Annotated in this window: 49 protein-coding genes, 1 tRNA gene and 1 riboswitch (1 of these 51 running past the window's edge); of the genes, 26 read left to right on the top strand and 24 right to left on the bottom strand. The window is 72.5% G+C overall.

Annotated elements, in window-relative coordinates:
- The 3 genes in view from ACFWVC_RS16450 to ACFWVC_RS16440 are tightly spaced (at most 60 nt apart) and all read right to left on the bottom strand, a layout consistent with a single transcriptional unit that may run on beyond the window.
- Positions 1 to 486, bottom strand: partial view of a hypothetical protein gene (locus tag ACFWVC_RS16450; protein WP_384285229.1) — the 5' end (the start) only. It extends 771 nt beyond the left edge of the window; the window shows 486 of its 1,257 coding nt (coding positions 1-486); it begins with the start codon at positions 484 to 486; its stop codon lies beyond the left edge, outside the window.
- A gap of 60 nt (positions 487 to 546) precedes the next feature.
- The gene (locus ACFWVC_RS16445) at positions 547 to 1,317 is read right to left on the bottom strand and encodes a TIGR03943 family putative permease subunit (RefSeq protein WP_384285227.1); all 771 of its coding nucleotides are present in this window, start codon (positions 1,315 to 1,317) and stop codon (positions 547 to 549) included.
- Entirely contained in the window at positions 1,314 to 2,360 is a 1,047-nt protein-coding gene (locus tag ACFWVC_RS16440; protein ID WP_384285224.1) for a permease, read from the bottom strand. The genes ACFWVC_RS16445 and ACFWVC_RS16440 overlap by 4 nt, the downstream gene beginning before the upstream one ends.
- 225 nt (positions 2,361 to 2,585) lie before the next feature.
- Between ACFWVC_RS16440 and ACFWVC_RS16435 the strand changes: the two genes are divergently transcribed.
- On the top strand, positions 2,586 to 5,033 hold the full coding sequence (locus tag ACFWVC_RS16435) for an endonuclease/exonuclease/phosphatase family protein (protein ID WP_384285222.1): 2,448 nt from the start codon (positions 2,586 to 2,588) through the stop codon (positions 5,031 to 5,033).
- Positions 5,034 to 5,119: 86 nt separating this feature from the next.
- On the opposite strand, the gene ACFWVC_RS16430 is transcribed toward ACFWVC_RS16435, so the two are convergent.
- From ACFWVC_RS16430 to ACFWVC_RS16420, 3 genes are all read right to left on the bottom strand, one after another.
- The gene (locus ACFWVC_RS16430; protein WP_384285220.1) at positions 5,120 to 6,007 is read right to left on the bottom strand and encodes a helix-turn-helix domain-containing protein; all 888 of its coding nucleotides are present in this window, start codon (positions 6,005 to 6,007) and stop codon (positions 5,120 to 5,122) included.
- Positions 6,008 to 6,167: 160 nt separating this feature from the next.
- Positions 6,168 to 6,806: a hypothetical protein gene (locus ACFWVC_RS16425; RefSeq protein WP_384285217.1), complete on the bottom strand. Its 639-nt coding sequence runs from the start codon at positions 6,804 to 6,806 to the stop codon at positions 6,168 to 6,170.
- Positions 6,807 to 6,820: 14 nt separating this feature from the next.
- Entirely contained in the window at positions 6,821 to 7,000 is a 180-nt protein-coding gene (locus tag ACFWVC_RS16420) for a hypothetical protein (protein ID WP_384285214.1), read from the bottom strand.
- Positions 7,001 to 7,803: 803 nt separating this feature from the next.
- Positions 7,804 to 7,943: riboswitch (cyclic di-AMP (ydaO/yuaA leader) on the top strand.
- 11 nt (positions 7,944 to 7,954) lie between these two features.
- Between ACFWVC_RS16420 and ACFWVC_RS16415 the strand changes: the two genes are divergently transcribed.
- Positions 7,955 to 9,256 carry a M23 family metallopeptidase gene (locus tag ACFWVC_RS16415; protein WP_384285212.1) on the top strand — a complete coding sequence of 434 codons (1,302 nt, stop codon included), beginning with the start codon at positions 7,955 to 7,957 and terminating at the stop codon, positions 9,254 to 9,256.
- A 126-nt stretch (positions 9,257 to 9,382) separates the two neighbouring features.
- Here ACFWVC_RS16415 and ACFWVC_RS16410 read toward each other — a convergent pair whose 3' ends face one another.
- Both ACFWVC_RS16410 and ACFWVC_RS16405 read right to left on the bottom strand, forming a co-directional pair.
- Positions 9,383 to 9,664: a hypothetical protein gene (locus tag ACFWVC_RS16410; protein ID WP_384285210.1), complete on the bottom strand. Its 282-nt coding sequence runs from the start codon at positions 9,662 to 9,664 to the stop codon at positions 9,383 to 9,385.
- A gap of 121 nt (positions 9,665 to 9,785) precedes the next feature.
- Entirely contained in the window at positions 9,786 to 10,547 is a 762-nt protein-coding gene (locus tag ACFWVC_RS16405; RefSeq protein WP_384285207.1) for a DUF6227 family protein, read from the bottom strand.
- 170 nt (positions 10,548 to 10,717) lie between these two features.
- On the opposite strand from ACFWVC_RS16405, the gene ACFWVC_RS16400 reads away from it, so the two are divergent.
- Complete coding sequence (locus ACFWVC_RS16400) at positions 10,718 to 11,563, top strand: PfkB family carbohydrate kinase (protein ID WP_384285204.1); 846 nt, start codon at positions 10,718 to 10,720, stop codon at positions 11,561 to 11,563.
- Between the two features lie 25 nt (positions 11,564 to 11,588).
- Here ACFWVC_RS16400 and ACFWVC_RS16395 read toward each other — a convergent pair whose 3' ends face one another.
- The 4 genes from ACFWVC_RS16395 to ACFWVC_RS16380 form a co-directional block, all read right to left on the bottom strand.
- On the bottom strand, positions 11,589 to 11,813 hold the full coding sequence (locus ACFWVC_RS16395) for a hypothetical protein (RefSeq protein WP_384285201.1): 225 nt from the start codon (positions 11,811 to 11,813) through the stop codon (positions 11,589 to 11,591).
- A gap of 144 nt (positions 11,814 to 11,957) precedes the next feature.
- Complete coding sequence (locus ACFWVC_RS16390) at positions 11,958 to 12,125, bottom strand: hypothetical protein (protein ID WP_384285198.1); 168 nt, start codon at positions 12,123 to 12,125, stop codon at positions 11,958 to 11,960.
- A gap of 144 nt (positions 12,126 to 12,269) precedes the next feature.
- Positions 12,270 to 12,692, bottom strand: coding sequence for a hypothetical protein (locus ACFWVC_RS16385; RefSeq protein WP_384285196.1), 423 nt, complete (start codon positions 12,690 to 12,692; stop codon positions 12,270 to 12,272).
- 144 nt (positions 12,693 to 12,836) lie between these two features.
- Entirely contained in the window at positions 12,837 to 15,980 is a 3,144-nt protein-coding gene (locus tag ACFWVC_RS16380; RefSeq protein WP_384285194.1) for a DUF3427 domain-containing protein, read from the bottom strand.
- A 106-nt stretch (positions 15,981 to 16,086) separates the two neighbouring features.
- On the opposite strand from ACFWVC_RS16380, the gene ACFWVC_RS16375 reads away from it, so the two are divergent.
- From ACFWVC_RS16375 to ACFWVC_RS16365, 3 genes are read left to right on the top strand one after another with little or no spacing between them, the layout of a single operon-like run.
- On the top strand, positions 16,087 to 16,737 hold the full coding sequence (locus ACFWVC_RS16375; protein WP_384285191.1) for an HAD family hydrolase: 651 nt from the start codon (positions 16,087 to 16,089) through the stop codon (positions 16,735 to 16,737).
- Positions 16,738 to 16,764: 27 nt separating this feature from the next.
- Entirely contained in the window at positions 16,765 to 17,148 is a 384-nt protein-coding gene (locus ACFWVC_RS16370) for a hypothetical protein (protein ID WP_384285189.1), read from the top strand.
- A 25-nt stretch (positions 17,149 to 17,173) separates the two neighbouring features.
- Positions 17,174 to 17,395 carry a DUF2277 domain-containing protein gene (locus ACFWVC_RS16365; RefSeq protein WP_384285187.1) on the top strand — a complete coding sequence of 74 codons (222 nt, stop codon included), beginning with the start codon at positions 17,174 to 17,176 and terminating at the stop codon, positions 17,393 to 17,395.
- A 182-nt stretch (positions 17,396 to 17,577) separates the two neighbouring features.
- Here the strand turns inward: ACFWVC_RS16365 and ACFWVC_RS16360 are convergent, their stop codons facing one another.
- The 7 genes from ACFWVC_RS16360 to ACFWVC_RS16330 all read right to left on the bottom strand — a co-directional run bounded on the left by ACFWVC_RS16360 (position 17,578) and on the right by ACFWVC_RS16330 (position 28,025).
- Positions 17,578 to 19,584: a DUF6114 domain-containing protein gene (locus ACFWVC_RS16360; protein ID WP_384285185.1), complete on the bottom strand. Its 2,007-nt coding sequence runs from the start codon at positions 19,582 to 19,584 to the stop codon at positions 17,578 to 17,580.
- Positions 19,585 to 19,598: 14 nt separating this feature from the next.
- Entirely contained in the window at positions 19,599 to 20,219 is a 621-nt protein-coding gene (locus tag ACFWVC_RS16355; protein WP_384285183.1) for a DUF6230 family protein, read from the bottom strand.
- Positions 20,220 to 20,434: 215 nt separating this feature from the next.
- Positions 20,435 to 22,093 (bottom strand): PrsW family glutamic-type intramembrane protease, encoded by a 1,659-nt coding sequence (locus ACFWVC_RS16350; protein WP_384285181.1) that lies wholly within the window; start codon positions 22,091 to 22,093, stop codon positions 20,435 to 20,437.
- Between the two features lie 105 nt (positions 22,094 to 22,198).
- Positions 22,199 to 22,951, bottom strand: a complete 753-nt coding sequence (trmB, locus tag ACFWVC_RS16345) for a tRNA (guanosine(46)-N7)-methyltransferase TrmB (protein ID WP_384285179.1) — start codon at positions 22,949 to 22,951, stop codon at positions 22,199 to 22,201.
- A gap of 12 nt (positions 22,952 to 22,963) precedes the next feature.
- A complete protein-coding gene (gene lhgO / locus ACFWVC_RS16340; RefSeq protein ID WP_384285176.1) occupies positions 22,964 to 24,178 on the bottom strand; it encodes an L-2-hydroxyglutarate oxidase in 1,215 nt (404 codons plus the stop codon).
- A gap of 222 nt (positions 24,179 to 24,400) precedes the next feature.
- Entirely contained in the window at positions 24,401 to 26,368 is a 1,968-nt protein-coding gene (locus ACFWVC_RS16335) for an Ig-like domain repeat protein (RefSeq protein WP_384285173.1), read from the bottom strand.
- 244 nt (positions 26,369 to 26,612) lie between these two features.
- Positions 26,613 to 28,025, bottom strand: a complete 1,413-nt coding sequence (locus ACFWVC_RS16330) for an MFS transporter (RefSeq protein WP_384285170.1) — start codon at positions 28,023 to 28,025, stop codon at positions 26,613 to 26,615.
- Between the two features lie 774 nt (positions 28,026 to 28,799).
- On the opposite strand from ACFWVC_RS16330, the gene ACFWVC_RS16325 reads away from it, so the two are divergent.
- The 10 genes from ACFWVC_RS16325 (at position 28,800) to gdhA (ending at position 40,590) form a co-directional block, all read left to right on the top strand.
- Entirely contained in the window at positions 28,800 to 30,830 is a 2,031-nt protein-coding gene (locus ACFWVC_RS16325) for an asparagine synthase-related protein (RefSeq protein ID WP_384285168.1), read from the top strand.
- A 137-nt stretch (positions 30,831 to 30,967) separates the two neighbouring features.
- Entirely contained in the window at positions 30,968 to 31,615 is a 648-nt protein-coding gene (locus tag ACFWVC_RS16320; RefSeq protein ID WP_384285166.1) for a hypothetical protein, read from the top strand.
- An 87-nt stretch (positions 31,616 to 31,702) separates the two neighbouring features.
- The gene (locus ACFWVC_RS16315) at positions 31,703 to 32,914 is read left to right on the top strand and encodes a DNA polymerase III subunit delta' (protein ID WP_384285164.1); all 1,212 of its coding nucleotides are present in this window, start codon (positions 31,703 to 31,705) and stop codon (positions 32,912 to 32,914) included.
- 241 nt (positions 32,915 to 33,155) lie between these two features.
- Positions 33,156 to 34,196: a hypothetical protein gene (locus ACFWVC_RS16310; protein ID WP_384285160.1), complete on the top strand. Its 1,041-nt coding sequence runs from the start codon at positions 33,156 to 33,158 to the stop codon at positions 34,194 to 34,196.
- A 110-nt stretch (positions 34,197 to 34,306) separates the two neighbouring features.
- Complete coding sequence (locus ACFWVC_RS16305; protein ID WP_384285156.1) at positions 34,307 to 35,863, top strand: alpha/beta hydrolase; 1,557 nt, start codon at positions 34,307 to 34,309, stop codon at positions 35,861 to 35,863.
- Positions 35,864 to 35,958: 95 nt separating this feature from the next.
- Positions 35,959 to 36,035: transfer RNA gene (locus ACFWVC_RS16300), tRNA-Thr, on the top strand.
- Positions 36,036 to 36,204: 169 nt separating this feature from the next.
- Entirely contained in the window at positions 36,205 to 36,771 is a 567-nt protein-coding gene (locus tag ACFWVC_RS16295; protein WP_384285152.1) for a Uma2 family endonuclease, read from the top strand.
- 37 nt (positions 36,772 to 36,808) lie between these two features.
- On the top strand, positions 36,809 to 38,242 hold the full coding sequence (locus tag ACFWVC_RS16290; RefSeq protein WP_384285479.1) for an FG-GAP and VCBS repeat-containing protein: 1,434 nt from the start codon (positions 36,809 to 36,811) through the stop codon (positions 38,240 to 38,242).
- A 120-nt stretch (positions 38,243 to 38,362) separates the two neighbouring features.
- Entirely contained in the window at positions 38,363 to 39,103 is a 741-nt protein-coding gene (locus ACFWVC_RS16285) for a sulfite exporter TauE/SafE family protein (RefSeq protein ID WP_384285145.1), read from the top strand.
- A gap of 140 nt (positions 39,104 to 39,243) precedes the next feature.
- Entirely contained in the window at positions 39,244 to 40,590 is a 1,347-nt protein-coding gene (gene gdhA, locus ACFWVC_RS16280; RefSeq protein ID WP_384285142.1) for an NADP-specific glutamate dehydrogenase, read from the top strand.
- A gap of 69 nt (positions 40,591 to 40,659) precedes the next feature.
- Here the strand turns inward: gdhA and ACFWVC_RS16275 are convergent, their stop codons facing one another.
- Both ACFWVC_RS16275 and ACFWVC_RS16270 read right to left on the bottom strand, forming a co-directional pair.
- On the bottom strand, positions 40,660 to 41,184 hold the full coding sequence (locus ACFWVC_RS16275) for a TerD family protein (protein ID WP_384285138.1): 525 nt from the start codon (positions 41,182 to 41,184) through the stop codon (positions 40,660 to 40,662).
- A 188-nt stretch (positions 41,185 to 41,372) separates the two neighbouring features.
- Positions 41,373 to 43,847 carry a SpoIIE family protein phosphatase gene (locus tag ACFWVC_RS16270; RefSeq protein WP_384285133.1) on the bottom strand — a complete coding sequence of 825 codons (2,475 nt, stop codon included), beginning with the start codon at positions 43,845 to 43,847 and terminating at the stop codon, positions 41,373 to 41,375.
- Between the two features lie 179 nt (positions 43,848 to 44,026).
- Between ACFWVC_RS16270 and ACFWVC_RS16265 the strand changes: the two genes are divergently transcribed.
- The 3 genes from ACFWVC_RS16265 (at position 44,027) to ACFWVC_RS16255 (ending at position 46,243) form a co-directional block, all read left to right on the top strand.
- A complete protein-coding gene (locus ACFWVC_RS16265) occupies positions 44,027 to 44,560 on the top strand; it encodes a SigE family RNA polymerase sigma factor (RefSeq protein WP_384285127.1) in 534 nt (177 codons plus the stop codon).
- Positions 44,538 to 45,359, top strand: a complete 822-nt coding sequence (locus ACFWVC_RS16260) for a hypothetical protein (RefSeq protein WP_384285121.1) — start codon at positions 44,538 to 44,540, stop codon at positions 45,357 to 45,359. Before ACFWVC_RS16265 ends, ACFWVC_RS16260 begins: the two co-directional genes overlap by 23 nt.
- A gap of 110 nt (positions 45,360 to 45,469) precedes the next feature.
- On the top strand, positions 45,470 to 46,243 hold the full coding sequence (locus ACFWVC_RS16255; protein ID WP_384285116.1) for a L,D-transpeptidase family protein: 774 nt from the start codon (positions 45,470 to 45,472) through the stop codon (positions 46,241 to 46,243).
- On the opposite strand, the gene ACFWVC_RS16250 is transcribed toward ACFWVC_RS16255, so the two are convergent.
- Positions 46,233 to 46,592, bottom strand: a complete 360-nt coding sequence (locus tag ACFWVC_RS16250; RefSeq protein WP_384285112.1) for a hypothetical protein — start codon at positions 46,590 to 46,592, stop codon at positions 46,233 to 46,235. The genes ACFWVC_RS16255 and ACFWVC_RS16250 overlap by 11 nt on opposite strands.
- A 295-nt stretch (positions 46,593 to 46,887) precedes the next feature.
- Between ACFWVC_RS16250 and rho the strand changes: the two genes are divergently transcribed.
- The 3 genes from rho (at position 46,888) to ACFWVC_RS16235 (ending at position 49,245) form a co-directional block, all read left to right on the top strand.
- Positions 46,888 to 48,066 carry a transcription termination factor Rho gene (gene rho / locus ACFWVC_RS16245; RefSeq protein WP_384285110.1) on the top strand — a complete coding sequence of 393 codons (1,179 nt, stop codon included), beginning with the start codon at positions 46,888 to 46,890 and terminating at the stop codon, positions 48,064 to 48,066.
- 20 nt (positions 48,067 to 48,086) lie between these two features.
- A complete protein-coding gene (locus tag ACFWVC_RS16240) occupies positions 48,087 to 48,755 on the top strand; it encodes a histone deacetylase (RefSeq protein ID WP_384285106.1) in 669 nt (222 codons plus the stop codon).
- A gap of 79 nt (positions 48,756 to 48,834) precedes the next feature.
- On the top strand, positions 48,835 to 49,245 hold the full coding sequence (locus ACFWVC_RS16235; protein WP_384285102.1) for an STAS domain-containing protein: 411 nt from the start codon (positions 48,835 to 48,837) through the stop codon (positions 49,243 to 49,245).
- Here ACFWVC_RS16235 and ACFWVC_RS16230 read toward each other — a convergent pair.
- Positions 49,147 to 50,133 carry a sigma-70 family RNA polymerase sigma factor gene (locus tag ACFWVC_RS16230; RefSeq protein WP_384285099.1) on the bottom strand — a complete coding sequence of 329 codons (987 nt, stop codon included), beginning with the start codon at positions 50,131 to 50,133 and terminating at the stop codon, positions 49,147 to 49,149. The genes ACFWVC_RS16235 and ACFWVC_RS16230 overlap by 99 nt on opposite strands.
- A 124-nt stretch (positions 50,134 to 50,257) precedes the next feature.
- Complete coding sequence (locus ACFWVC_RS16225; protein ID WP_384285474.1) at positions 50,258 to 52,705, bottom strand: SpoIIE family protein phosphatase; 2,448 nt, start codon at positions 52,703 to 52,705, stop codon at positions 50,258 to 50,260.
- Between the two features lie 979 nt (positions 52,706 to 53,684).
- On the opposite strand from ACFWVC_RS16225, the gene ACFWVC_RS16220 reads away from it, so the two are divergent.
- The 4 genes from ACFWVC_RS16220 to ACFWVC_RS16205 are packed head-to-tail and all read left to right on the top strand — an operon-like array spanning position 53,685 to position 56,638.
- Positions 53,685 to 55,268 (top strand): sensor histidine kinase, encoded by a 1,584-nt coding sequence (locus tag ACFWVC_RS16220; protein WP_384285470.1) that lies wholly within the window; start codon positions 53,685 to 53,687, stop codon positions 55,266 to 55,268.
- 23 nt (positions 55,269 to 55,291) lie between these two features.
- Positions 55,292 to 55,678, top strand: a complete 387-nt coding sequence (locus tag ACFWVC_RS16215; RefSeq protein WP_384285468.1) for a roadblock/LC7 domain-containing protein — start codon at positions 55,292 to 55,294, stop codon at positions 55,676 to 55,678.
- Positions 55,675 to 56,034 carry a DUF742 domain-containing protein gene (locus ACFWVC_RS16210; protein ID WP_384285096.1) on the top strand — a complete coding sequence of 120 codons (360 nt, stop codon included), beginning with the start codon at positions 55,675 to 55,677 and terminating at the stop codon, positions 56,032 to 56,034. The genes ACFWVC_RS16215 and ACFWVC_RS16210 overlap by 4 nt, the downstream gene beginning before the upstream one ends.
- Entirely contained in the window at positions 56,015 to 56,638 is a 624-nt protein-coding gene (locus ACFWVC_RS16205; RefSeq protein WP_384285093.1) for an ATP/GTP-binding protein, read from the top strand. Before ACFWVC_RS16210 ends, ACFWVC_RS16205 begins: the two co-directional genes overlap by 20 nt.
- The last annotated feature ends 67 nt before the right edge of the window (positions 56,639 to 56,705 follow it).

The following is a 56,705-nucleotide window of genomic DNA, read 5'->3' as shown; positions in this document are numbered from 1 at the left end:
GGTGGGGAAGGAGATGGCTGCGCTGCCGACGCCGTGCTGCGGAGGGTGGTACAGCGCCCGCTTCGACTCCGGCACCAGGTAGATGCCGGTGAGGAAGAAGCTCATGTGGGCGTGGGTCTCCTGGGCCACCTTCCGGAAGTGGGAGAAGAGGTGGTCCTGGTTCTCCAGGGCGCCGTCCCAGGAGAAGACGACGAACTGCGGCGGCTTCTCCCCCGGTTTGAGCTTCTCGGGCTTGAGCTGGCCGGGCTGCGGACCGGTGTAGGCGGTGGAGCCGTCACCGATGACCCGGGTCTTGCCGTCCCAGGGCTTCGCGGTCTTCTTGGCCCGGTCCTTGGTGCCGTAGACGGTGGGGTACTCCGCCGCGCCGGCGGGTGATGTGCCACCGGCGGTGTCCGGCGCCCGGCCCAGCCCGGAGAGCCCGAGCACGAGGGCGGCGACGGTCCCCACAGCGGTGAGCACGGCCGTGCCGCGTCCGGTTTTCACCATGCCAGCACGACCGCCTCACACCCCGAACCCCACGCCCGCAAGAGCCCTACGACTTACTGACTACGCATAGGGGTTGTGAGGTTGCGTCACACGGGTCACCTTCTTCGCATCGAGCTCAGGGATCGCGTCCTCCCGTCCGGTCTGCCCGTTGGGGTGCCACACACCCTCGACCCGCAGCCAGGTGTCCGCCGCCGGGGCCGAAGTGGTGCCCCGGATCAAGACCTTGTGCGTCAGGGCGTCCGCGGCGCAGCAGCTGATGGTCAGCCGGGTCAGGTGCCAGCCGCCCCCCTTTGCCGGGGTCGCGAAGCCGGTGAGCACCACCCGCCGCCCGGCCAGCGACCTGGAGTCGTCCCACACGGCCCGCACGGTGAAGTCGGCCAGGGTCATCGTCAGCGGGTCGGCCTTGGGGAGCGGGGGGAAGGCGGCGCTGCCGCCGCCCGACGGCGCGACGGCGGTGCTGTCAGAGCGCTGCGCGGTGTACGAGCCGAGGGCGGGCGGTGCGATGAGGAAGACGGCCAGTACGGGGAGGGTCAGCAGCCACGCGCTGCGCAGTCCGCCATGGGCGTGGCCTTGGACCCGCCCTTGTGCCGGTGTCTCGCGGCACCGCTCTCCGCCGGTCCCGGCGTCCGTGCCCGCCCGGCCGCGCAGCTGGCCATGGACGGCGAGGGCCGCGCCCGTCACCCCGAGGACGACCAGCAGCAGCCCGGAGGCGATCAGGTACGGCCGCATGGACTCCCGTACGTACCGCACATAGGAGGTGTCGAACAGGGAGATGCGCAGCGTGCACGCGCCGAAGAGGATGAGCAGCAGGGCCCTGGTCTCGCGCCTCACAGCAGCCACCACCCCACGAGCGACGCCATCACGACTCCCGTCACAAAGGTGGCCGCCGAGAAGCGCCACGCGAAATCACGCCCGAAGGTGCCCGTCTGCAGGGCGAAGAGCTTCACGTCGACCATCGGGGCGACGACCATGAAGGCCAGCCGGGCCGTCATGGGGAAGGCGGTGAGGCTCGCCGCGACAAAGGCGTCGGCCTCGGAGCAGACCGCGAGCAGCACCGCGAGCACCGCCAGGACGAGGACGGAGACCACGGGCACCCCGCCGAGTCCCTCCAGGAAGTCGCGCGGCACCAGGACGTTGAGGGTGGCCGCGGTCAGCCCGCCGACCACGAGCCAGCCGCCCGCGTGCAGGAAGTCGTGCTCCAGGGTCTCCCGGTACTCCTTCCAGCGGCTCTGCGGCCCGGTGCCGCTCGGCAGTTCGCGCCCGGCCCTGGGCCGCAGCCATTCCGGCCGGCCGAAGCGGGCCCACAGCCAGCCCATGGTGGCGGCCGTCGCCAGGGAGGCGGCGAAGCGCGCCAGGACCACCATGGGCTGTCCGGGGAAGGCCACCGCGGTCGCCGTGAGCACGACGGGGTTCACTGCGGGCGCCGACAGCAGGAAGGCGAGCGCCGCCGAGGGTGCCACGCCGCGGGCCATCAAGCGCCCGGCGACGGGCACCGAGGCGCACTCGCAGCCCGGCAGCACCGCCCCGGCGATCCCGGCCACGGGCACCGCCAGCGCCTCCTTCCTCGGCAGCGCGCGCTCCAGGAAGGACGCCGGCACGAAGACCGCGATGGCGGCCGAGATGACCGTGCCCAGCACCAGGAAGGGCAGCGCCTGCACACACACGGCCAGGAAGACCGAGGCCCAGGCGCGCAGCCACGGCGCGTCGAGGGCGCCGGCCAGCGGGCCCTGGGCGGCCAGCGCCAGGATCATGCCGCCGACGAGCAGTTCGAGATCGCGGGCCTGGGGTCTCTTCCGCCGCCGGCCTCCCCGGCGGGGCTGCCGGTCCGGCTCCGTCCGATGGGCGCTGCCGCCCACGCGTTCCGTCGGGATCATCGTCAATGTGGCCCCCCGCGCCTGAACACCTCTTGCCGGACGTCGAACAACCGGGTCATGTTCGCACGCCTGCACGTTCGTTCGGCGTCCCGATCTTTTGGGGCGCGACGTCCAGATTTAACCTGAACTCTCTTGTCGTGCCTGGTTCTACGCGCGTAACTTGACTCGGTCTGCTGTGCGTTGGCCCGTACCCGACGGGCTGACGGCCGTTGAAGGAGAAACTTCGTGCCGATCGCCAGACCGAGCCGATCCCGCAGCCGCGCCGCGGCGTTCGCGCTCATATCGACGGGAATCGCGACTTCCGTCGCCCTGACCGGGCTGCCCGCCGCCCACGCCGCCCCGTCCTCGTCCGCGGTCGTCGCCGAGGTGTACGGCGGCGGCGGCAACTCGGGCGCGACGCTGACGAACGACTTCGTCGAGCTTGCCAACGCCGGGACGGCTGCCTACAACCTCTCCGGCTACAGCGTGCAGTACCTGCCAGGTTCGCCGTCCGCCTCCTCCAAGTGGGGCGTGACCCCGCTCACCGGCTCCATCGCCCCCGGTGGCCGCTACCTGGTCTCCGAGGCCGCCGGCACCGGCGGTACGACCGCCCTCCCGGCCGCCGACGCCGCCGGCAACATCGCCATGAGCGGGACCACCGGCACCATCGCCCTGGTCTCCGGCACGACCCCGCTGACCTGCCTCAACGCCGCGGACTGCGCCGCCGACAGCCGCATCGTCGACGTGGTCGGCTACGGCACCGCCACCGTCCGCGAGGGCAGCCCGGTCGCCGGCGCCAGCAACACCGCTTCCGTGTCGCGCGCCTCCTCCTTGACCGACACCGACAACAACGCGGCCGACCTGACCGCCGGCAACCCGAGCCCGGTCAACACCGCAGGCCAGACCCCCGGCGGCCCCGGCGGCGACCCGGGCGACCCCGGCGACGGCGGCCCGACGGAGCCCGGCACCACCCGCATCCACGACATCCAGGGCAGCACCCGGGTCTCCCCGCTCAAGGGCCAGACCGTCACCGCCGTGCCCGGCGTCGTCACCGGCGTGCGCAGCACCGGCTCCAAGGGCTACTGGATCCAGGACGCCGACGCCGACTCCGACCCGCGCACCAGCGAGGCCGTCTTCGTCTACACCGGCTCCGCCAACCCGACCGTCTCGGTCGGCGACAAGGTGCTGGTGACCGGCAAGGTCTCCGAGTACTACCCGGGCACCGGCACGCAGTCGCTCACCGAGATCACCGGTCCGACCACCACCGTGCTCTCCAGCGGCAACACGCTGCCCGCGCCGGTCCGGCTCGACCAGACCACCATCCCGAACGCCTACGCGCCCGACGCCGCCGGCGGCAGCATCGAGAACCTGCCGCTGCAGCCGGACGCCTACGCCCTGGACTTCTACGAGGCCCACGAGGGCGAGCTCGCCCGCTTCACCGGCGGCCGGGTGGTCGGCGGCACCAACTCGTTCGGCGAGGTGTGGGTGACGCTGAAGGCGAACGAGAACCCCTCCGAGCGCGGCGGCACCGTCTACGGCTCGTACGCGCAGCCCAACACCGGCCGCCTCAAGGTGATGTCGCTGAACAGCGGCGCCCCGGTCCCGGCCGCCAACGTCGGCGACAAGTTCACCGGCGACACGACCGGCCCCATCGACTACGACAGCTTCGGCGGCTACAACCTCCAGGCCACCACCCTGGGCACCCGGGTCGACATGGGCCTGAAGCGCGAGGTCACCCGCAAGCAGAAGGACGCCGAGCTCGCGGTCGCCACGTACAACGTGGAGAACCTCGACCCGTCCGACCCGGCCGACAAGTTCGCGCGGCTCGCCGAGGGCGTCGTCACCAACCTCTCCTCGCCCGACATCGTGGCGCTGGAGGAGATCCAGGACAACAACGGCGCCGTGGACAACGGCACCGTGGCCGCCGACCAGACCGTGCAGAAGTTCATCGACGCGATCGTCGCCGCCGGCGGCCCGCGCTACGACTGGCGCTCGATCGACCCGACGAACGACACCGACGGCGGCGAGCCCGGCGGCAACATCCGCCAGGTCTTCCTCTTCAACCCCGACCGCGTGGAGTTCAAGGACCGCCCGGGTGGCGACGCCTCCACCTCGGTCGCGCCCGTCGCGACCAAGAAGGGCGTCCGGCTCTCGGTGTCGCCCGGCCGGATCGACCCGACCAGCACGGCGTGGAACAGCAGCCGCAAGCCGCTGGTCGGCGAGTTCGAGTTCAACGGCAAGCAGGTCATCGTCGTCGCGAACCACTTCAACTCCAAGGGCGGCGACGAGCCCATGCACGGCAAGGACCAGCAGCCGAACCGCACCTCCGAGGTGCAGCGCAAGCAGCAGGCCACCGAGGTCAACTCGTTCGTGAAGTCGCTCCTGGACGTCGACAAGAACGCGCGCGTCGTGGTCCTCGGCGACCTCAACGACTACGAGTTCTCCGACGCCCTGTCCACGCTCACCTCGGGCGGCGTGCTGAACGACCTGCTCACCACCCTCCCCGCCGAGCAGCGCTACACCTACGTGTTCGAGGGCAACTCCCAGTCCCTCGACCACATCCTGCTCAGCCCCGACCTGCGGCGCTTCGACTACGACGTCGTGCACATCAACGCCGAGTTCGCGGACCAGGCCAGTGACCACGACCCGCAGATCGTCCGGATGCGCCTGAGCGGCGCCCAGGCCGACGACTGACGGTCGCGGACTGACGGTCGCGTCAGCACGTGAAAGGGGGGCGGTGCCGGCCGGCACCGCCCCCCTTTCACGTGCGCGTGCGCGTGTCAGTGGCGGTCGCGCTCGTGGTGCGGGACGCCGTTCCGCAGGGCATCGTCGCCGGTCCAGGTGGCCAGCAGCTGCAGTGCGGCCTCGGAGGAGGAGCCGGGCTCGGCGGTGTGGATGCACATCGCCTGGTCGGCGTCGGCGGGGAAGACGACGTTCTCGTAGGCGAGCGTCAGGTCGCCGACGACCGGGTGGTGGTAGTGCTGGACGCCGTGGGTCCGTTCCCGGACGCCCTGGTCGGCCCACCAGTCGCGGAACTCCGTGCTCTTTATCGTCAGTTCGCCGACCAGCTCGGTCAGCCCCGGGTCGTCGGGGTATCGCGCGGCCTGCGTCCGCAGGGCGCCGACGAGTTCGGCGGCGTAGGCCGCCCACTGCCGGTACAGGTCCCGCGCGGCCTCGTCGAGGAACAGGAAGCGGGCCAGGTTGCGGTCCCGGTGCGGGAGAGCTTCGAAGTCGGTGATCAGTGCGCGGGCCAGCCGGTTGGAGGCCAGCACGTCGCCGTGGCGCCCCAGGACCAGGGCGGGGGAGCGGCCGTCCAGCAGATCCAGCACGCGGTGCACCTCGGGCCGGACCCGCTGCGGCCGGGCCGGTGGGCGGCGGCGGGCGGCGCGGCGCGGCCGTGCCAGCTCGAAGAGGTTCGCCCGTTCGTCCGCGTCCAGCCGCAGGGCCCGGGCCACGGCGTCCAGTACCGCGTCGGAGACATTCTGGTGCCGGCCCTGCTCCAAACGGGTGTAGGAGTCGGTGCTCACCCCGGCGAGCCGCGCCAGCTCCTCCCGCCGCAGCCCCGGCACCCTGCGCGCCGTGCGGCTGACCGCCACCCCCGCGTCCTGAGGGCTCAGACGCGCCCTGCGGGTCCGCAGGAACTCCCTGAGCTCGGCGTTGTGCTCCATGTCCTTCAGTATGGGCGGCCGGTCATGCCTCCGCCCGGCTTCGCGTCCCCGCCCAGGTCGCGGGCTTTGCGCGGGGGGTTCTGGCGGGGCTTCTGGCGAGGGCTTCGGCGCGGTGCCGGCCCTGGGCGTGCGCGGCGTGCGCGTCATCCCGGGGGAGGAGCTAGAGGCCGTCCTCCAGGTGCCGGAGGCGTTCCTGGAAGTGGTCGAGGCGGGCACGCAGGGCAGCGGCCTCGGCGGCGAGCTCCTGGCGGAGAGGAGGGGTGTCGGCAGGCTGCGGGGCCTCGCCGGTGACGTTGACGCCGGCGCCGGCGAGCCGGCCGAAGTCCGCCGGGCGCAGCACCCACAGGCCGGCCGCGCAAGCGTGGCAAAGGGCCTGGAGGGCGCGCCAGCCCGGCAGGCCGGTGCCGGCGCGCACGAAGACCCGCGCCGGGCGGCCGCAGCGGCAGGCCGCCATGCGGACGGTACGCACCCGCTGGCGGGCGTAGCGCATGCCGCGTTCGTACCGGGTGTACTCGCCCAGCACGCTGACCTGCAGGATCACCGCGTCACCGCAGTCCGTGGCGCAGGTCAGCGCTTGCGCCTCGGCGGCGGTGTGCAGGCAGTAGAAGCCGCAGTCGCAGCCCCGTCCCGGGCTGGCGTGCCGCCTCCCGTAGCCGCACCGGGCGTCGTCCAGGACGCCGTACACGATGCGCCCGCCGAGGGAGACGCCACGGAAGCCGACGCGCGTACCGTCCGCGGAGAGCATCGGGAAGGCCAGCTTCCAGCCCGTCGGCGGCACCGCCGTCCGCTCCTCCGGCAAGCGGCGCCCGATCCTCACCGGACCGCGGCCTCGGCGGTCCCGGTCCCCAGTGCCGCGGTGACGTCCGTCTTCGGGGCCGTCACGGCCGTCACGGGCGTGGGGGCCGTCGCGTCCTCGATCTCCCTCACGAAGCCGGGCGGCTCCTCGCCGGTCTCCTCCGCGTAGCCCTTGGCCAGTGCCTTGCCCAGCTTCATGCCAGCCTCCAAGATCGGGCGAATCCGCCGTACTCGGGCATGATGACGCACCCGCTCGGCCGTCGCATAGGGGGCGTGGGGGCTCCCCGCCGCTCGCGGACGGCTCCGGATGTGCGCCCGTGCCGCCCCGCGACGGGCGGCAGGCGGACGAGGCGACGAGCCGTGTGTGCGGGAGTGATTGATGTGCCGGAGTGGCCGACGGCACAGCGCCGCGCAGTGGGTCCCGGACCGCCACGAAGCCTAACATGCCCTGATTCGGCTTATTTTGCCCATCACTCGGGATAGACCATGCGGAGTCGAAGATGTCAAGGGTGACGATCCTCACGGCCCCGCCGCATGGTGCTCGGAATACCTGAGGGGCCGCGCTGTCGGCCCGTCGCCCGCCGCCCCCGGCCGCTCCACCCTCCGGCGGTGCCCGCCGCTCTCCGCCTGGCGCCCTGCGGCGGCCGTCCGCAGTGTCACGTTCACCGGCGATCCGTGGCTTGAAGTGCATCGCAGGCTCATGCCGCGAGCCGGCGCGGACTCCGCCGTGCGGCGTCTCGGGACCCGCCCGGAACGGGTGTTGGGCGGCTGGGATGCAGGGTGACCCTCACTCCCCGTGAGCAGATCACTCCCTTCCGCATAACGACTGATGCACACTCACATCTCCCGCAGGTCACGGCAGTCACAGCGGAATGTACCGATCTGCCCTTTCCATCCCCATAGATTCCCCGTGTGAACTCGCCGAAGCGGCTTGGAATTGGCTGCCGCCTCTATTAACGTTCGATAACGCAGCGCGGTCACCCGTCGCCCGCCAGGGCGGCGCCGTGCGCTTGCTGAATCCCGTTCGCGGGAACCGGGGAACCACTTCCTGGGGTGAATCGGGGGCCTTTCACGGTCCTCGTAGGGGACCTTCCTGCTCCGAACCCGTCAGCTAACCCGGTAGGCGAGAAGGAAGGAAAGGAGTGCGCCCGCGTGGCGTCGAACAAGCCTGCCCTGATACCCGGACAACAGCAGCAAGGAACCGGGTACACCAACCCCGAGTGGGACACCGCCGAGTGGAACATGGCCGCCGGCTGGAATCCCCCGGCCACCGAGCAGGCTCCGCCGACGAAGAACGCGATAGACGGCTGGGACACCGCGGAGTGGAACTTCGCCGCGGGCTGGGTCGAGGAGGCCCTCGCCGCGGCCCCCGCCCCGGGGCCCGTTGCCGAACCCGTCGCGCCTGTCACGCCCGTCGCCCCCGTGCCCGAGCCGCGCAGCGCGGTTGAAGCCGCCGCCTTCCTCGACGAGGCGTACGGCACCCGCGAAGCGGACACGGACCACGACACGGACCTCCGGGACGCGCACGTCGCCCAGCCCTTCCCCTCGTTCGGCGAGCCGGAGGCGGCCACCGAGCCGTGGAACCCCACCGAGGAGTCCACCGCCCCCGTCCGCGGCCGGCACCGGGTGGCCAAGCAGCGCGGCCTGAGCCGTGGTTCGGCGGTCTTCGGCGTCGCGGCCGTCGCCGTGCTCGGCGTCGGCGGCGTCGCGACCGCCGAGGGCAAGAACCCGCTCCCGGTCTCCCTTCCCAACATCCCCGAGGTGTCCAAGGTGCCCGGGCTCGGCGCCCTGGTCGACAGCGAGCCCGCTGCCAAGCCCGTCGCCCAGGCCCTGAGCCCGGACGCCGGCGAGACGCTGCGCACCCGCATCCTGGACCAGGCCCAGCAGCAGCGGAACGCCGCCGACGAGGCGGCGCGGTCCGCCGCGCAGCAGCAGGCCGCCGCCAAGGCGGCCAAGGCCGCCGCCGCGCAGCAGGTGCGCGAGGAGGCCGCCGCCAAGAAGAAGGCCGCCGCGGAGGCCGCGAAGAAGGCCGAGGCCGCCCGGCTGGCAGAGCTCGCCAAGAGCTACATGCTGCCGCTGACCTCGTACACCCTCACCGCGAGCTTCGGGCAGTCCAGCTCCCTGTGGGCCAACACCCACACCGGCCAGGACTTCGCCGCCCCGACCGGCACCCCGGCCAAGGCCATCCACAGCGGCACCATCACCGAGGCCGGCTGGGCGGGTTCGTACGGCTACCGCATCATCCTGACGCTCGACGACGGCACCCAGCTCTGGTACTGCCACCTCTCCTCGATGCTCGTCACCTCGGGCAAGGTCTCCACCGGCGACACCATCGGCCGCGTCGGCGCGACCGGCAACGTCACCGGCCCGCACCTGCACATCGAGGTCCGGCCGGGCGGCGGCGACCCGATCGACCCGATGCCGTGGCTGCGCAGCATGGGCATGAACCCCTGACCTGAACCTCAGATCCGACGCGGCGCGAGCGTCGTACGCACGGACCCCGGCGGCCTGGTGGCACCCCCGACACCAGGCCGCCGGTCCGTGGTTGTCGTCCCCTCGATCCCGCGATGCCTCGATGCCTTACGGGATGAGGAAGTTGTAGACCTCCGAGATCCGCGGCGGCCCGCTCGGTTCCGGGAACCCGGACTCCTTGGCCGCGGGCATCATGATCACCAGGTAGGCCTCCAGCGCCTCCACGGAATTCCACACGTTCACGATCCGCAGACCGTCGTTGGTGATCACGGCGGCGTGGGTCAGCAATCCGGCGGGGGGATGGTCGGGACCGAAGCCGGCGCGGTGATTGGCCTCCTCGTACTGCAGGGCCGTCACGCCCGGGAACTCGACCTCCGCCAGGACCGCCATGGGAACCTCCCGTTTCCCTCTACGCCCAATTTCCCCCGGCTGCGGACCGCCCGCAACGGGAGATGGCCGCGCGCCCGGGGAACGCGCGGCGCCGGGGCAGGGGCCGGGGCCGGGCAGGGCGCTACAGCGCCTCCATGCGCACGTCCGCCGAGTCGCAGGCCACCGTCTCGTCGGCGTAGACCTCGCACACGGGCCGCCCGTCGGGCGTCATGGTGTGCTCGACCTCCCACAGGCTGAGCTCCTCGCCGCTCGCGAGGAGGAAGGCGTGCTCGTACAGCGTCCAGCCCACCACGCGGCCGGTCCCGATCCGGGTGTGCCGCCCGGTGACGTACGCGATGTCGTGGCCGACCGCCGAGCCGAGCCGGGTCCGCAGGTCGTCGGCGGGCGCGTCCCTGTTCTCGGCACGCCGCAGCAACCGCCAGGCGTGCTCCGCGGAGTCCTCCCGCATGTACTGCCTGGGGCCGGGCACCGGTTCCGCCCCGGACCGCGGCAGCCGGGCCAGCCACTCCGCGGCCTCCGCCTCCAGCTCCTGCGGCGCGGGCTCGCCGAAACGCAGGTCGATCACATGCTGCGCGGCGAGGAGCACCTCGGGGTCGGCGTACACCTCGTACAGCGGGTCGTCGCCGGGGCCGGTGTTGTGCTCGATCTCCCACAGCACCTGGGTGCCGCCGTCCGCGAGCAGGAAGGTGTGGCGCAGGGTGCGCCGGCTCAGCCGCCGCGGCGGCCCCTTGCGCTGGCGGAAGGACGCCAGCTCCGTGCAGCCCATCAGCGCGGTCTCCAGCCGCTCCATCACGGCGTCGTCGATCTCGAACGCGTTCTGCGCCCGGGCCAGCACCACCTCGACGTCCGCCGGACCTGCCCCACCTGGTCGCGCGTTCCCCATGCGGTCCTCCTGCTCACGGCATTCCCCGCGCACCATTGCTGAGCACACAGCGTAGTGGCCCGTGAGCACTCCGCGTCGGGGGTACGGGAAAAAATGGTGCACCCCTACCCGTAGGACGCGCGTAAACGGGACGGCCCCCCTCGCGTACCGCCGGGTGCGACCATGCGCCCATGCGCGCGCTCTTCGTAGGCCTCTGCACGCTCGACGTCATCACACGGGTCGGCCACGTCCCCGCCCCCAACGAGAAGCTGACCGCCTCGGCGCAGCTCATCGCGGCCGGCGGCCCCGCCACCAACGCCGCGGCGACCTTCGCCCACCTCGGGGGCGAGGCCGTCCTGCTCACCGCCTTCGGCGGGCATCCGCTGTCCGCGGCGATCGACGCGGACCTGGCGGCGCTCGGCGTCACCGTCCTCAACCTCACCGCGGACTCCCCGGAGCCGCCGGTCGTCTCCACGATCCTGGTCACCGCGTCCACCGGCGACCGGGCCGTCGCCTCCCCCGCATCGGCCTCGCCGTCGCCGCCGGGCGATCTCCAGGCGCTCGTCGCCTCCGCGGACCTCGTCCTGGTCGACGCCCATCACCCGGCCCTGGCCCTCCCGGCCGTCCGGTTTGCCCGCGCCGCGGGCATCCCGACCCTCCTCGACGCCGGCAGCTGGCGCCCGGGCACGGCACCCCTGCTCCCCTACACCGACCTCGCCGTCTGCTCCGCCGACTTCCGCCCCCCGGGCACGTCGTCCCCCGCCGACGTCCTCGCCTTCCTCCACGACGCGGGCGTCCCCTGGCCGGTCATCACCCGGGGCCCTCTTCCCGTCCTGTGGTCCGGCGGCGAGGTCCCCGTCCCTGCCCCCACGACGGTCGCCGACACCCTCGGCGCCGGCGACATCTTCCACGGCGCCCTCGCCCACGCCCTCCTCACCCCCGCCAGCACCGCCCTCGCCCCCGCCCTCCGCTTCGCGGCGGAGACCGCATCCCGCTCCTGCGCCTCCTTCGGCACCCGCACCTGGATGCGGGCCTGACCCCCGGGCGGCCGAGCCGTCCCCCTCACGACCTCCCGCTCCGCCGCCCTGCGAACCCCACGAAGATCGCCGCCGCCACCCCCAGGACCGCCCACCCCACGGCCGTCTCCGACAGCGACGTCTGCGTGTGCTTCGGCAGCAGCGACAGCCCGCCCAGCACGACGAACATCGCGCACACGTAGCTGCCCCCCGCCGCCAGCACCCACCGCACCAACCGGCCCTGCCGCGTGTTCGACGACTTGTCGCTCATGGGGATTCCGCCTTGCTCCGTGACCCTGCCTCGCACCGGGACTTTCCCGTCAGTGCTTCAACGCCCACCCACAGTCCCCGACACGGGCTTCGGGCGTCCCCAATTCACAGGTGTTGCGCCTGAGGTTGGGGTGAATGCGGTAGGTCAGGGGTCCTGCCGAGTCCGCAAAGCCAGTGCACCGGAGACGAAGATGACGATCGTCGTGGCCAGCACCGTCCAGAAGAAGCCCGATTCCTGCAGCCCACGCAGCATGTCCTGCGGTAGCAAGGCGAAGATCAGCAGGACGAACACTGTGGCCAGTGCGTAGCTCACCCCCGCGCCGAGAAGGACGCGCAGAGCGCGGGACGTGAGCGAAGGGTGCATTCGTGGGGGCATCGTCGTTCCGCCTGTCACTTGGTGATGAAGTGGCACTGCGTTGCCCGCCTTGTCCCCGAAACGAAGAAGTCCGCGCACGCCTTAGCCGTAGTGCTTCAACGTGTGGTGAGTCCTGTCGACACGGCCGATTGAGCTGTGCGCGGTGCATCGGGTGTGGGTTTGCCCCCTGCTCACGAGGTATGTGCGGCCGTTCAAGTCCGAGTAGCGATAGTCGATCCGCCAGTTGCACCAGGCCCCGCCAGCACTGTCGATTCCGAAGGCATCCTGCACTGATGCCTCCTGCCGATCGATGTGCCGCCCGGATCCCTGGACGAAGTGGCCCAACGTGGTCGCCGGCAGGCAAAGCTGCGTTCCCTGTGCGTCAAAGCAGAAGCCCACGACCTTCGCGTACCCCACCGCCGTGGCCGAAGCCGGTGTCGAGAAACTGATGACGGTGGCGACCGCAGTCGACGCTGCCAGTGCCGCCTGGGTGACGTACCGCGCTACAACGTTCACTCGCTCCATGGGGACTCCTCCGATGCTCCTGTATTGCGGATGCACCAGAAACGGGAGGAGCAGATCGCGAGGTACGCCGTGTTGCAGGGCGGTGACACAAGGTCGCCCTGGGGAGTGGTGCAGGAACCTTCAAGCGGCAGTTCTGCAACAAGATCAGCCGGCTGCGAGTGCCGAATAGGTCCACACGTCGGCGGGCAGTTCGTGCTGGAGCTCCCATTCGATGGCCATGGGTTTGCTGCCTTCGTGCTTCTGGTATTCGGCAGGGCCGAGGAGCATCCAGGGCTGCGGTCCGCCGATGTCGGTCATCTTGTATCGGCGGACGAAGACCAGGACGTGCGTACCCATCTCCCTGTGGTGCTGGTAGCGCAGGCCGGTGGGAGAGGTGCTGGAGGTCTGGTTCTGCGATTCCCAGTGGAGGCGCACCTCGCTCATGGCGTAGTCCTTGTAGCGCGTCTGCGGGGAGAAGTCCTTCTCATCCTTCTCCAGGGTGACGAGTAGCGCGTCTGTCTGGATGTCCTCGCACCACTTGACCCCTTCACGGAAGTGCCCGGGAAGAAATCCGCCCAGGGCCGCCTGCCCAAGTGCGGGAAGGATCTCCTCGCGGCTATAGCTGGCGTGCACGGTCAGTGGCAGATGCGCATGCGGGCCCGTCAGGGGGACGGGGACGTGGTCGGCGTGTTCCAAGCCGTAGGAGAGGACTTGAAGGAGTTCGCTCCTGAGGTCGGGTTGGACGCGAAGTGCGTCGAAGCCCTCCTGGTAGGTGGAGAAGCCATTGCCCAGTGGCCACAGCGAGAAGAAGAGCATCCGAGCGTAGGCCTGCCCACGCTCGTCGAGGTCACCGTACGGGGGCGCGTCGTCGCGCAGGAGGCGCTGGTAGGCGGCCACCCGCACCGGGTCGTTGACGTGCAGCAAGGCCGAGACGCGCTTCAGAAGCGCGGATTCACCCTCGGGGTGCTCAGGGGTGAGCAGCTTGCTGCGGCGCAGGAGTCCGGTCCATGAATTGCCGCCCCGGTAGATCTCCTTGAGCTCGCGGCCGCTCTCGGCGAGATAGTCCGCGAGGACGGGCTCGGCGTAGGCACTCACCTCGCGGGCGAGCTGGACGACATTGACATTGATCTGCGCCCGGATGTTGTTGATGACCAAATCCTTGGCCTTCGGTTCAAGGATGATCTGGCAGCCGGACGGCAGCTGCGGGAATTCATGCTCGATGTTGGACAGCAGCCGGTTGCGTGTGAAGTTCGTCAGGGCACGGAACTGCTCCTCGAAGCGGAACTCCTTGCGGTGCTGGCCGATGAAGTCGAGCACGGTGAGGACGGCCTTGCCCTCGCTGCGGCGCAAGCCACGGCCGAGTTGCTGTAGGAACACCGTTGCGCTGGAGGTGGGGCGGAGCAGCAGCAGAGTGTCGACGTCGGGGATGTCGAGCCCCTCATTGAAGAGGTCGACGGAGAAGAGGATCTGAACGGTCCCGTTCTTCAGTTCGTTCAGCGCTGTCCTGCGCTCCTCGCGCGGAGTCTCCCCGGAGAGTGCCTTGGCATTGAGTCCCGCTCGGCAGAAGAAGTCCGCCATAAAGTGGGCGTGCGCAACGGAGACGCAGAAGCCCAGGGCCCGCATGGAGCCCGGGTCGGCAATCTTGTCCTTGACCGCCCGGACGACGAGGCGGGCACGTGCGTCGTTTCCGGTGAACAGATTGTTCAGTGCGTCCCGGTCGTAGGCCCCTCGTGTCCACGCCACGGCGGTCATATCAGTGTTGTCGGTGATGCCGAAGTAGTGGAACGGGCTCAGCAGGTCGTTCTCAAGTGCTTCCCAGAGCCGCATCTCGGCGGCGATGCGGCCGTCGAAGTACGCGTCCTGGACGTTCTGGCCGTCCGTGCGCTCGGGCGTGGCCGTCAGGCCCAGCAATTCCAACGGGGTGAAGTGGTCCACGATTTTGCGGTAGGTGGGTGACACCCCGTGGTGGAACTCATCGAAGACGACGACGTCGAAGTGGTCCCGCGCGAATCTGTCGAGCGCCTTCGCGTTGAGAGACTGGACGCTCGCGAAGACGTGGGTCCAGTTTTCCGGGATCTCGCCGCCGACCAGGAGTTCACCGAAGTTCGCGTCGGTCAGGACGTCCTGGTAGGTGCGCTGTGATTGCTCGAGGATCTCCTGCCGGTGTGCGACGAACAGCAGCTTGAGGTCATCTCTGCCGAGTACCTTGCACAGGTTTCTGTAGTCGAGCGCGGCCATGACCGTCTTGCCCGTGCCCGTCGCGGCGACGAGGAGATTGCGGTGGCGGTCGTGGACGTCCCGTTCGACTTGCAGGCGTTCCAGCATGTCCCGCTGGTGAGGATACGGCCGCACTTCCAGCCCGGACAGGCTGATGGGGCGGCTGCCCGATGTCTGGCCTCCGTCGCCGGCCGCCCTTCGGAGGGCGTCGTCGAGACGTGCGGCGTGCTGGTCGGGGTCGTAGGTCTCGAAGGACGGCTCGCTCCAGTAGGAGTCGAAGGTGGCTTCGAACTTCTTCAGTACAGCAGGCGTAGCTACCGACGAGAGCCGGACGTTCCACTCGAGGCCGTCCAGCAGGGCGGACTTGGAGAGGTTGGAGCTCCCCACGTAGGCCGTGTCGTAGCCGGTGTCACGCCGGAAGAGCCAGGCCTTGGCGTGCAGACGCGTGGAGCGCAGCTCGTAGTTGACCTTCACTTCGGCGTTGAAGTCGCGCACGAGCCGGTCGAGGGCACGGCGCTCGGTGGCGCCGATATATGTGGTGGTGATGACGCGGATCGGCACACCACGGGCGTGGGCCGACTTCAGGGCTTGCTCCAGCACACGGAGCCCGTGCCATTTCACGAAGGCGCAGAGCAGGTCGATGCGATCGGCTGTCGCCAGCTCATGCCGTAGTTCGAAGCCGAGGCTGGGGTCTTCGGGCGAGTTGGTGATCAGCGCCGTCTCGGACAGCGGTGTCGCGGGCCTGACCGCGTAGACACCGGCGGCTTCTTCCTTGGCCACGGCCAGGAGTTGCCGAGGACCGTCGGCGACGAGCCCTTTCCCTTGCTGGCCGCCGTCGACTGCGGAGATCGACTCGAGGATCAGATTGGCAGCCAGGATCTGTTCGGCCGGACTGAGGTCCTTGAGGACGCGCTCGACCTCGCCTCCGACGTGGCGAGAGAGTACATGAGGAGACGACTGCGAACCGACCACCTGGTCACGGACGTTCCAGCCCTGAGCGCGCAGGTCCTGGATACGCTCTTCGAGCCGGTCGGTGATCAGTTGCTCGTAGAGCCCTGCCACTGGATTCACTGAGTGCGCCGCGTCAGTCACAAGGCCCCCCTGGATGCCGTCACGATGGTCAAGTTCTACAGCAAGCCTCTGACATCGATGCCTGTGCTCTGCCGTACTGCCGGGAGGCCGACCTACGCTGACGGGCGTGATACGTGCCGTCGTGTTCGACGTCGGGGAGACGCTGGTCGACGAGACCGAGATCTGGGGTTCCTGGGCCGACTGGTTGGGAGTGCCCAGGCACACGTTCTCGGCGGTGGTCGGGGCGATGGCGGTGCGGGGGAAGGGGCATTGGGAGGCGTTCCGCGTGTTCAAGCCCGACTTCGATGTGGAGGTCGAGGACGGCAGGCGCGCCTTGGCCGGGAGGGGGACCCGTTTCGGGCCGGAGGATCTGTATCCGGATGTCCGGCCGTGTGTCGAGGCGCTGCGGGAGATGGGCGTGTGGGTCGGGATCGCGGGCAATCAGCCGGTACGGGCCGAGCGGGATCTGCTGGACTGCGGGCTGCCGGTGCAGATGATCGCGACGAGCGCGGGATGGGGCGTGAAGAAGCCCGAGCCGGCGTTCTTCGAGCGGATCGTCGCCGAGTGCCCGTATCAGGCCCACGAGATCGTGTACGTCGGGGACCGAGTGGTCAACGACGTTGTACCGGCGCGGGCTGCCGGATTGGCGACGGCACTGATCAGGCGCGGTGTGTGGGGCTTTGTGCCGGACGCGTTCGACCCGGAGCGGCTGGCCGATGTGCGGCTGCGCGGGCTGGATGAGCTGCCGCGGTGGGTGGCCGAGCGTCGGCGGGCGTGAGGCGGGCGGCGGGCGCAGCATGGGCGCATGAGAGCGAGCGAGACCCCGGTCACCGATGGATTCGAGCAGGCGCTGGACGCGTTGCGGCGGGCGCCGTACGGGGTGGGGGACGAGGCGCTGTGGGAGGTGGAGGGGAGCGTGCTGTGGGAGGCGCGCATGCATTTGGAGGCGTGGGAGCGGGTGGTGCGGGGGCTGGAAGCGGGGCGTGCGACGGGGCGCGGGGAGCTGGGGTGCCGGGACGGGGTGGCCGGGCTGGTGCGGAGGCTGCCGGGGCCGGTGGCGGAGGTGTACGGGGAGGCGCTGGGGGAGGTCGACGGCCGGTACATGGAGCTGTCGGTGGAGGATGACGACGCACCCGGCGGCGGGGCCGGCTGGTGGTGGGGCCGGCGGCCTCGGGCGGGGTGGGCGTGACAGTGGGGCCGGGCACACTGGTCTCATGTGCCGAAGCATCAAGACGCTGCGTCCGCCGATGACGACCGACGTCAGTGAAGAGGACATCAGGGCGGCCGCCCTGCAGTACGTGCGGAAGATCTCCGGGTTCCGGGCGCCTGCGGCGCACAACCGCGAGGTCTTCGAGGAGGCGGTGGACGCGGTGGCCGCGGCCACGCGGGAGTTGCTCTCCGGGATCGAGGTACGGGGACAGCAGGCGTCGGCCTAGCGGGCGCACGGGACCGAGGGCGTGTCACTCAGGGCGCGTGGGCGATTTCGGTAGGTTGTCGCCTGCTTGCATCCGTCTGTCCGTCCGACGCTCCACTGGGGTACGCCATGTCCGTTGTCCGCAAAGCCCTCGTCGTCACCGCACTCACCGCCGTCCTGCTGGCCAGTGCGGTCGTCTGCCAGTCAGCGGCCGGGGAGTGACACGTACTGGTGCAGGCCCGGGATGGTGAGCCGGTTCGCCCGCAGGAGCTGGTTGTAGTTCACGACCTGGGTGAAGAACAGCGGGATCGGGATCGTCAGCCCGGGCGGCAGCGGGGGCGGCATGTCCGGGGTGAAGGTGACGGGCAGCAGGCCGAGGAGGTTGCCGCTCAGCACCCGGGTCAGCAGGACGACCGGGCCGCCGGTTGCCGTCGTGGTGCCCCAGGGGCGGCCGTCGGTCTCCAGTTCGCCCTGGCACGACGCCCAGGGCGCGAGCTCGGGTGAGACGTGGCCGATGCCGGGCAGGCCGATGTCCAGCAGCGGCAGGGCGAGGCCGGGCAGCCCGTGGAAAGGCGGCGTCCAGTTCTCGGCGCGGCTGCGGGCGCAGGCCGGCGAGAGCAGGCCCGCGGTCTGGCGCAGGTTCGCGATGTCGACCCGCCAGGCGGTGAAGACCAGGACCCGCTCGCGTCCGTGCCGCGTGGGCACGCCCGTGATGCCGCGGTACGTCAGCCCGGTCAGCACCAGCAGCGGGGTCAGGACCCGGAACGGCTGCTCCGCGGCGAGGCCGGGCGGGCGGTAGCGCCCGGCGCCGAGGGACAGTTCCAGCGACACCTGCGGCAGGCACCAAGGGGAGTCCGGCGTGCCGCCACCGATCCGGATGCGTGGTGGGAGCAGCGACAACGGCGCGTCCATGCCGCGGTCGGCGGGCAGCCGGGGCACGATCAGGTCCAGCAGGCTGTCCGGAGTGATCTTGTCGCCGGACAGGATGCCGGCCGGGACGTGCGGCGGCTGCGGCCTCCTCTTCCCCGGGCCGCCGCCGCGGGCCTCCCGTCCGCGCTGCGGCGCCGCGCGCCGGGGGACCTCCTCCGCGCGCGGCGCGGGCGGCGCCGCCCGCCGCAGGCCGAGCAGGTCCGCCACTGCCCCGAGCAGGCCGCCACCACCGGACGACGGGGACGGGGAGGCGGCCGGGGACGAGGAAGGCGCCGGTACCGCCCGGCGCTGCGACGGCACCGGGGCGACCGGGGCGGCCTTCGCCGGGCGGCCGGCGTCCGGCTTCCCCTGCACCGGAAGCGGTGCCGCCGGCCCGGCGCCGAGGGGCAGGCCCGCCCTCGCCTCCTTGGCCGTGCCGGTGCCGGTGCCGTGAACGGTGGGGTGGCCTGCGTGATAGAGCCCGTCCAGGACGTCGCAGATCGCTTCGCGCGCCCGCCGGGTCGCCTCCGCGCCGGACGGCGGGCCGTCGGTGGTGTGGTGGCCGTGCGCAAGGGGCGGCGCCATCGGCTGCAGTCCCCCGGCCAGCAGTGCCCCGCCCACCGGGATGACGCTCAGGGCCCGCAACCGCGTGACGGTGCGCGGACGCGTGCGCGGGCGCGGACGGGGGACGACGGCCGCGGCGGTTCCGGCCCCCGCGCTGCGGCTGGTCCCCGGCTGCGGCTCGGCGGGCGGCCCGGCAGGCGGTACGGGAGGCGGCTCGACCGGGGGTGTCCCCGGCACGTCGCCCGCCGGTTCCCCCGTTGCCCCCGGCTCGCCCGGGGCCTCCGGATCATGCGCCGGGCCCGTGCCGTCCGCATCGTCCGCGCCGCCCCCGCCACCCCAGTCCGGCACCGGCCGCCCCCGTCCCCACCGGCCGTTCCCGTCGCCGTACGGCACCCAGCTGACGGCCATCGCGCCGCCCATCACGCCCAACAGGAAGCCGATCAGGAAGCCGCCGAAGTTCGACAGCACCAGGGAGGCGACGGAGAAGATCAGGGCGGCGATGCCCGCGAACGTGCGGTGATGCGGCGCGAACCACATCGTCAGGCCGAGGACGACCAGGAAGACGCCCATGAGCAGGCCGGAGACGCCCGCGATGCCCTCGTGGATCATGAGGGAGAGCGGCGCGAGCGGGATGGAGAGGATCTCCAGGCCCGCCAGCAGGGTCCAGAAGCCTGCCCAGAAGGGCCGGGAACGGCGCCAGGAGCGGAAGCGGGACCGGACTTTCCTCGGTGGGATCAAGGCGGCGGGCCCCCTCAGAAGCAGGAGTGGTCGCCGCGCCGCACGGTGAGGTGCAGGTCCGGCAGTCTGAACGTGGCCGCGCTGATGGAGCGCGTGGTCTGGCGGAGGCCGTCGATGGTGACCGCCGAGGCCTGCTCGGCGAACGTTCCGGGCGTGCCCTGCACACCGGGTACGCCTTGCACGGTGCCCGCGTCCTGGCCGATGTTGACGTCTCGGAAGACCACGTCGCCCCGCAGGTCGTGGGCGTCGGCGACGAGGCGGTCGGCGTGGGCGGGCGACGAGGTGAGCCGCAGGGTGACCGGGCCCAGCAGCGGGACGTTCTGGACGACGGACTGGCACAGATGGTGGAGGGTGGCGGAACGGATGCCGGACAGCGCTTCGGGGTAGAGCCCGTCGCGGCCCCGGTCGACGACGCCGAACTGGACGAAGCCGTCCCCTTCGAGCCGGGTGGCGGCGATCTGGAAGCTCTCGCCGGCGACCGGGAAGGAGTTGCCGGAGACCCCGAAGGACGTGGCCAGCGCGCCGGTGGCCATCGTCGCGACGAGAGCCCCCGCGGCAGCGAGTGTCGGCACCATGACGAGGGCGAGCCGCTTCCAGCTGGTGCGGCCGGAGGGGCGGGCGTCAGAGGTCTGCACGCCCGGTCAACCGTCGGACAGTCTGATCGGTGGCTCGGTGTGCGGGCGCAATCACCCCTACGGCGGTACGCGCTCGCCCATACGGGTCAGGGCACGCGCCTCAAGGGCAGGGTTGAGCGCCCTTCTTCACGGTCAGGTGCAGGTCGTCGAACTCGAAGGTGGCTGCGCTCATCGAACGGGTGACTTGTCGCAAGGGCCAGCGCGCGCGCCCGGAGTCAGCGGTGGCGGCCGCCCTGTGAGTACGGGTAGGGGCCGGGCCGGGCGGGCGGGTACGGCTGCTGCCAGTACGGGGCCTGGGCTTGGGCCTGGGCCTGGGCCTCGGCCTGCGCCTGGGGCTGACCCTCCGGCGCCGCCCCGGGAGGAGACAACGGAGACTGCTGAGGAGTCTGCTGCCCCCAGCCCCCCGTCGCCCCGTACGCCGCCGCGCCCCACTGCGGGGCCCCCCATTGCGGAGCCCCATAGGGCGTAGATCCCCACTGCGTAGATCCCCACTGCGGGGCTCCCCATTGCGGAGCCCCGTAAGGCGCCGCCCCGTACGGGACCGGCGGGCGCTGCCCCCAGGCGTACACGGTCGGGAACGGGGGGCGGAGGGTGTGGGCGGCGTGGGTGAGCGCCGGCTGGGCGACGGCCTTGCGCTCCCAGAGGTGGTGCAGCAGTTCCTGCTCCCGCGCGTGGAAGTCGGGACCGGTGGCGCCGCGGTTGGCGCGGGCCCGCAGGAAGGCCAGCGAGGTGGCGAAGGAGACGTACTCGCGCACGGTACGGGCGGCCGCCGCGCCCTGGACGCAGCGGGCGGCGGCACGGGCGAGCGAGCGGCCCTTCATGGAGCCGATGGCAATCGGCTCGGGCAGGGTCAGCCAGCCGGCCATGGCGTACAGCGGGAGCTGGGTGCGGATGGTCTTGAGCTCGTGGGAACGGGACCAGATCGCGAGCCAGACCAGCAGGCCGAACAGCGGGATCATCAGCGTCGCGTACACGGCGATGAAGCCCAGCGGGCCGAACGAGGCGGAGCCGTTCCAGGTGCCGTGCAGCGTCATCGCGAGCAGCCAGCCGCCGATCGGGGCGAGCCAGCGGCGGGCCCGGCCCGGGCGGGAGGTCGCGGCGATGCCGAAGCCTATGCCGGTCAGCGAGGTGAAGAGCGGGTGGGCGAAGGGCGTCATCACGATCCGGACCACGAACATCGCGGCGGTGGTGGGGCCGACGCCCCCGCCGCCCAGCGCCTGGTCCTCGGCGAAGCCCGAGCCGAGGTAGAGGATGTTCTCGGTGAAGGCGAAGCCGGTGGCGGTGAGCCCGGCTATGACGACGCCGTCGACGACGCCGGTGAAGTCACGGCGGCGGAAGAGGAAGAGCAGCAGGACGGCGGCGCCCTTGGCGCTCTCCTCCACGACGGGGGCGACAAAGGTGGCGCCCCAGGAGTCGCTCTCCGCGGGGCTGGCGGTGAAGGTCGAGGCCAGCAGTTCGGTCGCGTACTCGTTGGCGAGGATGGCGACCAGCGTGGCGGCGCACGCGCCCCAGGCGAAGGCGAAGACGGCGTTCCGCATCGGGGTCGGCTCGACCCGGTCCAGCCACAGGAAGGCGCCGCCGAGCAGCGGCACGGGCAGGATCGCGAGGGCGAGGCCGACGAGGAGGCCCTCGGTGCCGGTCTGCCGCCGCACCAGGGCCAGGATGATCACTCCGCACAGCGCGAGCACCGAGAAGAGCACCACCAGGCGCAGCGTCCGGTTCTCCCAGAAGTGGCGGCGCGGCTTGTAGTGCCACTGGCCGGGCGCGGGCAGCGCGAAACTCGGTTCTTGCCGGCGTTCCGGGTACTCGGGGACGTCCGGGTGGGCCGCCGGGCCCGGCAGGGGCGGGTCGGGCGAATGCGAGTACGAGGACACCCATCGACCTTACGGGGGAGTGGTTGCGGCGCGCGACGGTGTTGCGCACAACGTCACTGGTGAGCGACAACGATCGCCCGCTGCCCCGCCGCACGTCAACAGGGGCTACCGGCGGGTGAAGACCAGGTCGTTGACGATGTGGCCCTTGGCGATGCCCTGCCGCTCGAACTTGGTCATCGGCCGGGATTCCGGGCGCGGCCGCGCGTAGCCCTCACCGTGGGCGTTGACGAGGTGGGGGTCGGCGGCGAGCACCTCCAGCATCTGCTCGGCGTACGGCTCCCAGTCGGTCGCGCAGTGCACGGTCGCGCCGGACCGCAGCCGCGAGACGGCGAGGGCCACGAACTCGGGCTGGATCATGCGGCGTTTGTGGTGCCGTGCCTTGGGCCAGGGGTCGGGGAAGAAGACGCGCAGCCCGGCCAGCGAGCCGGGGGCGAGCATGTCGCGCAGCAGGATGACGGCGTCGCCGTTGGCGACCCGGATGTTGGACAGGCCGTTCCGTTCGGCGAGGCGGATGAGGTTGCCCTGCCCGGGGGTGTGCACGTCCGCCGCGAGGATCCCGGTCCCGGGATCGGCGGCGGCCATGGCCGCGGTGGCGTCGCCCATGCCGAAGCCGATCTCCAGCACCACCGGGCGGTCCGGGGCGAGGTCCGCGTCGGCGAAGAGTTCGCCGAGGTCCAGCGGGCTGCCGTCGATGTCGACGCCCCAGTCCGCCCAGTGCCGTTCCAGCGCCGCCTGCTGCCCGTGGGTGACCCGGCCGCGGCGGGGGTGGAAGGTGCGGATGCGCTGCTCGGTGTGCGCGTCCGGATGCGGGTGGGAGGCGGGGCCGCCCGGGAAATGGGGGGTGTGGGGCTTGTACATGATGCGTCGATTTTACGTATGCCCCGCGGCCTCCAGCGCCCGCCGGGCGATCTCCCGGCCGATCGGCAGGGACGCGGTCGCGGCGGGCGACGGGGCGTTGAGCACGTGCACGAAGGGGCCGCTGCCGGCGAAGAGGAAGTCGTCCACGAGTTCCCCGTCGCGCAGCACCGCCTGGGCCCGCACACCGGAGGCGGACGGCACCAGGTCGGCGGCGGTCACCTCGGGCAGCAGCCGGCGCACCTCGCCGGTGAACGCCCGCTTCGACAGCGACCGGCGCAGCTCGCCCGCCTCGTACCGCCAGTGCCGGCGGGCGATCCGCCAGGTGCCGGGGAAGAGGGCCGTCTCCAGCAGGTCGCGCGCGCTGACCGTGCGCCGCCGGTAGCCCTCGCGGGCCGGGGCGGGCACCGCGTTGGGGCCGATGTGCACGGTGCCGTCGATGCCGCGGGTCAGATGGACGCCGAGGAAGGGGAACGCGGGGTCGGGCACCGGGTAGACCAGGCCGCGCACCAGCCCGCTGCGGGCCGGGGCCAGCTCGTAGTACTCGCCGCGGAAGGGCACGATCCGCACTCCCGCGGTGTCGTCGCCGGCCATCCGCGCGATCCGGTCGGACTGCAGGCCCGCGCAGTTGACCAGCGCTTTCGCCCGGATCGGGGGCCCGTCGCCGGGTTCGACGATCACGGTGCCGCCGTCGCGGTGGATCGCCCGGACCTCGGTGCCGTACGCCGTGCGCGCCTCGCCGGACTCGGTGGCCAGGCGGGCCATGGCCGCCGCGACCTCGGTGAAGTCGCACACCCCGGTGGTGCCGACGTGGATCGCGGCCAGGCCCGCGACGTGCGGCTCACGCTCGGCGATCTGGGCGGGGCCCAGTTCCCGCACCGGGATGTCGTTCGTACGGCCGCGCTGCACCAGGGCATGCAGCCGGGGCAGTTCCTCGCGCGTGGTGGCGACGATGAGCTTGCCGGTGACCTCGTGCGGGATGTCGTGCCGGGCGCAGAACTTCACCATCTCGGCGGCACCCTGCGTCGCGTAGCGCGCCTTGAGCGAGCCGGGGCGGTAGTAGATGCCGCTGTGGATCACGCCGCTGTTGTGGCCGGTCTGATGCCGTGCGGGACCCACTTCCTTGTCCACGACGACCACGGTCGTGCGGGGCGCGGCACGGGTGATCGCGTACGCGGTGGACAGGCCGACGATGCCGGCGCCGATCACGACGACGTCCGCGGTGTCCATGCGCGCGGTCACCTCCCGCTTGAGGCTTGGCCCGCGGGGGGCTTCGCCAAACCTCCGAGCGGGCCGGTGTGCCGCGGTCGTCCCGCGGAGGGGGCAGAGCGGAAGGGCCCCACACCCGTGGGGCCCTTCCGTGCGAAGCGTGCCGAGCCGTGCCGAGGCGTGCTGCCCCGGCTGCCGGCTGCTGCGTCGCCCTGCCTGCTCGGTCTGCCCGGCCTGCTCGGGCTACTTGGTGAAGTAGAAGTACTTCCAGGCCCCGTAGGTCGTGGAGTTCACGGTGTCGCCCGAGGAGCCGTTGACGTACGAGGAGCGCAGGCGCATCCGGAGGCCGGTCTCGTGCGTACCGGTCAGGGTCACGACGGACTTGCCGTTGGCGCCGAGCGAGAAGTACTCCGATCCCCCGTCGTACCACTTGCCCTGGTAGTAGACCTCCAGGTTCAGCCGCTGCGAGCGGTTCTTGTAGTACGTCATGGTCGTGGTGAAGACCGGGTCGGTCTTCTTGTGGAAGTACGCGTACGAAGTGGAGCCGATCTTCGCCGTCTTGTACTGCTTGGCGATCGTCGTCGCCACCTTCACCTTGGCGTACGCCGTGGCCTTGACCGTCTTGGACGCCGAGCGGGCGTCACCGGCGAAGACCGCCGTGACCGTGGTGTCCCGGGTCATGTCCACTGTGACGGACAGGTTGCCCTTGGAGTTGACCTTGCCCGTCCGCATCAGCTTCTTCGGTTTGTCCGAGCCGAACGGGTCGGCCCAGATCTGCACCGTGCGGTTCTTGTACGTGGATCCCAGGTGCGCGGTGAACGAGACGTCGGCGCCGTACGAGTACAGCGCGCCGTTGTGGTCGAGGCTCAGGGAGGTGGCGGCCCGCGACACGGCGACCGTGTCCTTGCCCGATGCCGGTGCGTGCGTGGCGTCGCCGGCGTACTGCGCGGTGTAGCTGACGTTGCCGCCGGCCGGCGGTGTGTCCGTGAAGGAGAACGCGCCGGAGGAGCTGACCGTCTTCGTCCCGAGCGACTTGCCCTTGGGCGAGTCGATGTCGGTGCGGGTGATCGTGACCTTCGTACCGGACGGGAAGGACTTGCCGGAGGTCAGCTTGCCGGTGACGCTGAGTTTCTTCGCCCGGGTCGCCTTGGCCGGAGCCGAGACGGTCGCCTTGACCGGGTAGCGGGTCGCGTTGTCCAGGACCCGCAGATAGGTGCCGCCGTTGCCGTACGCGATGGCGAACAGCTTGCTTCCGTCCGGGGCCCAGGCGAGTCCCTGGCCGGCGATGGTGTCGCCGCCGGCTGTGTCCAGGTCGTACGTGTAGGTGCGGTAGGGCGTCTTCGCACCGGGTTTGAAGATGTAGATGTCCTTGTCGTACCAACTGAACGTGGACAGGGCGATCGTGCCGTCCGCCGCGATCGCGGCGGAGTTCGGGTTGTCCGCCTCGACCGGGTAGGCACCGGTGCGGCTGAGGTCGTCGGTGTTGATCGCGGTTGCCGCATAGGGCATTTCGCCGGAGGCGGCGACGATCTTCCTGCCGTCGGCGCTGAGTGCGAAGTCGCTCATGTAGTTGGCGGCCTCGGACGGCATGCCCTGCTTGCGCAGCACGGGGGCGCCGGAGGACACGTCGTACACGGCGAGGCCCGACCACGTTCCGTGGACGCCGATCACCAGGGTGTTCCCGGCCGACTCCAGCTCGGGGGCGTCGTAGAAGCCCACGCCCGGGAGCTGATCGGGAGCGATCTCCGGGGCGGCCGCCGCGGGGTCGAACGATCCCAGGTGGTGGGACGGCTGCTGCCCGTACATGAACCAGACCCGGCCGCCGGCGAGCGCCAGCGTCTGCGGGTCGGTGTTCTCCCCGGTCGGGTACTGAGCCACCGTGGTGGCGGTGGACGTCTCGATGGCCACGACCGCGTCCGCGCCCGGGACGGCCGCGTACACGGTGCTCGAGTCGGGCGTGATCACCAGGTCTCGCACCCCGGGCAGATCGGGCACGGTCGCCACGACCTTGCCCGTGTAGTCGGTGACGACGACCTTGTCGCCGTCCGGGTCGCTGATGTAGACCCGCTTGTGGACGCCGTCCACGGCGATGTCGCCGTACGAGGCTATGGACAGGGCCTTGCCGGAGTCCGCCGCGGCGGGACTCACGGTGCCGGCGACCAGGGCCGCCGAGCTGAACAGGACCGCGAGCGCGGTCGACGCGGTGCGCATGCGCACGGTGATGTGTACCCCCACTGAGAGCCCGGTGGACGCACCGGGTGCCGAACCGGGCCGCGCGACGCCTGCACGCCGTCCGTGTGGGGACGCTGTGAAGGGCGCGGCCGCAGGGCAGCGTATGTCATTGCCACGACAGATGGGGAGAGGGTTTCCCGGGGGTGGAGGGGGCGGTCCCCGCCGTAGGGGAACGGCCACCCCGGCCCGCGGAGGAACGCGCGCCGGGGCCCGTGAAGAACCGCTACGCCGGCGCAGCCAGCAGCGGACGCGCCCGCTCGCGCAGCTCCGCCACCCGCGGCTCGTTCCCGTACGGCTCGAGCCGGTGCAGCAGGTCCCGTACGTACTCCGTGGTGCGGGCCGAGGAGATCCGCCCGGCGACCTCGACCGCCTTGACGCCGGCCGCGCAGGCCGCGTCCAGGTTGCCCGACTCCAGCTCGGCGACGGCCGAGACGACCAGCCGCAGCCCGTGCGAGCGCACGAACTCCTCCGTGGGCTGGGCGAGTGCCGTCTCCGTGAACCGCCGTACCTGGCCGGGCACCTTGAGGTCGCGATAGCACTCGGCGGCGTCCGCGGCGAGCCGGTCGTAGGAGTAGAAGCCGAGCCAGGCCGGGTCCGCGTCGCCGTCGCGGGCGCGGTCGAGCCAGGACTCGGCGGAGGCCAGCGCGCCCGCGCAGGCGTGGCTCTCCCCGGCCTTGGCGTGGGCGCGGGCCTCGACCAGGTGGAAGAACGACATCGTGCGCGCCGTGGCCAGACCGCGGTTGCGCTCCAGGGCCGCCTGCGCGAGGTCGACGCCCTCGTCGGCGAAGCCGCGGTAGGTGGCCTGCAAGGACATGGACGCCAGGACGTAGCCCCCGAGGGGGACGTCGGCCGCGGCGCGGGCGAGCCGCAGCGCCTGGATGTAATACCGCTGGGCGGCCTCCTGCTGCCCGGTGTCGAAGGCCATCCACCCGGCCAGCCGGGTGAGTTCGGCGGTGGCGCCGAACAGCGACCGGCCGACGTCGTCGGAGTACGAGCCGAGCAGCAGCGGCGCCGCCTCGACCCGCAGGCACTCCGAGACCATGCCCGAACGCCAGTCGCCGCCGCCGTACTTGGAGTCCCAGCGGCGCGCGTCCTCCGCGGCCTCGCGGAGCTTGCCGACGTCGGAGTGGCCGACGTGGTGGGTGCCCGGGGCGGGGTCCTCGCGGGCGACGCGCGCGTCGGCCGGGGTTATCAGCCAGCGGGAGGCGGGTGTGACGTAGGCGCTGACCGCGAACGAACCGGCAAGGCTCTGCCAGATGCCGCCGCCCCCCGGACCGCGCCGGCCGGGGTCGAGCTTCCACAGGTCGGTCGCGGACTTCACCGCCTCCCCGATGTCGCGCGGGAAGGCGAGGCCCACCTCGGGCGCGGGGTCGGCGTCGGCCAGGCCGATCTCGTGCAGCGGCACGGGGCGGCCGAGCTTGCTGCCGATGGCGGCCGCGATGAGGTGCGGGGCGGCGCCCTGCGGCACCATGCCCTTGGTCACCCAGCGGGCGACCGAGGTCTTGTCGTACCGCAGGGTCAGGCCGCGCTGGGCGCCCAAGTCGTTGACCCTGCGGGCGAGTCCCGCGTTGCTGATGCCGGCCAGGGCGAGAAGGGTGCCGAGTTTCTCGTTGGGCCCTCGGAGTTCTTTGGTCATGACCACTACCGCCTCTCGCCGTAAGCGCGAGGGCCGTGTACGCCTGCCACGCCTGTCACACCCTCTCGACGCACCACAACGGCCGCCCCGGCATCTGATGTGGAGACGAGCCGGGGGCCACCGCCGCCCGAGGGCATGCGCCGGACCCCGAGCCGCCGGGACCTTCGCTTCTCGGGTGAACCCAGGGTAGTTCTCCGCATCCCGACCGTTAAGAGCTGTTGTCCCGGATGGCGAGATTCCTGCCCTGAATGCGGCCTCGCGACTCCTGCTGGTGGCGCGTGCTACCGGCGTATGCGGCCGTGCGCCCATCCGCGCGCTCTGTGCCGATTCGTACGGTGGCGGTTGCATGGTGCCGTGGGTCGGCCCGCGGCTCTCATTTGCGGCTATGGGGGGTAGCAGCGGGCCAGGGGGCTCCGCCACCACAATCCCCGCGGGTGGCGGACCGGTCCGGGGGGCGTGCCACGCCTCCCGGACCGCGCCGCCCACATGGCGCACAACGGACGAATGCGGGCCGGTGGGACATTGGCCTGAAAACGACGTTTCAAATCCGTTGACGTGCGCGAAGTAGCTTCGATCGGCGGGGAGTTGGGCCGAAACGGCCCTCCGCCGGACCGTGCGTGGCATGCGGTCCGGCGCTCGACCATGCCCTCATGCGCCTCCTTTCGCGCCGCTCCGTGGCAGCATGTTCCCCGGACGGAGCGGCAGTTCGGCCTGCCGCGGGGGCCAGTTGTCCACGAAGAGGCCCCCCTGGTCCACAACCTGTGGAGGCGGGCGATGCGGTGGCTGGTGGGCTGGAGCAACGCCGCAGTGGGACAGATCCCCGGGACGCGCGGCAGCTCGCTGCTGCCGGTGGGCGCCCAACTCCTGTGGAGTGACCCCGATCCGCTGTGGGCCGTGGGCGACTGGCGTGCCGACGAGGTGCGCCTGGTGCACGCCGAGAACGGCTCCGTCGCCAGGCTTGCGGTGCTGGGCCGTTGCGCCGCCTCCGACGCCGCCCTGCGGGTCGGGCTCTTCGCGGCGCGCGGCGGGGCGCTGCGCCATCTGACCTCCTGGGCCGGCAGCTACACCTGCGTCCTGCAGATAGGGCGCCGGATCACCGTGCTCGGCGATCTCGCGGGCGCCCGGCCGGTGTTCCACACCCGGTGGGCGCGCGGCACCGCGTACGCGACGGCCGCACTGCCGCTGGCCGACCTGACCGAGGCCGCGCTCGACGTCACGTACCTGGCGGCCCTGCTCGCCTGCCCGGACTCCCCCGAGGCGCTGGGCGACGGCACGCCGTACGCGGGCGTGCGCCGGGTGCCGCCGGGGCACGCCCTGATCCTGCGGGAGTCGGTGCCCGAGGTGAGCGGCTACGAGCCGACCGCCTCGCTGGCGGTGGCCGGCACGCCCGCCGCCCATGTGCCGCCCGAGCGCGCGATCGCCGGCGTACGGGACGCCCTGGTGGACGCGGTGCGCGCCCGGCTGGCCCAGCCCCGCTTCGTACCGGAGGCCGGTGAGGAGCCGGCGCCCGGTGTGGGCGCCGACCTGTCCGGCGGCAGCGCCTCCTCCACGCTCGCCCTGCTGGCGGCGGGGCTTCCCGGTATGCCCGGCACGCCGCTCGGGCATGGTGCGGCGGCCGGCCAGCGGCTGCTCGCGGTGACCTTCAACGACCTTGTCGCGGGCGGGGGTCCGGCCCGCGAGGCCGAACTGGAGCGGGCCCGCGCCATGGCCGCGGACCCGCGCCTGCACCACGTGGTCGTGCCCGGCGGCGCGCGGGCGCTGCCCTATGCCGATCTCGACGCGGTCCCGCTGACCGACGAGCCCGGACCCTCTCTGGTGGCCGCCGGACGCCACCGGCTGCGGCTGGCGGCGGGCGGCGCCGACCACCTCGTCGGGCACGGCGCCCGCCAGGTGCTGGACGCCCACCCGGCGCGCCTCGCCGACCTGCTGCTGGACCGGCGCCGCCGCAGCCTGCTGAGACCCGTCACGGCCCTCGCCCGCGCCGACGGGCCCGGAGGCCGTTCGGTGTTCGTGCCGTTCACGGTCTACCGCGCGGCGCGGCGGCTGGCCCGCACGAGTTATCAACAGGGTGTGCAGAACGCGGCGGCGCAGCTGATGGCGCGCCGCTTCGACGAGCACGCCGGCCCCCTCCAGGCCTCCCTGGCGGCGCTCGCCTGGTGTCGTCCGGGTCCGGCGGCGCGCTGGCTCACCGGCGAGGCACTGGCTGAAGTATCGGTTCGCCTCCAGGAGGCGGCGGCCCGCCCCCGTACCGCCGTGGAACGTCCGGGCGAGCGGCGCGCACAGGCCGCACTCGCCCGGCACGCCGCCGACCACCGCGTCTTCGAGCAGGCCGCTGAGGTGCGCAGCCAGCGGATCCACGCCCCCTTTCTCGACAACCAGGTCGTCCGCGCCTGCCGCGCCCTCCCCGAGACCCTGCGCATCCAGCCCGGCGCCCGCGCCGCCGTCCTGCGCTCGGTCCTGGAGGGCGCGGGCATCCGCGACCTCCCGGCGGGCTGGGGTGCCAACTCCCAGCTCTCCGCGGCCGTCGCCGCCCGCACCGGCCTCCGTACCGCCGTCGACGACCTCCTCGACCTCTTCGACGCCCCCCTGCTGGCCGACGCCGGCATCATCGAGGCAGGCGTCGTCCGCGCCGCCCTGCGCGCGGCCGCCGGCGGAGAACCCGTCCCCACCGACGGCCTCGCCGAACTCGTCGCCACCGAGGTCTGGTTGCGGCGCCTCCTCGCCCGCCGGGGCTCCTGCTGGACGGGCACCGACGCCCCCGCGCAACGCGCCGTCCCGGGCGGTGTGCAGCGGCTCTCGCTCTGAGGCCGCCCTGGCCGCCGAGGTGTACCGCCCCTGCCGGGTATAAGAGGTGACGGTCCGTCACCACGTGAAGTGGCCGCTTCCGCCCGCCTCGGACACCCCGCTTTGGCGTCGCGGGGGGAATCCGGGAAACTCTCCTCATGCGCATCCCTTCCGTCACGGCGGTCGTCCTCGCCGGGCTCGCGGCCCTCGTGGCGCTTGGCCCGGTCGCGTACGCCACCAAGGAGACCGGTGACGGGAAGGGCACGGTCGCGGTCTACGACGAGGCGCTCGGCAGGTCCCGGGGCGACAAGGCCACGGTGTGCACCTTCCACATACGCGGCGAGGGCTTCGAGCCGGGGCAGGCGGTCAATTGGGCCGTCGACCGCGCCAAGGGCGCGGCCGCGATGAACGGCACCTTTGTGACGGGTGACGAGGGGACGGGCAGTTCGGCCCGCATTGTGCTGGCCAACGGCGGCTACCGGATGACATGGGTGGGGGAGGGCGCGAAGCCGAAGCGCTTCACGGTGGCATGCGGGGCGGTGACCCCGGCCCCGGCGCAGGCGGCGCCGGCCTCGCCGCTGCCCTCGTACACCCCGGTGCCCGCCGCGTCGACGGCTGCGGTGGTGCCGGGCCAGGGGCCGCTGTCGGCGGCCTCGGGCACCTTGGGGGCGTCGTCGGGGACCGCGGGCACGGTCGGGGCGGCGCTGGCGGTGGCCGCGCTGTGCGGGGCCGGGGCCGCGGGAGTGCTGCTGCGCAGGCGGCGCCCGGCACGCCGGGTCAGCCGGCACCGCAGGGCGGCGGGCTGAGACCGCCGGAGACAGGGCTGTCGGTGGCGTGCCCGACAATGGTGGAGCCGTAGGACACCGAGGAGCACCACAGGACGGACGGGCACGATGGCGGTATGGGACGACGTGGTCGGCCAGGACCGGGTGACGGAGCAGCTTGCCGCCGCCGCGCGTGACGCGGACGCCTTCGTCACGGCCGCCGCCGCGGGCACCGCACTGCCCTCCGCCTCGAAGATGACCCACGCCTGGCTGTTCACCGGCCCGCCCGGCGCCGGCCGCGACACGGCGGCACGCGCCTTCGCCGCCGCCCTGCAGTGCGTGAGCCCGGACCGGGCCCTGGGCGGCGCGCCGGGCTGCGGCTTCTGCGACGGATGCCACACCGCGCTGGTCGGCACCCATGCCGACGTCGAGGTGGTGCGCACCGACCTGCTCTCCATCGGCGTCAAGGACACCCGTGACCTCGTCCGCCGCTCCATCCTGTCCCCGGCGTCCGGCCGCTGGCAGGTCATCGTCCTGGAGGACGCCGACCGCCTCACCGAGGGCGCCGGCAATGTGCTGCTGAAGGCCGTCGAGGAGCCCGCGCCGCGCACGGTGTGGCTGCTGTGCGCGCCCTCCATCGAGGACGTGTTGCCGACGATCCGCTCCCGTTGCCGTCACCTGGTGCTGCGCACCCCGCCCGTCCAGGCGGTGGCCGACGCGCTCGTGCGCCGTGACGGCATCGACCCGCAGGTCGCCGAGGCCGTCGCCCGCGCCACCCAGGGCCAGATGGACCGGGCGCGCCGGCTGGCCACCGACGAGCAGGCCCGGGCGCGGCGGGCGGCCGTGCTGAAGCTGCCGCTGCGCGTGGACGACGTCGGCGGCTGCCTGAAGGCCGCGCAGGAGCTCGTGGACGCGGCGACGGAGGACGCCAAGCAACTGTCGGAGGAGCTGGACGGCAAGGAGACCGAGGAGCTGCGCGCCGCGCTCGGTGCCTCCGGGGGAGCGGGCAGCCGAATGCCGCGCGGCACGGCGGGCGTGATGAAGGACCTCGCCGACCGCCAGAAGCGCCGCTCCACCCGGACCCAGCGCGACACCCTCGACCTCGCCCTCACCGATCTGGCGGGCTTCTACCGGGACGTGCTGGCGGTGCAGGTCGGCACGTCCGTCGCCATCGCGAACGTCGAGGCGCGGGACGCCGTGGAGCGCATCGCGTCCGGCTCCCGCCCGGAGAACTCGCTGCGCCGCATCGAGGCCGTCCTCGCCTGCCGCGAAGCGCTCGACCGCAACGTGGCACCGCTGCTGGCGGTCGAGGCGATGACGCTGGCGCTGCGAGCCGGCTGAGCGCGGCGCCTGCCCCTCCGAAGCACCGCCGACCTGCTCATTTGTGCGGCGGACGGGTGATCGTTCGGGTTCCGCCGCGTCGTCGCCCGGTGCCGCGCGGGCCCTTGCCCCAGGCTGGCGTCCGGTGCCCCCGCTCCCTGTCCCCGCGGGGGTGAGCGAAGCGAGCGGGGGCGCGCCCCTGCCTCCGGCGTGGGTTGCCCGCCCGTGCCCGGAGGGCTGTGGGGGACCTGCGCAAGGTGGTGTGCCGTACGTGCCCATGGTGGCCGAGGTCGTCCTTCTGTACGCGTTGCCGGTGACGGCCGCGGCCGCCGCGCTGTCGCTCGCCCGTTCGGCGCTGCGGCACTGGTGGGAGCAGCGCGCGGGCCGCGTCTACGAGCTGCCGGTGGCCTACGGCGGCGCGGCGCTGCGGGCGGGCGGGGCGGTCCTGGCCGTCGGTGCCGCGTTCCTCACGGCGGCCTTCCCGCCGCTCGCGGGCTTCGTGGGGCCGGACGGGGCGCGGGACGTGGTCGTCGCGGCGGCCCCCGCGCCGCCGGCGCCCGCGGACGTCCGGCCCGGACAGCCCCCGGAGCCGGAGGAGGACGACGCCCCGCCGCGCACCCTGGGGCATCCCGCCGGCGGGACTTTGGAGGAGCTGGAGGACGGAACGCGCGTCTGGCTGCCGCCGCAGTACGAGTACCCGAACTCCGCGGGGCTGTACTTCCCCTTGGTCGTCGCCCACCTCGACCCCGCCGACCCGGACCTGTTCGCGGGCTTCGCCGCGCAGTCGCTGCGCGGCCTGGCCGACCCCGTCGTCGTCGTGCTGCCCGCCCGCTGCGGCGGCGGGGCGGTGGAGCTGCCGGACGCGGTGGGCCGGCTCTACCGCGTCCTGCCGGGCCGGACCGCCCGCGCGGTGCTGGGCGTGGGCCAGGACGCGTCGTGCGTGGTGCGCGGGCAGTTGGAACGGCCTTCCCGGTACGCGGCCGCGATCGGGGTCTCCGGCGCCTACGAACCGGACGGCCCGCAGGATCCGGAAGGCGGCCCCGCCCGCTCGCGCTCGCGGCCGTACGACGGTGACGCGTACCCGGACCGGGCCGCCCCGGCCCCGGCCGCGCGCCCGCAGTTGCTCCTCGCCGTGCCCTCCGGCGAGGAGAGCGCCCGCAGCTCCGCCCTCGCCCTGCGGGCCCGGATGCGCGGGGCGCCCGCCGAGGTGCGGGTGCTGGACAACATCACCCCCCGGCGCAGGCTCTTCGCGCTGGTCGCGGGATACGTCACCGAGAAGCTGGACGGGCCCGGACGGCCCTGACGGTCTCCGGAGCCTGTCGCGGAATCACCCGAATGAGGGCTGTGGATAACGGTTCGCCCGCGGCCGTGCGGATACGCTCGCAAATACCACCACGAGGAACCGAGGCTCTGATGGAAACCCCGCGCCTGCTCCGTATCTCCGGCACCGTCCTCGCGGTCGCCGGGCTTATGTTGTCCGCCTGCACGACCGGGGGGACGAGCCATTCCGCCGCGGCCACGGCCGCCAAGGAGTCGCTCAGCGCCCTGCCCCCGGACATCCCGCAGGATCTACTGCCGTACTACGAGCAGAAGATCAACTGGCAGGCGTGCAAGGACATGCCCGGCATGCAGTGCGGCACGATGAAGGCGCCGCTCGACTACGAACACCCCTCGGGGGGCACGGACCTCACTCTGGCCGTCGCCCGCAAGAAGGCCTCGGGTCCCGGCACTCGCCTCGGCTCCCTGCTGGTCAACCCGGGCGGCCCCGGCGGCTCGGCCATCGACTACCTCCAGTACGCCGCCTTCGGGTACCCCTCGGCCGTCACCTCGCGATACGACATGGCCGCCATGGACCCGCGGGGCGTCGCCCGCAGCGAGCCGATCGAGTGCCTCCCCGACAAGCAGATGGACGCCTACTCGGCCACCGACGTCACCCCGGACGACCAGGCCGAGGTCGACAAGCTCGTCGCCGCGGACAAGACCTTCGCCCAGGGGTGCGAGCAGCACTCCGGCAAGCTGCTGGACCACGTCACCACCGTCGATGCCGCCCGCGACATGGACATCTTCCGCTCGCTGCTCGGCGACCAGAAGCTGAACTACATCGGCAAGTCGTACGGCACGTTCCTCGGCGCCACCTACGCGGGCCTGTTCCCCCAGCGCGCCGGCCGGCTCGTCCTGGACGGTGCCGTCGACCCGTCCGTCTCCGCGCTGGACAGCAGCCGCGCCCAGGCCGGCGGGTTCGAGGTCGCCTTCGACGCCTTCGCCAAGGACTGCATCGGCCGCCGCGACTGCCCCCTCGGCACCAAGAGCACCGCCGACGCCGCCCACCGCCTGGAAGCGCTCTTCCGCTCGCTGGACGCCAAGCCGCTGCCCACCGGCACCAGCCGCAAGCTGACCGAGGCCCTGGGCACCACCGGCGTGATCTCCGCGATGTACGACGAGAGCCTGTGGCCCACCCTGCGCACCGGCCTCACCAAGGCCGCCAAGGGTGACGGCAACGTCCTGCTCCGCCTGTCCGACTCGTACTACGAGCGCGACGACAAGGGTCACTACTCCAACCTCATGTACGCCAACGCCGCGGTGAACTGCACCGACGCCCCGCCGGCCCTGACCGGCCCGGACGCCGCCGAACGCGCGGTCTCCAGCTTCCGCGAGGCCTCCCCGCTCTTCGGCGACAACCTCGCCTGGTCCAGCCTCGTCTGCGCCTACTGGCCCGTCCGCCCCATCGGCCACCCCCAGCGCATCGAGGCCCGCGGCGCCGCCCCCATCGTCGTGGTCGGCACCACCCGCGACCCGGCCACGCCCTACGGCTGGGCCAAGGGCCTCGCCGAGCAGCTCGACTCCGGCGTCCTGCTCACCTACAAGGGCGACGGCCACACCGCCTACGCCCGCGGCAACGACTGCATCGACAAGGCGGTCAACACCTACCTCCTCAAGGGCACCCCGCCCGCCGTCGGCAAGACCTGCTGACCTGGGCACTCGGGAGGCCCCGACCCTGGTCAGGGCCTCCCCAAGAACTGTGTAGACTTGTGCCCGCTGCCGATGCGAAGCTGTCTCGGCAGCCTGCCGCCTTAGCTCAGTTGGCCAGAGCAACGCACTCGTAATGCGTAGGTCTCGGGTTCGAATCCCGAAGGCGGCTCCACTGCGAAGGGCCCAGATCACCTCGGTGATCTGGGCCCTTCACCTGTTTCCCCCCGCAGCCTGACGCGCGTGTGGCGGCCCTCTTGACGTTTGGCGTGCGGGACGGGCGGAGACAGTACGCTGACCTCAGCGGGATCGGACCCGCCCATGAAGTTTCTCGGAGGTGCGTCATGACTGCCGAGACCGCACCTCCTGCTTGGATGCATGAGCAGATCACGGCGGAGCAGTACGACTCCTGGCCCGATGAGCAGTGTTCGGGAATCGAGATCGTGGACGGGATGGTCGTCGTGAGTCCCAGTGCGTCCAAGCGCCACAACCGACTGGCTCGGATCCTGGCGAATGCCCTGGAGGCCGCGGCGGGGCCGGAGTGGAACGCCGATACCGACTTCGACGTCCGGCTTCAGGATGTCCCACTCACCAACCGCCGTCCGGACGTCGTTGTGTATCGCGCGGACACGATCGACATCACGCCCACGCGTCCCGAGCACGTACTGCTGGTCGTGGAAGTTGTCTCACCGGGGTCGGAGACCACCGATCGGCTGGTGAAGACGGACCAGTACGCCAAGTCCGGCATCGCCTTCTACTGGCGGGTCGAGCAGGCCGTGACCGGCATCCCGCTGGTGTACACGTATGTACTCGACCCCGCGAGCGGGGCCTATCGGGATGGCGACGTGTTCGCCGGTGTCGTCAAGGCGTCGGTGCCCATCCCGGTAGAAGTGGACCTCGGCCAGATCTGATCTCAGGTCGGCCCGTACGACCTTTCGCCTCCGTTGACTGTCTACGATCGCGGGCCGCCGAAAGGCGCCGCACGCAGCAGGAGCTCGCATTCCCACGCGCAAGAACCTCCGCCTGGTTGCCGCGACGGCCACAGCCGTCGTCCTGACCGGCGGGCTGCTCGCCATCTCGGCGGGCGCCGCGACCGCCGTCGCGCCCGCCAAGTACGCCGACGACTTCAACGGTGACGGCTACCGCGACTACGCGGCCTGGGACGGCAATTCGGTCACCGTGAGGTACGGGACCGCCAAGGGCCCCGGCACCAAGGTCAAGACCTTCAACCAGAACAGCCCCGGCATTCCCGGGACGGCGGGGGACGCCGGGGGCTACGCCGACATGTTCGGCGCGTCCCTCGCGGCCGCCGACTTCAACCGCGACGGGTACGCCGATCTCGCGGTCGGCGACTCCTCCGAGAAGGTGGGCAGCCGCAAGGGCCAGGGCGCGGTCACCATCGTGTGGGGCTCGAAGGCCGGGCTCTCGTCCTCCGCCACCCGCACCCTGGCCACCTCGCCCCACGCCGACCACGGCTTCGGTGGCGCGCTCGCCACCGGCGATTTCGACGGCGACGGCAAGACGGATCTGGCCGTCACGGACGTCACGGCCGTGTACATCTACCGGGGCGGCTTCGCCAAGTCCGGCACGACCGGCAAGGTCACCCGGCACGAGCCGAGCCCGGGCGCGGACAACACGCTGGAGCCGGCCGAGCTCGTCGCGGGGAAGGTGACCAAGGACGCGGCCACCGACCTGTATGTCCTCGGCCAGGGCTACAAGAACGACAAGATGACCTCGGTCGCCTGGTTCCTGCGCGGCGGCTCCACCGTCAAGGCGGGCAAGTTCACGACGTACAACGCCTCTTCGGCCGACTACTCCCCCTCGGGCGTGATCGCGGACTTCGACAAGAACGGCTACGGCGACCTCGCGGTCGGGGACAAGCCCTACAACAAGAACGCCGGGGCCGTCGTCGTGCTGCGCGGCGGCTCCAGCGGCCCCACCACCAGCTACCGCCTCACCCAGTCCCCCGCCGACATCGCCACCGGCGCCGGCAGCGGCGACTGGTTCGGTGCCGCGCTCTCCGCGGGCGACACCAACCGCGACGGCTACCCGGACCTCGCGGTCGGTACGCCGGGCGAGAAGATCGGCACCGCCAAGGGGGCGGGCGGCGTGCACATCCTGCGGGGTGGCAAGAAGGGCCTGACGGGCGCCCACTCGCAGTGGTTCAGCCGCCGGACCGCGGGTGTCCCGGGCACCGCCACGGCGTACTCGGCGTTCGGCCAGCTCGTCCGCCTGCGCGACTTCGACCGGGACGGCGACGCCGACCTCCTGGTCTCCGGCAGCACGTACACGCCCTCCGGCGTGCTGCTCCTCGCCGGTCCCAGCGGCATCACCACCGCCTCCGCCAAGGAGATCCCCGTGACCGCGGGCTTCCCGCAGTAGCGGCCGTCCGCACGGTCCCCACGGTCCCCGGTGCTGCCGCGCCGGGGACCCCGCCCGCGGGGGCGGTGGGACGAGCGGATAAGAAGACGGGATGACCCGGATCTCTCGCCGGTGGCGCTGATGCCGTCGCTGGATGCCGCCCAGTGGGCGGTGGCGCTGCTCGCGCTGTTCCTCGTCGGGTACTCCAAGACCGGGGTGTCCGGGGCGGGGACGGTGGGGGTGGCGCTCTTCGCACTCGTACTGCCGGCGAAGCTGTCGACCGGGGTGCTGCTGCCGTTGCTGCTGGTAGGCGACGTGGTGGCGGTGGCGTCCTACCGGCGGCACGCCGACTGGGGCCGGTTGGCGCGGCTGTTCCCGTGGGTGGTCGTGGGGGTGCTGCTGGGCGCGGCGGTGGTGCGCCAGGTGGACGACGCGCGGATGCGGGAGCTGATCGGGGCGCTGCTCCTGCTGATGCTCGCCGTGCACTGGTGGAGCCGGCGCCGCGGCCCGGACGACGCGCTGGTGCACCACCGGGCCGTGGCGGCGGGGGCCGGGGTGCTGGCCGGGTTCGCCACGATGACGGCGAACGCGGCGGGACCGATCATGGCGCTGTACTTCCTGGCCGTCGGGTTGCCGATGCTGGGGTTCCTCGGCACCAGCGCCTGGTTCTTCCTGCTGCTCAACGCCTTCAAGGTGCCGTTCAGCGTCGGCCTCGGCCTGATCACGCCCGCGACGCTGGCCTTCGGTGCGCTCACCGCTCCGGCCGTCCTCGCCGGGGCCGCCGCCGGCCGGGCGACGATCAGCCGCATCAGCCCGAAGGTCTTCGAACGCGTCACGGTCGCGCTCACCCTGCTGGCGGCCGTGCGTCTCGTCACGCTCTGACACCCGGGAGCGTCGCGCCGTACGCGCTGTCCCTCCGCTGACACATCGCCTTCCTGCGTCCGTACTCGTTGACACGGCAACGGCCGGGCGCGCGCCGTACGAGCGGGCGCGTCCGGGATTCCAGACGAGAGAAGGCGCGCATGAACGTCAGTGCACACATCGAGGCCGTCTACGCGGAGGTCTGCCGGCGCAATGCCGGCGAGCCCGAGTTCCATCAGGCGGTGGGGGAGGTGCTGCACTCGCTGGCGCCGGCGTTGCACGCGCACCCGGAGTACCTGGAGGCACGGATCGCGGAGCGGGTCTGCGAGCCGGAACGGCAGGTGATCTTCCGGGTGCCGTGGGTGGACGACCAGGGCCGGCCTCAGGTCAACCGGGGCTTCCGGGTGGAGTTCAGCAGCGCGCTCGGTCCGTACAAGGGGGGCCTGCGCTTCCACCCCAGCGTGAACCTTGGCATCGTGAAGTTCCTCGGCTTCGAGCAGATCTTCAAGAACGCGCTCACGGGCCTGGCGATCGGCGGCGGCAAGGGCGGCTCGGACTTCGACCCCAAGGGCCGCTCCGAGGGCGAGATCATGCGCTTCTGCCAGTCGTTCATGACCGAGCTCTACCGGCACTTGGGCGAGCACACCGATGTCCCGGCCGGGGACATCGGCGTCGGCGGCCGGGAGATCGGCTACCTCTTCGGCCAGTACAAGCGGATCACCAACCGCTTCGAGGCCGGCGTCCTGACCGGCAAGGGCATCGGCTGGGGCGGCTCGCAGGCGCGCACCGAGGCCACCGGCTACGGCGCGGTGTTCTTCGCCAAGGAGATGCTGGCGACCCGCGGCGAGGGCTTCGAGGGCCGCAAGGTGGTCGTCTCCGGTTCCGGCAACGTCGCGGTGTACGCGATCGAGAAGGTGCGTGCCCTCGGCGGCACGGTGGTGGCCTGCTCGGACTCCTCGGGCTACGTCGTCGACGAGGACGGCATCGACCTGGAGTTGCTGAAGGGGGTCAAGGAGGTGCGCCGCGGCCGGCTCTCCTCGTACGCGGAGGCGAAGCCCAAGGCGCGCTACTCCGAGCGTGGTTCGGTCTTCGAGGTGCCCTGCGACGTGGCGCTGCCCTGCGCGACGCAGAACGAGCTGGCCGGGCAGGACGCCGGCGCGCTGGTCAAGAACGGGGTCGTGGCGGTCGCCGAGGGCGCGAACATGCCCTGCACGCCCGAGGCGATCGAGACCTTCCGTGAGGCCGGGGTGCTCTTCGGCCCCGGCAAGGCCGCCAACGCGGGCGGCGTGGCGACCTCCGCGCTGGAGATGCAGCAGAACGCCTCCCGTGACGTGTGGACCTTCGCGCAGACCGAGGCCCGGCTCGCCTCCGTCATGCAGTCCGTGCACGCCGAGTGCCGTGCCACCGCCGAGACGTACGGCGGCAGCGCGGACGACTACGTCCTGGGCGCGAACATCGAGGGCTTCCTGCGGGTGGCCGAGGCGATGACCGCGCAGGGTGTCGTCTGACGATCGGTCAGAATGCGCGAAGGCCCGCCGGTTCGGCGGGCCTTCGCGTGCGTGCGGGGCGGGAGGACCTCAGGAGGCGCCCATCTCCCTGGCGAAGGATCCGGGATCGGTGTCGAAGCCGCGCACGGCCGGGTGGAAGTGCCACTCGCCCGAGCCGGCCCGGACGAACTCGCCCAGGGCCGCGGCGGTGGAGCCGGCGACCTCGGAGAAGTCGGACGTCGCGAGGTCGGCGTAGCCCTCGACGATGCGCACGCGGGGGCCCGCGACGTCGCCGAAGGTGATCCGGTCGTCGCGCTGCTGGATGGCTATGCCGACGACGACACGGCCGAACGCCGGTGAGAGCCGGTCGAATTCGAGGGTCATGACCTCGTCGTCGCCCAGTCCCTTGCCGTTCTTGCTGTCGCGGTTGAGCGTGATGGTGCCGTCCGGCGAGCGGCTGTCGAAGTGCACGAGGTACGCCGGATCGCCGTGCGGGGACTTGGCGAGGTAGGTGGCGGCGACGATGTCGAGGTCGTGGGTGGGGGAGCCGAGCGGGCTCGGGTCCCATTTGAGGCGGACCTCGACCTTGCTGACGCCCTTGTTGAGGGTACTCACTGGTTTTCCTCCGTCGGTGCGGGGTGAATCGGCGGGCGGGGACGCCGAGTTCGAGTCTCCGACGGATCGGTGCGCGTTCACAAGATCACCTGGTGGGGGCGCCGGGCCGCCGTCGGCGCGACGGGTGATCCGGGGCCGTCCGACGATGGCTGACGGCCCGTCAGGGTGTGTGCTGCGGCGCTTACGGGTCAGGCCGTCGGGAGGGACTGCTCGGCCCAGATGGTCTTGCCTGCGGGGGTGTGGCGGGTGCCCCAGCGGCCGGTGAGCTGGGCGACCAGCAGCAGACCCCGGCCGCCCTCGTCGGAGAGCCGGGCCCGCCGCATGTGCGGGGTGGTGCCGCTGCCGTCGGAGACCTCGCAGATCAGCGAGCGGCGGTCGCGGATCAGCCGCAGCTGGATGGGCGGCCCGCCGTACCGGATGGCGTTGGTGACCAGCTCGCTCACCACCAGTTCGGTGGTGAACGTCATGTCGTCCAGGCCCCAGGAGGCCAGGCGCTCGCCCACCCGCTGCCGGGCCTCCGCGACGAAGGCGGGGTCGCTCGGCAGGTCCCAGGAGGCGACGTGATCCGCGTCCAGGGCGCGGGTGCGGGCCACCAGCAGGGCGATGTCGTCGATCCGCCGTTCGCCGATGGCCTCGCCGCCGCGCATCGCGGCCAGCACCCGGTCGCACAGGTCCTCCAGGGAGCCGGCGGGGGAGGCGAGCGCCTCGCGCAGCTGCTCCAGGCGCTGGTCGAGGTCGCGGCCGCGGGAGGTCAGCAGCCCGTTGGTGAACAGGGCGAGCACCCCGCCCTCGGGGACGGTGATCTCGGCGGCCTCGAACGGCAGGCTGCCGAGCCCCAGCGGCGGCCCGGCGGGCAGGTCGAGCACGGTCGCGGTGCCGTCCGGGAGCACCAGCAGGGGGGCGGGATGGCCGGCCCGGGCGAGGGAGCAGACCCGGGAGACCGGGTCGTAGACCGCGTACAGGCAGGTGGCGCCCACGTCGCCGGGGATGTCGCCCACGTCCCCGGGGATGTCGTCCATCGCCTCGCCGGTCTCGTCGTTCACCGGGCACTCCTCGGTCTCCCGCTCGTACGCGGAGTGGGTCACGATGTCGTCCAGGTGGGTGAGCAGCTCGTCCGGCGGCAGATCGATGTCGGCGAGGGTGCGCACGGCGGTGCGCAGCCCGCCCATGGTCGCCGAGGCGCTGATGCCATGGCCGACGACGTCGCCGACGACCAGGCCCACCCGCGCGCCGGGCAGCGGGATCACGTCGAACCAGTCGCCGCCCGCCTCGCCGCCGGCCGGCAGGTAGCGGGCGGCGGTCTCCACGGCGCTGAGCAGGGGCGGGCCGTGCGGGAGCAGGCTGCGCTGCAGCGCAAGGGCGATGCTGCGCTCGCGGGCGTAGCGCCGGGCGTTGTCCACGTAGATCGCGGCCCGGGTGACCAGGTCGTCGGTGATCGTGAGGTGGCTCGTGCGGAACCGCTCCGGGCTGCCGCCGTGGCGGACCAGGGTCACCGCGCCGAGCGTCGCGCCCCGGGCCCGCACCGGCGCCGCGATGAGCGAGTGCGCCCCGTACTTGCGGACCAGCGCGGCGCGCGGCGGGTCCTGTTCCAGCCACTCGGTGATTGCGGGGTCGGCGAAGGAGCGCATGACGGGCCGGCCGGTGATCATGCACTCGGTGATGGGTGACGTGGCGGGGTGGAGGTGCATGCCGCCGGGCGAGAGCACCGTCTCGGGCACGGACCGGTGCGCCGCCCGGCGCAGCTCGACCGGGCCGGACAGCACGGGCGGGGGCTGCTCGCCCCGGAACACCTCGTCCAGCAGGTCGACGCTGACGAAGTCGGCGAGCCGGGGGACGATGACCTCCGCCAGCTCCTGCGCGGTGCCGTCCACCTCCAGGCTCGCCCCGATCCGGGTCCTGGCCTCGGCGAGGAGCGCCAGCAGTTCCCGGGACTCGGTGTCCTGGGTGTGGTCGAAGGCGACCAGGCCCACCGCGCGCACCCGGCCGCCGGCGTCCCTCAGCGGGAAGATGTCCACGCCCCACACATGCGCCTTGGTCTCGCCGGGGACCCGCGACGCGTAGTGCTCCATGTAGTCGACCACGCCGGTCGCGGCCACTTTGCGGATGCGCTGCTCGTTCTCCTCGAAGGCCGGGCCGTGCAGGAAGTCGGTCAGCCGCAGTCCGCGCAGCTCCGCCTCGGAGCGGCCGGTGGCCCGTTCCAGGCCCGGGTTCACGCGCAGCACCCGGGCGTCGTCGTCGTAGACCATCAGGGCGTCGGGGTTCTGGTCGAACATCCACCGCATGAGGGTGGCGTCCGCGAACGGGCCGAGGGCGGGGGCCGCCGCCTCCGCCTCGTCCAATGCAGTGTCGTCCGGCTCGGCTGGCCCGTCCGGCTCGTCCGCGGGCATGGCCAGGAACAGGAAGCCCGCCCACCGGTCGCCGTCCAGCAGCGGCACGACACGGGCCCGGCCGTCCGCGGGCAGCGCCAAGCCCCCGCCGACGAGATCGTCCAGCGGCTTGCCCACCGCGTCCTCCGGCGCGTACCCCAGCAGGCGCTGGGCCCCGGCGCTCCAGGAGGTCACGCGGCCGTCCACGTCCGTCACCGCGATGGCGGCCGACGCGTCGAGACGCAGGCCCGCCGGTCCGGGGGGAAGCGGGCCCGCCGGCGTACCGGGTCTGTCCATGGCGTATACCTGACCCTCTGCCGCATAAGCGGGCACTGTCCACCATTGCCCGCGGGCGGTGCGATGGCAAGGCGAACGGAACGATCTTCGTCCCCGAGGCAACCGAACAGGTGCCCCACCCGGTTGGGCGGTTGTGAGGCCGGAATCAGGGACAGGAATGCGATGGCGAGGACAGCACGGTGAGGGACGCGGGGCCGGACTTCGAGGAGTTCGTCACCGCGCGCGGGCCGAGGCTGCTCCGGGTCGCCTGGCTGCTGACGGGGGACGCCCACCTCGCGGAGGACCTGCTGCAGACGGTGCTGGCGAAGGTCTGGCCGAAATGGCGCGGGATAGCCGGCGAGAACCCCGAGGCGTATGTGCGCAAGGCGCTGGTCAACACGCATTCGTCGTGGTGGCAGCGGCGCTGGCGGGGCGAGGTGCCGCACGGCGAGGTGCCCGCCGGCGCGTCGGCGGGCGACCCGTTCGCCTCCGTCGACCTGGAGCAGTCGCTGGCGGCCGTCGTCCGCCGGCTGCCGCCGCGGCAGCGGGCGGTGGTGGTCCTGCGCTACTTCGAGGACCTGAGCGTGGAGGAGACCGCCGCGGTGCTGGGCTGCCGGCCCGGCACGGTCAAGAGCCAGGCGGCCAAGGCGCTGAGCATGCTGCGCACGGAACTGGCGGCGGTGCCCAGCCTGGCGGAAGGGGGTGAGCGGCATGCGCAACGGGACTTCGCGTGATCGCGAGCAGGAGCCGAACGGCGAGGACGAGTGGGAGCTGAGCGTCCTCCTGGAGCGGACCGTGCCGCAGCCCGTCGCCCCCGCCGACCGGATGGCGCAGGTCAGGCGCCGGGTCCAGCAGCGCAGGCGGCGCAGGACGGCGGCGCTTTCGGCCGTCACGGCGGCGGTCGTCGGCGTCGGCGTGCTCACGACGGCGGGCCTGGTGGGAGGTGGCGCCGACCGGCACCGGCAGGCGGTCGCGACACCCGCGGGCGTACCGTCCGCCGTGTCCTCGGCCTCCTCTACGTCCACGCCCACGTCCACGTCCATGCCGTCGGCCGGCCTCGGCCAGGACGCGTACACGACCGTCCACCTCGCGGACCTGTACGGGCTGACGCTGCGGCTGCCGCGCGGCTGGAAGGGCTTCACCACCCTGGACGGGGACGCGATGATGATCGGCTTCGTGTCGCAGCAGCCGATGCAGCTGGGCAAGGGCAGCTCCTGCGGGCCCACCCCCGACCTGGGCTACTCGGCCTGTCCGCCGATCGGCAAGCTGCGCAAGGGCGCGGCGCTGATCTACGTCCACAAGCTGATGTACACGAAGGTGGACGGCAAGGCGGGCTTCGACACCGTCAAGCTGGGCGCCCCTGGCAAGGGCTGTCAGGTCCTCGGGGGTGACACCGAGGCCCAGGCCTGGGGCGGCATTCCCACGGCGAAGGACCGGCCCCTGATGCTCAGCGTCAGCATGTGCTTCCGCGAGGCGTCGGCCGGGACGCTCGCGGCGGTCCGTGACGCGTTCGACACGGCGGAGTTCCGGTAGGGCTGACCACCGGCCGCTCGCCCTTCGCTCCCTTCGCCCCCGTCGCCCTGTTTTTCGTCCCCGTTCCGCCCTCACACCCCACCCGGTCCCCGACATCGAAAGGCCTCGCCATGCCCAACCGCGTGCCGCGCGGCGGTGCCCGCTCCGCGATATCCCTGCTCGCCGCCGTCGCGGCCGGAGCGGGACTGCTTGCCGGCTGCGGGACCCCGACCACCGCGGTCTCGCCGGCCGCGCTGCCCGTCGCGGCCTCCGCCGCGCCCCCGGCGGGCGCGAGTCCGACGCCCACGCCGGTCGACACCCGTCTGCCGGGTCTCGGCCCCCGCACCCTCAAGGCCGTCCCGGCCGACGCCCGCCAGGTCGTCGTGGTCACCGGCGCGGGGAAGAACTCCTCGGTCTCCCACGTCGTGATCCACGAACGCCAGGCCGACGGCAGCTGGAGCGACGGCCCCACCTGGTCCGCCCACAACGCCCGCGACGGCTGGACCACCGACCACCACGCTGGCGACCTGCGCTCCCCCGCGGGCGTCTACGGGCTCACCGACGCGGGCGGCCTCCTGCCCGACCCCGGGAGCAAGCTCCCGTACGACCGGTCACGGGGCTTCTACATCTCCGGCACCGGGTTCAAGGGCGAGTCGCTGGCCGGCTCGTTCGACTACGTGGTGGCCATCAACTACAACCGGCAGCCCGGCACCACCCCGCGCGACTGGACCCGCCCGATGGGGGACTCGCGCGGCGGCGGTGTCTGGTTCCACGTCGACCACGGCGGCCCGACCCACGCCTGCGTGAGCCTGCCCCGGCCCGACATGCGGGAGCTGGTGCGCACCCTGGACCCGGCCCTGCACCCCGTCGTCGTGATGGGCGACGCCGACTGGCTCAGCCGCTGAGCCGCGCCGCGTGCCCGGCCTCGTCCGCCCGGACGGGGCTCGGGCCGCTCGCCCGCAGCTCCCACCGCGTGTCCGGGGCGGGCTCCCTGCCCAGCGTCCCGGCCGCGAGCGCCGCCTCGATCCGCGCCCGCACCTCCGGCTCGTCCGCCGGCTCCGCCGCGAACAGCACCCGCAGGCGCACACCTTTGTCCTCCCCGGGCGACACCGCCGTGTGATGCGCCGCGAGCGGGCAGCGCCCCTCGTGTTCCCAGCCACCGCACAACGCCACGGTGATCGCGCCCCCGGGCGCCCTCTCGTCCCCACCGGGCGCCAGGACCACGACGGCCTCATGGGCGAATGCCTTCCGCATGGGGCCAGTATGGGCCCGCGGGCGCACGGCGCGCCGGTGCATCCCCGGCACCCTCCGCATCGCCCTCTCCCCGTCGGGGCCTTCCCGGTGCTACCTTTGAAAAAAGCACGGCTGTGCGCCCCTTGGTGGCGCCGGTGCTTCTCCCGCAGGATCGCGTGACCGCCTGTCGATGGCGTTCGCGTCCGCGTTCCCGCTCTCGTTTTCTCCGGTCCGGCTCTTGGCCCCTTCTGCTTCCGCGCCTGTCGCGGCGGTTCGTACCGCCGCGTGCGCGATCCCTTCCACGTGAGGAATGCACATGACCACATCCACCACAGCACCATCACGCCGTGCCCCGGCGGCCCCGGCTCCGGCCGCGTCCGACGGTGAACGGCACACGCCCGTCGCCGGTGTCCTCGATGTCGACGGGGGGCGGGGGTTCCTGCGCGTCGGCGGCTACGCGCAGGGGGCGCACGACGTGACCGTGCCGCCGGAGAGGATCAGGCGGTACGGGCTGCGCAAGGGCGACGCCGTCGAGGGCGCCGCCGCGGGCGGCGGGCGGGGGCGGACGCTCGTACAGGTCGACCGGGTCGGCGGGCTGCCGGCCGAAGCGGCGCGCGGGCGGCGGCACTTCGAGGATCTGACACCGCCTCACCCGTCGGAGCGGCTGCGGCTGGAGTCGCCCAAGGGTGGTCTGGCGACGCGGGTGCTGGACCTGCTGGCGCCCGTCGGCAAGGGGCAGCGCGGGCTGATCGTGGCGCCGCCGAAGACGGGGAAGACCATGCTGCTGCGTGCCGTCGCCGACGCGGTCGCCGACAACCACCCGGAGTGCCACCTGATGGTGGTGCTGCTGGACGAGCGCCCCGAGGAGGTCACCGAGATGCGGCGGTCGGTGCGGGGCGAGGTGATCGCCTCGACCTTCGACCGCACGCCCCGGCAGCACATCGCGGTGGCGGAGCTCGCGATCGAGCGGGCCAAGCGGCTGGTCGAGACGGGCCGCGACGTCGTGGTCCTGCTGGACTCGCTGACCCGGCTGTGCCGGGCGCACAACAACGCCGCGTCGTCGGGCGGGCGGACCCTGAGCGGGGGCGTGGACGCCGCCGCGCTGACCGGTCCGAAGCGGCTGTTCGGGGCGGCGCGGTCGGCGGAGGAGGGGGGTTCGCTGACGATCCTGGCGACGGCGCTGGTCGAAACGGGGTCGCGGGCGGACGACTACTTCTTCGAGGAGCTGAAGAGCACCGGCAACATGGAACTGCGCCTGGACCGCGCCCTGGCCGACCGGCGGGTCTTCCCCGCGGTCGACGTGCACCCCTCCGGAACGCGGCGCGAGGAACTGCTGCTGTCCCCGGCCGAATTGGCCGCCTCCCACGGGCTGCGCCGGGCGCTGCGCGGCGGTGCCGGCACCGGTTCCTTCGAGACGCTGCTCGCCCGGCTGCGGGCGACGCCCGACAACGCCGCCTTCCTGCGGCAGATCCGCGGCACGGTGCCTGCGGCCTGACCGCGGCGCATGATGGTGCCGTGATCGAACCCCGACGTGTGGGCGCGCGGCGCGCCGCCGGGTCGCGGGCGGAGCCGCCGGCCCTCATCTGGTACGCCTCGTACGGCTCCAACACCCACCTGGCGCGCCTGAACAGCTATCTGGCGGGCGGTTCGCCGCCAGGGGCCGGCCGGGAGTACCCGGGCTGCCGGGACGCGCGGCCGCCGTTGCGGTCGCTGCCGCTGGAGCTGCCGGGGCGGATGTACTTCGCGACGCGGTCGCCCGTGTGGTCGGGCGGCCGGGCCTTCTACGACGACGGCGTGGCGGAAGGCGTCGTCCGGGCGCGGGCCCATCTGGTGACGGCCGGTCAGTTCGCGGACATCGCGGCACAGGAGATGTACCGCGCACCGGGACGGGACCTGGACCTGGCGCCGGTGCTGGACACCGGGCGGGCACGCCTGGGCGACGGACGGTACGAGACGCTGCTGTACCCAGGGGACGTGGACGGGCACCCGGTGCTCACGTTCACCGCGCCCTGGTCGCGGCGGGACGTCGCGCCCGTCCGGCCGTCGGGCCCCTATCTGCGGCACATCGCCGAGGGGCTCTTCGAGTCCGGGGGGTGGGACCTGCCCGGGATCGCGCGCTATCTCGCGGAGTGCGCGGGCGGCGACTGGACGGCCGGGGAGATCGAGGCGCTGCTGCGGCGGTGACACCGGGCAGGGCGGGGCCGATGGATTCCGCCGGCGCACGGGGTCATATCCGGTGAACGCCCGCCGCAGGAGGTCGCCCATGGTCCAGCCCGCAGCCCGGTCCGAGGACGGGGCCCCCGTCCTCGTGCTGCCCGCGACGGTGACCCGGGAGGCGGTCCCGGGTCTGTGCGAGCGCCTGCGATGCCTGCTGGCGGAGCACGCGGGCGCCGCCGCCGGGCCCACCACGGTGATCTGCGACGTCAGCGGCCCGGCCGCCGACCCGGACGCGGTGCTGATCGACGCGCTGGCCCGGCTGCAGCTCACCGCCCGCCGTCAGGGCGCCCGTGTCGTCCTGCGCGGTGCCGGGCGCCCGCTGCGGCAGCTGATCGCCCTGGTGGGGCTCGGCGGGACGCTAGGGCCGGCCGGCCTCCAGATGCGCGGGCAGACCGAAGAGCGGGAAGAGCCGCTGGGTGTCGAGGAAGGAGTTGAGCCCGGTGATGCGGCCCTGTGAGATCTCGATGACCTGAAGGGCCCACGGCTCGTGCCCGCCGTCCGCGCTCGGCCGGTACTGGGCGAAGCCGGGCATGCCGTTGGCCGCGACGGGCAGCAGCCGCGAGCCGCGGCAGCCGATGCCGTGGCCCGCCATCCAGGCCCTGATCTCCGCCGGGCCGAGCAGCCACAGCTCGTAGGGCGGCATGGACAGCGTGGCGTCCTCGTGCAGCAGCGAGGTGAGGGCGTCCAGGTCGTAGGACTCGAAGGCGGCCACATAGCGGGCGAGCAGCGCGCGCTGCTCCTCGTCGAGGGGCGCGGCCGGGTCGCCGGCGGCGGGGGCGGCCGCGGCGAGGGTGGCGCGGGCGCGCTGGAGGGCGCTGTTGACGGAGGCGACGGTGGTGTCGAGCAGTTCGGCGACCTCGGCGGCCTTCCAGGCCAGCACCTCCCGCAGGATGAGCACGGCCCGCTGCCGCGGGGCGAGGTGCTGCAGCGCGGCGACGAAGGCCAGCCGCACGGACTCGCGCCGGTCGGCGACGTCGGCCGGGTCGCCGGTCTCCGGCAGGACGCGCCCGTCGGGGGCCGGCGAGATCCAGGCGGCATCCGGGAGCGCTCCGGGCAGCGGTCCCTCGGCGCTGCCGGGGGAGGCGAGGTCCATCGGCCGGGCCCTGCGGCCGGTGCCGCCGAGGGCGTCCAGGCACACGTTGGTGGCGATCCGGTACAGCCAGGAGCGCAGGCTGGAGCGGCCCTCGAAGCGGTCGTACGCGCGCCAGGCCCGCACCATGGTCTCCTGGACGGCGTCCTCCGCTTCGAAGAGGGAGCCGAGCATGCGGTAGCAGTAGCCCGTCAACTCGGTGCGGTGGCGCTCCAGCTCGGTCGCCACGTCCGGTGGTGCAGCAAGGTCGCTCATGGGGCTTCTCCGCCTTCCGTCGGTCCGGGAACGCCCACGAGTCCACTTCAGCACACCCCACTGACAGCGGTCCCCGGCTTCGCGGATCCCGCCCCTGCCGCGCCCCCGCCGCGCCCTGGCCCGGTCAGCCCGCGGCGGTGTCCGGGAGTTCCTGCTCCGCCCAGATGAGTTTGCCGTCCCCGGTGTAGCGGGTGCCCCAGCGCCGGGTGAGCTGGGCGACCAGGAACAGGCCGCGGCCGGACTCGTCGGTGGTGCGGGCGTGGCGCAGCCGCGGCACGGTGTTGCTGCCGTCGTAGACCTCGCAGATCAGCACCGTGTGCCGGATGAGCCGCAGCCGGATCGGCCCGGACGCGTGCCGGATGGCGTTGGTGACCAGTTCGCTCACCACCAGTTCGGTGACCGGCGCCACCTCCGTCAGCCCCCATGCCGTGAGCTGACGCACCGCCAGGCCGCGTGCGCAATGCACCACTTCGGGGTCGCAGGGCAGGTCCCAGGTGGCGAGGTCGCCGGGGCCGAGGGTGTGCGTACGGGCGAGGAGCAGGGCGACGTCGTCCTCGGGCGGACCGGTGAGCAGCGAGCCGGTGATGGAGGTGCACAGGTCCTCCAGCGGCAGGCCGGGCCGGTCGAGGGCGTGGGCGAGCTTGTCCAGGCCGATGTCGGGGTCCTCGCCGAAGGACTTGTACAGCCCGTTGGTGTAGAGGGCCAGGACGGTGCCCTCCGGCAGGTTCAGCTCCGCCGACTCGAAGGGCATCGCGCCCAGGCCCAGCGGTGGCCCGGGGGGCAGTTCGGGGAAGGAGACGACGCCGTCGGGTGTCACCATCGCCGGTGGCGGGTGGCCCGCGCGGGCCGCCGTCAGCCGGGCGGTCACCGGGTCGTAGACGGCGTACAGGCAGGTCGCGCCGAGTACGGAGGTGGCCACCGCGTCGTCGGCGCTGTCCTCCTCGGTGAGCCGGATGGCCAGGTCGTCCAGGTGGGCCAGCAGTTCCTCGGGCGGCAGGTCCATGTCGGCGAGGGTGTGCACGGCCGTGCGCAGCCGTCCCATGGTGGCCGCCGCGGTGAGGCCGTGCCCGACCACGTCCCCCACGACGAGGGCCACCCGCGCCCCGGACAGCGGGATGACGTCGAACCAGTCGCCGCCGACCCCGTCCTGGACGTCGGTCGGCAGGTAGCGGGAGGCGACCTCCACGGCGGTGCCGCCGGTCAGCGCGTGCGGCAGCAGACTGCGCTGCAGGGCGAGCGCGGCCTCGTGCTCGCGGGTCCAGCGGCGGGCGTTGTCCACGCACACCGCCGCGCGCGCCGCCAGTTCCTCGGCCAGCAGCAGGTCGTCCCGCTCGAAGGGATCGGGCCGCCCGCCGCGCACGAAGGTGACGACGCCCAGCACATTGCCGCGCGCCCGCAGCGGCACCCACATCGCCGTGCACATCCCGTACTCGCGGATCCTGGCGCGCCGGGCCGGGTCCGCGGAGAGCCAGGTCGCCCCGTCCACGTCGAAGTCGGCACGCAGGAAGGACCGGGCCTCGGCCATGCAGCGCACATACGGCGAGTCCTCCGGCGCCCGGATCGGCTCCCCGATCCGCGACACGGCCTCCGGGACGCCCTCGCGCACCGAACTCAGCCCGGCACGGCGCAGGGCGGTGGCCCGCAGCGAGCGGCCGCGCGGCGGCTCGTCGCCGCGCAGCACCCCCTCCAGCAGGTCGACGGTGACGAAGTCGGCGAGGTGCGGCACCGCGACCTCGGCCAGTTCCTGCGCGGTCTGGCGGATGTCGAGGGTCGTGCCGATGCAGGCGCCCGCCGTGTTGAGCAGGGCGAGGCGATCGTGCGCCTTCGACCGGTCGGTGACGTCCAAGGCCATGTAGCAGACGCCCATCACGCGCCCGTCGGCGTCCTCCAGGCGGCAGAAGGAGGTCGAGTACGCGTGCTCCTGGTGGGGCGCGGCCAGGGTCCAGCCCCGGTACTCGTAGTCCACCACCGGCCGGCCGGTGGCCAGCACCCTGCGCATGACCTTCTCGATGGTGGCGGTGTCGATGCCGGGCAGGGCGTCCCCCATCCGGCCGCCGATGCGCTTCTCACCGGGGACGCCGCTGAAGCGCTCCAGGGTCTCGTTCATCCACACGTAGCGCAGGTCCGGGGTGAGGACGGCCACGCCCAGCGGGGACTGGGTCAGGAAGGCCTCCAGCACGGTGCCGCTGACCGCCCAGGAGGGGCAGTGGGCCAGGTCGATCCCCGAGAGCAGCCAGCGTTCGCGGCCGCTGTAGTCGGTCAGTGCCGACACCCGTACGCCCAGTTCCAGCCGCCGTCCGTCGCGGTGCCGGGCGGCCACCAGGCCGCCCCAGGCGTCGCGGACGCGGCACTGCTCGGCGATGCCCCCGGCCCCCTCGGCGTGCTGGGGGGAGGCGAGCAGCACCGAGGCGGGCCTGCCCACCACCTCGGCGGCCGGATACCCCAGCAGGGTCTCCGCCGCGGGCGTCCAGGCGACCACGGCGCCGTCGGCGTCGATCACCATCGACGCGGCGAACCCCAAGTCGAACGGGGCTGTCGCCGGGGACGGCGCACCTTCCTTCGGGGTGACCATCACGGTGCCCCATTTCTGCGGGAACGTGACTTTCATGCTAGGTCTTCGCGGCGGGCGAGGCCTGCCGGGTGCCTGTGGGTCCGGCCGGGCCGACCGCGGAAGCCCGCTCGTGGTGGGCGTACGGCGGGGTGGTCGCGCGGTGGGGTCCGGGCGGGCGGAGTGGCGTAGGCCGAGTGGTCGCCGCGCCCGTCGCTCACCCGGACGACCCAAGGATCACGCGTGGTGTTGACGGTCGCCGCACGGTCGCCGCACGGCCCTCCGCGGGCCGCATCCCACCGATCTCGGCCAGACGCAAGTCCCCGTCACTCTTACGGATGAAGTGGATGGTCGCCCGCGTGGCGGGTCGCGCAACCGCGCGAATGCGTGCCATGGCCCGCGTTCGCGGGGCCCGGACGTCCGGTCGTGGCGGGGTCGGGCGGCATGAGCCGGCCTCGGCCGGCGGCCCGCCGCCCTCTTCCGCGTGCGCCCGCGGTCCGCGTCCGGTGGCCGCGGTCGCGGCCCCGGCGGCTTCCGCGCGGCGGCTCGCTCGCGCGCCGGGGCGCCGCCGCCGTGGGCGCGTGACATGGGAAAGCGCTCGTGGCGAGGGCTTCCGGCCGCGGTCGGCGGGGACTCGGGCCGCCCGCGCCGGCTGGGCCTACGGCTCCGTCCGCCCGTCCCGGCGAAACCGTCCCGGTCCGCCGTCCATGAGGGCCGGCGCGGCGAGCGGCCGGGCGTGGCGTGATCATTGCGGGGAGTTTGCGCGAGCGCACCCGGGCCGGTATCGATACGTCAACCGGCATGTGTCATAGGCATCATGACGGTGCATCGGGCACGATCGGAAATGGCTATGCTACTTGCGGCTCAGCGTGTTGTAGCAATTACGCCAGGTCACGGCACTTGTGGCGATGTGTCCGGCGCTTGCGCACCGCCTACGCCGAATCCGTGTTCGTGCTCGTGTTCGTGCTGTCGTTCCCTGTCTAGCGATCACCTGAGGATGCTGATGGTTCGTGCTGGATCGTCCCCCGGAGACCGCCGGCCTGCCGCCACGTCCGCGTGGTTATTGCCGGCCGTCATAGTCGCGGCGGTCACGGCCGTCGCCGTATGGACCGTCCCGGCGGAGGCGAGGGAGGCGGTCTTCTGGTGCGGTGTGACCGCCACCGTGGCCGTCGCCGTGCTGGCGGTCGAAGTCGCCCGCCGTGGAAGTCTCAATGAGGAGTTGCGCGAACAAGCCGCGCGTCAGTACGCCGAGTTGCAGTACCGGCTGTCCCAGCAGGAGGCCGAGACACTGCGGCTGGCCCGTGAGCAGGTGCCCGCGGCGATGGCCCGCCTGCAGCGCGGCGAGTTCATGGAGGACGTGCTCAAGGGCATCGAGACGCGCTCCGAGGGACTGACCCCCGAATTCCTGGGCGCGCACCAGGCACTGCTCCGTGCCACGCTGGGAGCGGTCTCCGCGGAGGAGGACATCCGCGAGTCCTCGCAGCGCGCGTTCGTCAACATCGCCCGCCGTGTGCAGGCCATCGTGCACCAACAGGCCAGCGACCTGCGGAACATGGAGGACCGGCACGGGCAGAGCCCGGAGGTCTTCGGCGACCTGCTCCGCCTCGACCACGGCACCGCGCTGATCGGCCGTCTCGCCGACAGCATCGCCGTCCTCGGCGGCGCCCGGCCCGGCCGCCAGTGGAGCAAGGCCGTACCGCTGTTCAGCGTGCTGCGCGGCGCCATGTCGCGGATCATCGACTACCAGCGCATCGAACTGCACTCGGTCTCCGAGGTGGCGATCATCGGCCCCGCCGTGGAGCCGCTGATCCACGCGGCGGCGGAGCTGCTCGACAACGCGACCCGCTACTCGCCGCCCCAGACCCGGGTGCACGTCACCGCGGTCGAGGTGCAGTCCGGTATCGCGATCGAGATCGAGGACGGCGGCGTCAGCCTCAGCGAGGAGGCCCGGCTGCGGGCCGAGCAGATGCTCGCCGAGGCCCAGGCTGGCATAGACCTCAACGGCCTCGGCGAGACCCCGCGGCTCGGCCTCGCGGTCGTCGGCCGGCTGTCGAAGGCCTACGGTTTCCAGGTCTCCCTGCGGTCGTCGGCGTACGGCGGTGTCCGCGCGGTGCTGGTCGTGCCGCAGGACCTGATCACCACGATGACCAACGCGACGGGGCTGGCCCACGGCATCGGCGCCGCGTCCGGTCCGCGTCCGGTGCCGGCCCCCCGTGAAGGCGGTGCGGGCGGTGCGGGGAGTGCCGGGACCGCTCCGGAGCCTCGGCCGGACACCGGCCCCCGCCGGTCGGAGACGGTGGAGAACGGGACCGTCTCGGCCGAGATGGCGGACGAGATCCCCGTGGTGCACGAGCGCACCGCGAACGGTCTGCCGCAACGCCGCCGGCGTGCGACCCCCCCGGCCCCGGGCGTTCGTACGGGGTCCACGTCCCCTGCCGGTTCCGTCACCGCTTCCCATGCCAAGCCGTCGGCCGATGAGCCGGTGCAGCCGGGCATGTGGCTGGCCGCCTTCCAGAGCGGCGTGTCCGGTGAGACGCCGCCTGCCGCTCCCGTCAAGAGTGACGAGTCGTTAGATAAGGGTGAATAGCCGTGATTCAGCAGCGGGCCAACATGGACTGGATGCTCAAGGACCTGGCGACCAGCGTTCCGCAGACCCGCCATGTGGTGGTGCTCTCGGCGGACGGCTTGCGCATGGCCCAGTGGGGATCGGACACGGACACTGCGGACCGGCTGGCCGCCGCCTGTGCGGGACTGCAGAGCCTGGCGGCGGCCGTCGCCACCGAGTTCCCGCACGGCGACGGGCGCATGCGCCTGGTCGTGATCGAGATGTCGGGCGGCTTCTTCTACCTGATGGCGGCCGGAGCGGGGGCGTATCTCGCGGTGCTGGCGGACGAGGGCGTCGACGCCGGGCTGATGGGGCAGCGGATGCGCGACCTCGTCGCCCGTATCGGCGAGCACCTCAGCAGTCCTCCCCGCAATGAGGGGCAGGCAGGATGAGCGAAGCGGGCCAGGGATGGGAGGAAGGAAGCCCCGAGCGGCTCTACGTGATCACTCGCGGCCGCAGCGGGGCGTCCGGCGACTCCGTCCTCGACCTGGTCACGCTCGTCCGGTCACGGACCGGGCCACCGCCGGGAATGCCCCCCGAGCAGGCGGCGATCGTGCGGCTGTGCAGTTCGCCGCTGTCGGTCGCGGAGATCTCCGCATACCTGGGCCTGCCGGTGAGCGTGGTCACGGTGCTCCTGCTCGACCTCCTGGCCGAGAAGCGGGTCGAGGCGCGCTCACCCGTGCCCCCCGCGCAACTTCCCGATGTCTCTCTTATCGAGGCGGTGATACATGGACTTGAGAAGCTCTGACCCGCTGGCGGTCCCGGGACCGCGAAGCGAGGACGTACTCCCGGAATCCGCCGCCGCCGCGGTCAAGATAGTGATCGTCGGGGGCTTCGGGGTCGGCAAGACGACCCTGGTCGGCTCGGTCAGCGAGATCCGTCCGCTGACCACCGAGGAGACCATGACCCAGGCGGGTGTCGGTGTGGACGACATCGCCGGGGTCGAACGCAAGACGGCGACGACTGTCGCGATGGACTTCGGCCGGATCAGCATCAACCGGGAACTGGTGCTCTATCTCTTCGGCACACCGGGCCAGCAGCGTTTCTGGTTCCTGTGGAACGGCCTGTTCGAGGGGGCCCTGGGCGCGGTGGTGCTGGTGGACACCCGTCGGCTGGAGGTCAGTTTCGATGTGATCGGCCGGCTGGAGGAGCGCGGGGTGCCCTTCGTCGTCGCGATCAACACGTTCCCCGAAGCGCCCCGCCACCCGGTCGAGGACCTGCGGGCCGCGCTCGACCTGCCCGCGCATGTGCCGATCGTCGACTGCGACGCCCGTAAACGGGAGTCCAGCCGCGATGTCCTGATGACCTTGATGCGGTATCTGCACTCCCTCGCCGTGGCCACGGGGGGATAGGCGTTGGGCAGGCGTCTCATTCTGTGACCCGCGCACGGCGGGCGCACGGGCGAATGCGCCCGTGCGC

The sequence above is a fragment of the Streptomyces sp. NPDC058691 genome, assembly GCF_042714775.1.
GTDB lineage: Bacteria > Actinomycetota > Actinomycetes > Streptomycetales > Streptomycetaceae > Actinacidiphila.
This window is presented reverse-complemented; position numbering and strand designations above follow the sequence as displayed.

Bases quoted from the DNA above. Each gene is read 5' to 3' on its own strand.
- ACFWVC_RS16400 (WP_384285204.1), top strand. From the start codon at position 10,718: ATGCGCGCGCTCTTCGTAGGCCTCTGCACGCTCGACGTCATCACACGG.
- ACFWVC_RS16395 (WP_384285201.1), bottom strand. From the start codon at position 11,813: ATGAGCGACAAGTCGTCGAACACGCGGCAGGGCCGGTTGGTGCGGTGG.
- ACFWVC_RS16420 (WP_384285214.1), bottom strand. From the start codon at position 7,000: ATGAAGCTGGGCAAGGCACTGGCCAAGGGCTACGCGGAGGAGACCGGC.
- trmB (WP_384285179.1), bottom strand. From the start codon at position 22,951: ATGTACAAGCCCCACACCCCCCATTTCCCGGGCGGCCCCGCCTCCCAC.
- ACFWVC_RS16305 (WP_384285156.1), top strand. From the start codon at position 34,307: ATGGAAACCCCGCGCCTGCTCCGTATCTCCGGCACCGTCCTCGCGGTC.
- lhgO (WP_384285176.1), bottom strand. From the start codon at position 24,178: ATGGACACCGCGGACGTCGTCGTGATCGGCGCCGGCATCGTCGGCCTG.
- ACFWVC_RS16210 (WP_384285096.1), top strand. From the start codon at position 55,675: ATGAGCGAAGCGGGCCAGGGATGGGAGGAAGGAAGCCCCGAGCGGCTC.
- ACFWVC_RS16315 (WP_384285164.1), top strand. From the start codon at position 31,703: ATGGCGGTATGGGACGACGTGGTCGGCCAGGACCGGGTGACGGAGCAG.
- ACFWVC_RS16440 (WP_384285224.1), bottom strand. From the start codon at position 2,360: ATGATCCCGACGGAACGCGTGGGCGGCAGCGCCCATCGGACGGAGCCG.
- ACFWVC_RS16330 (WP_384285170.1), bottom strand. From the start codon at position 28,025: ATGACCAAAGAACTCCGAGGGCCCAACGAGAAACTCGGCACCCTTCTC.
- ACFWVC_RS16215 (WP_384285468.1), top strand. From the start codon at position 55,292: ATGGACTGGATGCTCAAGGACCTGGCGACCAGCGTTCCGCAGACCCGC.
- ACFWVC_RS16365 (WP_384285187.1), top strand. From the start codon at position 17,174: ATGTGCCGAAGCATCAAGACGCTGCGTCCGCCGATGACGACCGACGTC.
- ACFWVC_RS16205 (WP_384285093.1), top strand. From the start codon at position 56,015: ATGGACTTGAGAAGCTCTGACCCGCTGGCGGTCCCGGGACCGCGAAGC.
- ACFWVC_RS16270 (WP_384285133.1), bottom strand. From the start codon at position 43,847: ATGGACAGACCCGGTACGCCGGCGGGCCCGCTTCCCCCCGGACCGGCG.
- gdhA (WP_384285142.1), top strand. From the start codon at position 39,244: ATGAACGTCAGTGCACACATCGAGGCCGTCTACGCGGAGGTCTGCCGG.
- ACFWVC_RS16430 (WP_384285220.1), bottom strand. From the start codon at position 6,007: ATGGAGCACAACGCCGAGCTCAGGGAGTTCCTGCGGACCCGCAGGGCG.
- ACFWVC_RS16385 (WP_384285196.1), bottom strand. From the start codon at position 12,692: ATGGAGCGAGTGAACGTTGTAGCGCGGTACGTCACCCAGGCGGCACTG.
- ACFWVC_RS16230 (WP_384285099.1), bottom strand. From the start codon at position 50,133: ATGAGCGACCTTGCTGCACCACCGGACGTGGCGACCGAGCTGGAGCGC.
- ACFWVC_RS16325 (WP_384285168.1), top strand. From the start codon at position 28,800: ATGCGGTGGCTGGTGGGCTGGAGCAACGCCGCAGTGGGACAGATCCCC.
- ACFWVC_RS16260 (WP_384285121.1), top strand. From the start codon at position 44,538: ATGCGCAACGGGACTTCGCGTGATCGCGAGCAGGAGCCGAACGGCGAG.
- ACFWVC_RS16225 (WP_384285474.1), bottom strand. From the start codon at position 52,705: ATGGTCACCCCGAAGGAAGGTGCGCCGTCCCCGGCGACAGCCCCGTTC.
- rho (WP_384285110.1), top strand. From the start codon at position 46,888: ATGACCACATCCACCACAGCACCATCACGCCGTGCCCCGGCGGCCCCG.
- ACFWVC_RS16320 (WP_384285166.1), top strand. From the start codon at position 30,968: ATGCGCATCCCTTCCGTCACGGCGGTCGTCCTCGCCGGGCTCGCGGCC.
- ACFWVC_RS16335 (WP_384285173.1), bottom strand. From the start codon at position 26,368: ATGCGCACCGCGTCGACCGCGCTCGCGGTCCTGTTCAGCTCGGCGGCC.
- ACFWVC_RS16250 (WP_384285112.1), bottom strand. From the start codon at position 46,592: ATGCGGAAGGCATTCGCCCATGAGGCCGTCGTGGTCCTGGCGCCCGGT.
- ACFWVC_RS16405 (WP_384285207.1), bottom strand. From the start codon at position 10,547: ATGGGGAACGCGCGACCAGGTGGGGCAGGTCCGGCGGACGTCGAGGTG.
- ACFWVC_RS16220 (WP_384285470.1), top strand. From the start codon at position 53,685: ATGGTTCGTGCTGGATCGTCCCCCGGAGACCGCCGGCCTGCCGCCACG.
- ACFWVC_RS16370 (WP_384285189.1), top strand. From the start codon at position 16,765: ATGAGAGCGAGCGAGACCCCGGTCACCGATGGATTCGAGCAGGCGCTG.
- ACFWVC_RS16255 (WP_384285116.1), top strand. From the start codon at position 45,470: ATGCCCAACCGCGTGCCGCGCGGCGGTGCCCGCTCCGCGATATCCCTG.
- ACFWVC_RS16285 (WP_384285145.1), top strand. From the start codon at position 38,363: ATGCCGTCGCTGGATGCCGCCCAGTGGGCGGTGGCGCTGCTCGCGCTG.
- ACFWVC_RS16235 (WP_384285102.1), top strand. From the start codon at position 48,835: ATGGTCCAGCCCGCAGCCCGGTCCGAGGACGGGGCCCCCGTCCTCGTG.
- ACFWVC_RS16410 (WP_384285210.1), bottom strand. From the start codon at position 9,664: ATGGCGGTCCTGGCGGAGGTCGAGTTCCCGGGCGTGACGGCCCTGCAG.
- ACFWVC_RS16295 (WP_384285152.1), top strand. From the start codon at position 36,205: ATGACTGCCGAGACCGCACCTCCTGCTTGGATGCATGAGCAGATCACG.